The sequence below is a fragment of the Leisingera sp. S132 genome, from assembly GCF_025144465.1.
Classification (GTDB): Bacteria; Pseudomonadota; Alphaproteobacteria; order Rhodobacterales; family Rhodobacteraceae; genus Leisingera.
Genome location: NZ_CP083553.1, coordinates 3,706,977 through 3,764,647, shown reverse-complemented (window position 1 = coordinate 3,764,647; position 57,671 = coordinate 3,706,977). Strand labels below are relative to the sequence as shown.

47 protein-coding genes and 3 tRNA genes (2 of these 50 cut by a window edge) are annotated in these 57,671 nt (G+C 61.0%); 34 read left to right on the top strand and 16 right to left on the bottom strand.

Features of this window, described 5'->3' with window-relative positions; translation table 11 throughout:
* The 3 genes in view from nusA to infB are tightly spaced (at most 26 nt apart) and all read left to right on the top strand, a layout consistent with a single transcriptional unit that may run on beyond the window.
* On the top strand, nt 1-1,194 hold the 3' portion of the coding sequence (gene nusA, locus K3725_RS18525; RefSeq protein WP_260016711.1) for a transcription termination factor NusA. 423 nt of this gene lie to the left of the window's left edge; the window shows 1,194 of its 1,617 coding nt (coding positions 424-1,617); its start codon lies beyond the left edge, outside the window; it ends in the stop codon at nt 1,192-1,194.
* Between the two features lie 26 nt (nt 1,195-1,220).
* Complete coding sequence (locus tag K3725_RS18520; RefSeq protein ID WP_260016710.1) at nt 1,221-1,841, top strand: RNA-binding protein; 621 nt, start codon at nt 1,221-1,223, stop codon at nt 1,839-1,841.
* Nucleotides 1,842-1,849: 8 nt separating this feature from the next.
* Nucleotides 1,850-4,327, top strand: a complete 2,478-nt coding sequence (gene infB, locus K3725_RS18515; protein WP_260016709.1) for a translation initiation factor IF-2 — start codon at nt 1,850-1,852, stop codon at nt 4,325-4,327.
* A gap of 450 nt (nt 4,328-4,777) precedes the next feature.
* Here the strand turns inward: infB and mutT are convergent, their stop codons facing one another.
* From mutT to K3725_RS18500, 3 genes are read right to left on the bottom strand one after another with little or no spacing between them, the layout of a single operon-like run.
* Nucleotides 4,778-5,176, bottom strand: coding sequence for an 8-oxo-dGTP diphosphatase MutT (gene mutT / locus K3725_RS18510; protein WP_260016708.1), 399 nt, complete (start codon nt 5,174-5,176; stop codon nt 4,778-4,780).
* A complete protein-coding gene (gene argJ, locus K3725_RS18505; protein WP_260016707.1) occupies nt 5,173-6,399 on the bottom strand; it encodes a bifunctional glutamate N-acetyltransferase/amino-acid acetyltransferase ArgJ in 1,227 nt (408 codons plus the stop codon). The genes mutT and argJ overlap by 4 nt, the downstream gene beginning before the upstream one ends.
* 2 nt (nt 6,400-6,401) lie before the next feature.
* Nucleotides 6,402-7,253: a peptidylprolyl isomerase gene (locus K3725_RS18500; RefSeq protein ID WP_260016706.1), complete on the bottom strand. Its 852-nt coding sequence runs from the start codon at nt 7,251-7,253 to the stop codon at nt 6,402-6,404.
* 177 nt (nt 7,254-7,430) lie between these two features.
* On the opposite strand from K3725_RS18500, the gene secA reads away from it, so the two are divergent.
* The 3 genes from secA (at nt 7,431) to K3725_RS18485 (ending at nt 12,560) form a co-directional block, all read left to right on the top strand.
* Nucleotides 7,431-10,130 (top strand): preprotein translocase subunit SecA, encoded by a 2,700-nt coding sequence (gene secA / locus K3725_RS18495; protein ID WP_260016705.1) that lies wholly within the window; start codon nt 7,431-7,433, stop codon nt 10,128-10,130.
* A gap of 666 nt (nt 10,131-10,796) precedes the next feature.
* The gene (locus tag K3725_RS18490; protein WP_260016704.1) at nt 10,797-10,982 is read left to right on the top strand and encodes a hypothetical protein; all 186 of its coding nucleotides are present in this window, start codon (nt 10,797-10,799) and stop codon (nt 10,980-10,982) included.
* Nucleotides 10,983-11,006: 24 nt separating this feature from the next.
* The gene (locus tag K3725_RS18485) at nt 11,007-12,560 is read left to right on the top strand and encodes a phosphate ABC transporter substrate-binding/OmpA family protein (RefSeq protein WP_260016703.1); all 1,554 of its coding nucleotides are present in this window, start codon (nt 11,007-11,009) and stop codon (nt 12,558-12,560) included.
* 46 nt (nt 12,561-12,606) lie between these two features.
* Here the strand turns inward: K3725_RS18485 and K3725_RS18480 are convergent, their stop codons facing one another.
* Entirely contained in the window at nt 12,607-14,208 is a 1,602-nt protein-coding gene (locus tag K3725_RS18480) for a GMC family oxidoreductase (protein ID WP_260016702.1), read from the bottom strand.
* A gap of 104 nt (nt 14,209-14,312) precedes the next feature.
* Here K3725_RS18480 and K3725_RS18475 point away from each other — a divergent pair, with 104 nt between their 5' ends.
* From K3725_RS18475 to K3725_RS18460, 4 genes are all read left to right on the top strand, one after another.
* On the top strand, nt 14,313-15,545 hold the full coding sequence (locus K3725_RS18475) for a TRAP transporter substrate-binding protein (RefSeq protein ID WP_260016701.1): 1,233 nt from the start codon (nt 14,313-14,315) through the stop codon (nt 15,543-15,545).
* A gap of 104 nt (nt 15,546-15,649) precedes the next feature.
* On the top strand, nt 15,650-16,318 hold the full coding sequence (locus K3725_RS18470) for a TRAP transporter small permease (RefSeq protein ID WP_260016700.1): 669 nt from the start codon (nt 15,650-15,652) through the stop codon (nt 16,316-16,318).
* Entirely contained in the window at nt 16,318-17,676 is a 1,359-nt protein-coding gene (locus K3725_RS18465; RefSeq protein ID WP_260016699.1) for a TRAP transporter large permease, read from the top strand. The genes K3725_RS18470 and K3725_RS18465 overlap by 1 nt, the downstream gene beginning before the upstream one ends.
* Before the next feature lie 13 nt (nt 17,677-17,689).
* Nucleotides 17,690-18,463, top strand: coding sequence for an IclR family transcriptional regulator (locus tag K3725_RS18460; protein ID WP_260016698.1), 774 nt, complete (start codon nt 17,690-17,692; stop codon nt 18,461-18,463).
* A gap of 232 nt (nt 18,464-18,695) precedes the next feature.
* Here K3725_RS18460 and K3725_RS18455 read toward each other — a convergent pair whose 3' ends face one another.
* A complete protein-coding gene (locus tag K3725_RS18455; protein WP_260016697.1) occupies nt 18,696-19,196 on the bottom strand; it encodes an META domain-containing protein in 501 nt (166 codons plus the stop codon).
* Between the two features lie 201 nt (nt 19,197-19,397).
* Here K3725_RS18455 and K3725_RS18450 point away from each other — a divergent pair, with 201 nt between their 5' ends.
* The 13 genes from K3725_RS18450 (at nt 19,398) to K3725_RS18390 (ending at nt 35,021) form a co-directional block, all read left to right on the top strand.
* On the top strand, nt 19,398-24,893 hold the full coding sequence (locus K3725_RS18450) for a hypothetical protein (RefSeq protein WP_260016696.1): 5,496 nt from the start codon (nt 19,398-19,400) through the stop codon (nt 24,891-24,893).
* Between the two features lie 22 nt (nt 24,894-24,915).
* Nucleotides 24,916-25,620 (top strand): CpXC domain-containing protein, encoded by a 705-nt coding sequence (locus tag K3725_RS18445; RefSeq protein ID WP_260016695.1) that lies wholly within the window; start codon nt 24,916-24,918, stop codon nt 25,618-25,620.
* A gap of 260 nt (nt 25,621-25,880) precedes the next feature.
* Nucleotides 25,881-26,921, top strand: a complete 1,041-nt coding sequence (locus tag K3725_RS18440; protein WP_260016694.1) for an NAD-dependent epimerase/dehydratase family protein — start codon at nt 25,881-25,883, stop codon at nt 26,919-26,921.
* A gap of 243 nt (nt 26,922-27,164) precedes the next feature.
* The gene (locus tag K3725_RS18435) at nt 27,165-27,668 is read left to right on the top strand and encodes a hypothetical protein (protein WP_260016693.1); all 504 of its coding nucleotides are present in this window, start codon (nt 27,165-27,167) and stop codon (nt 27,666-27,668) included.
* A gap of 119 nt (nt 27,669-27,787) precedes the next feature.
* Nucleotides 27,788-28,519, top strand: coding sequence for a metallophosphoesterase family protein (locus K3725_RS18430; RefSeq protein ID WP_260016692.1), 732 nt, complete (start codon nt 27,788-27,790; stop codon nt 28,517-28,519).
* A gap of 160 nt (nt 28,520-28,679) precedes the next feature.
* Nucleotides 28,680-28,934, top strand: a complete 255-nt coding sequence (locus K3725_RS18425; protein ID WP_260016691.1) for a VPEID-CTERM sorting domain-containing protein — start codon at nt 28,680-28,682, stop codon at nt 28,932-28,934.
* A gap of 160 nt (nt 28,935-29,094) precedes the next feature.
* Entirely contained in the window at nt 29,095-29,781 is a 687-nt protein-coding gene (locus K3725_RS18420) for a sugar transferase (protein WP_260016690.1), read from the top strand.
* A 163-nt stretch (nt 29,782-29,944) separates the two neighbouring features.
* Nucleotides 29,945-30,643, top strand: coding sequence for a fumarylacetoacetate hydrolase family protein (locus tag K3725_RS18415; protein ID WP_260016689.1), 699 nt, complete (start codon nt 29,945-29,947; stop codon nt 30,641-30,643).
* Between the two features lie 323 nt (nt 30,644-30,966).
* A complete protein-coding gene (locus tag K3725_RS18410) occupies nt 30,967-32,010 on the top strand; it encodes a TRAP transporter substrate-binding protein (RefSeq protein ID WP_260016688.1) in 1,044 nt (347 codons plus the stop codon).
* An 81-nt stretch (nt 32,011-32,091) separates the two neighbouring features.
* The gene (locus K3725_RS18405; protein ID WP_260016687.1) at nt 32,092-32,673 is read left to right on the top strand and encodes a TRAP transporter small permease; all 582 of its coding nucleotides are present in this window, start codon (nt 32,092-32,094) and stop codon (nt 32,671-32,673) included.
* Nucleotides 32,670-34,175: a TRAP transporter large permease gene (locus K3725_RS18400; protein WP_226430435.1), complete on the top strand. Its 1,506-nt coding sequence runs from the start codon at nt 32,670-32,672 to the stop codon at nt 34,173-34,175. Before K3725_RS18405 ends, K3725_RS18400 begins: the two co-directional genes overlap by 4 nt.
* 153 nt (nt 34,176-34,328) lie before the next feature.
* A complete protein-coding gene (locus K3725_RS18395) occupies nt 34,329-34,505 on the top strand; it encodes a hypothetical protein (protein WP_260016686.1) in 177 nt (58 codons plus the stop codon).
* 87 nt (nt 34,506-34,592) lie between these two features.
* The gene (locus K3725_RS18390) at nt 34,593-35,021 is read left to right on the top strand and encodes a thioesterase family protein (RefSeq protein WP_260016685.1); all 429 of its coding nucleotides are present in this window, start codon (nt 34,593-34,595) and stop codon (nt 35,019-35,021) included.
* A gap of 6 nt (nt 35,022-35,027) precedes the next feature.
* Here K3725_RS18390 and K3725_RS18385 read toward each other — a convergent pair whose 3' ends face one another.
* Together K3725_RS18385 and K3725_RS18380 are read right to left on the bottom strand one after the other, a co-directional pair.
* Nucleotides 35,028-36,230 carry a winged helix-turn-helix domain-containing protein gene (locus K3725_RS18385; protein ID WP_260016684.1) on the bottom strand — a complete coding sequence of 401 codons (1,203 nt, stop codon included), beginning with the start codon at nt 36,228-36,230 and terminating at the stop codon, nt 35,028-35,030.
* Nucleotides 36,230-37,255 (bottom strand): LacI family DNA-binding transcriptional regulator, encoded by a 1,026-nt coding sequence (locus tag K3725_RS18380; protein ID WP_311202208.1) that lies wholly within the window; start codon nt 37,253-37,255, stop codon nt 36,230-36,232. The genes K3725_RS18385 and K3725_RS18380 overlap by 1 nt, the downstream gene beginning before the upstream one ends.
* 145 nt (nt 37,256-37,400) lie before the next feature.
* Here K3725_RS18380 and K3725_RS18375 point away from each other — a divergent pair.
* A tRNA-Arg gene (locus K3725_RS18375) sits at nt 37,401-37,477 on the top strand.
* A gap of 441 nt (nt 37,478-37,918) precedes the next feature.
* Here K3725_RS18375 and K3725_RS18370 read toward each other — a convergent pair.
* The 4 genes from K3725_RS18370 to K3725_RS18355 form a co-directional block, all read right to left on the bottom strand.
* Complete coding sequence (locus tag K3725_RS18370) at nt 37,919-38,851, bottom strand: IS5 family transposase (RefSeq protein WP_260016682.1); 933 nt, start codon at nt 38,849-38,851, stop codon at nt 37,919-37,921.
* 179 nt (nt 38,852-39,030) lie between these two features.
* A tRNA-Thr gene (locus K3725_RS18365) sits at nt 39,031-39,106 on the bottom strand.
* A gap of 443 nt (nt 39,107-39,549) precedes the next feature.
* A tRNA-Leu gene (locus tag K3725_RS18360) sits at nt 39,550-39,636 on the bottom strand.
* A 96-nt stretch (nt 39,637-39,732) separates the two neighbouring features.
* The gene (locus K3725_RS18355) at nt 39,733-40,143 is read right to left on the bottom strand and encodes a globin domain-containing protein (protein ID WP_260016681.1); all 411 of its coding nucleotides are present in this window, start codon (nt 40,141-40,143) and stop codon (nt 39,733-39,735) included.
* A gap of 248 nt (nt 40,144-40,391) precedes the next feature.
* Between K3725_RS18355 and K3725_RS18350 the strand changes: the two genes are divergently transcribed.
* Nucleotides 40,392-41,381 (top strand): complex I NDUFA9 subunit family protein, encoded by a 990-nt coding sequence (locus K3725_RS18350; protein WP_260016680.1) that lies wholly within the window; start codon nt 40,392-40,394, stop codon nt 41,379-41,381.
* 60 nt (nt 41,382-41,441) lie between these two features.
* Here K3725_RS18350 and K3725_RS18345 read toward each other — a convergent pair whose 3' ends face one another.
* The gene (locus tag K3725_RS18345; protein WP_260016679.1) at nt 41,442-42,248 is read right to left on the bottom strand and encodes an undecaprenyl-diphosphate phosphatase; all 807 of its coding nucleotides are present in this window, start codon (nt 42,246-42,248) and stop codon (nt 41,442-41,444) included.
* A gap of 242 nt (nt 42,249-42,490) precedes the next feature.
* Between K3725_RS18345 and K3725_RS18340 the strand changes: the two genes are divergently transcribed.
* The 9 genes from K3725_RS18340 to K3725_RS18300 all read left to right on the top strand — a co-directional run bounded on the left by K3725_RS18340 (nt 42,491) and on the right by K3725_RS18300 (nt 55,049).
* Complete coding sequence (locus K3725_RS18340) at nt 42,491-43,930, top strand: NAD(P)-dependent oxidoreductase (protein ID WP_260016678.1); 1,440 nt, start codon at nt 42,491-42,493, stop codon at nt 43,928-43,930.
* Between the two features lie 109 nt (nt 43,931-44,039).
* Complete coding sequence (locus K3725_RS18335) at nt 44,040-44,474, top strand: GFA family protein (protein ID WP_260016677.1); 435 nt, start codon at nt 44,040-44,042, stop codon at nt 44,472-44,474.
* 63 nt (nt 44,475-44,537) lie between these two features.
* A complete protein-coding gene (locus K3725_RS18330) occupies nt 44,538-45,314 on the top strand; it encodes a hypothetical protein (RefSeq protein ID WP_260016676.1) in 777 nt (258 codons plus the stop codon).
* A gap of 12 nt (nt 45,315-45,326) precedes the next feature.
* Nucleotides 45,327-49,859 (top strand): glutamate synthase large subunit, encoded by a 4,533-nt coding sequence (gltB, locus tag K3725_RS18325; RefSeq protein ID WP_260016675.1) that lies wholly within the window; start codon nt 45,327-45,329, stop codon nt 49,857-49,859.
* A gap of 99 nt (nt 49,860-49,958) precedes the next feature.
* Nucleotides 49,959-50,696: a monofunctional biosynthetic peptidoglycan transglycosylase gene (gene mtgA, locus K3725_RS18320; protein WP_260016674.1), complete on the top strand. Its 738-nt coding sequence runs from the start codon at nt 49,959-49,961 to the stop codon at nt 50,694-50,696.
* A 66-nt stretch (nt 50,697-50,762) separates the two neighbouring features.
* Nucleotides 50,763-51,428 (top strand): glutathione S-transferase family protein, encoded by a 666-nt coding sequence (locus K3725_RS18315; RefSeq protein WP_260016673.1) that lies wholly within the window; start codon nt 50,763-50,765, stop codon nt 51,426-51,428.
* Between the two features lie 69 nt (nt 51,429-51,497).
* Nucleotides 51,498-52,541, top strand: a complete 1,044-nt coding sequence (gene queG, locus K3725_RS18310; RefSeq protein ID WP_260016672.1) for a tRNA epoxyqueuosine(34) reductase QueG — start codon at nt 51,498-51,500, stop codon at nt 52,539-52,541.
* 72 nt (nt 52,542-52,613) lie between these two features.
* Complete coding sequence (locus K3725_RS18305) at nt 52,614-54,620, top strand: hydantoinase/oxoprolinase family protein (RefSeq protein WP_260016671.1); 2,007 nt, start codon at nt 52,614-52,616, stop codon at nt 54,618-54,620.
* Between the two features lie 258 nt (nt 54,621-54,878).
* Nucleotides 54,879-55,049 carry a DUF1508 domain-containing protein gene (locus K3725_RS18300; protein ID WP_260016670.1) on the top strand — a complete coding sequence of 57 codons (171 nt, stop codon included), beginning with the start codon at nt 54,879-54,881 and terminating at the stop codon, nt 55,047-55,049.
* Nucleotides 55,050-55,082: 33 nt separating this feature from the next.
* Here the strand turns inward: K3725_RS18300 and msrA are convergent, their stop codons facing one another.
* The 4 genes from msrA to K3725_RS18280 all read right to left on the bottom strand — a co-directional run.
* The gene (gene msrA / locus K3725_RS18295; protein WP_039184988.1) at nt 55,083-55,598 is read right to left on the bottom strand and encodes a peptide-methionine (S)-S-oxide reductase MsrA; all 516 of its coding nucleotides are present in this window, start codon (nt 55,596-55,598) and stop codon (nt 55,083-55,085) included.
* Nucleotides 55,595-56,044 (bottom strand): peptide-methionine (R)-S-oxide reductase MsrB, encoded by a 450-nt coding sequence (gene msrB, locus K3725_RS18290; RefSeq protein ID WP_260016669.1) that lies wholly within the window; start codon nt 56,042-56,044, stop codon nt 55,595-55,597. The genes msrA and msrB overlap by 4 nt, the downstream gene beginning before the upstream one ends.
* A 103-nt stretch (nt 56,045-56,147) precedes the next feature.
* Entirely contained in the window at nt 56,148-56,711 is a 564-nt protein-coding gene (locus K3725_RS18285; protein WP_260016668.1) for a DUF4202 domain-containing protein, read from the bottom strand.
* Nucleotides 56,712-56,823: 112 nt separating this feature from the next.
* Nucleotides 56,824-57,671, bottom strand: the 3' portion of a protein-coding gene (locus tag K3725_RS18280) for a DMT family transporter (protein ID WP_260016667.1). The gene runs 58 nt beyond the window's last position; the window shows 848 of its 906 coding nt (coding positions 59-906); its start codon lies off the right edge, out of view; it ends in the stop codon at nt 56,824-56,826.

The following is a 57,671-nucleotide window of genomic DNA, read 5'->3' as shown; positions in this document are numbered from 1 at the left end:
GCAGGCACCATCATCAACGGTCTGGTCAAGCGCGAGGAATACGGCAACGTTATCGTCGATGTAGGCGCCGGTGAGGCGATTCTGCGCCGCAACGAGAAGATCGGCCGCGAAAGCTACCGCCCGAACGACCGTGTGCGCTGCTACATTAAGGATGTGCGTCGTGAGCCGCGCGGCCCGCAGATTTTCCTGTCGCGCACCGCGCCGGAGTTCATGGCCGAGCTGTTCAAGATGGAAGTGCCGGAAATCTATGATGGCATTATTGAGATCAAAGCTGTTGCCCGTGACCCGGGCTCGCGCGCCAAGATCGCGGTTATCTCCTATGACGGCTCGATCGACCCGGTCGGTGCCTGTGTGGGTATGCGCGGCTCTCGCGTGCAGGCCGTGGTGAATGAGCTTCAGGGCGAGAAGATCGACATTATCCCGTGGAACGAAGATCAGCCGACCTTCCTGGTGAACGCACTGCAGCCAGCGGAAGTTTCCAAGGTCGTTCTCGACGAGGAAGCCGGCAAGATCGAAGTTGTTGTGCCGGAAGAGCAGCTGAGCCTTGCCATTGGCCGCCGCGGCCAGAACGTGCGCCTGGCGTCCCAGCTGACCAACCTCGACATCGATATCATGACCGAGGAAGAGGAATCGGCCCGCCGCCAGAAGGAATTCGAAGCGCGCACCAAGCTGTTCATGGAAACTCTGGATCTGGATGAGTTCTTTGCCCAGCTTCTGGTGTCCGAAGGCTTCACCAACCTCGAAGAGGTTGCCTATGTTGAGCTGGACGAATTGCTGGTGATTGATGGTGTCGACGAAGGCACCGCCGAGGAGCTTCAGGCCCGCGCCCGCGATTTCCTGGAAGCCCAGGCCAAGGCAGCGCTGGATGCAGCACGTGCGCTGGGTGCAGAAGACAGCCTGATCCAGTTCGAAGGTCTGACCCCCCAGATGGTCGAAGCGCTGGCGAAGGACGACGTGAAATCGCTGGAAGACTTTGCCACCTGCGCGGACTGGGAACTGGCCGGCGGCTGGACCACCGACGGCGGCGAGCGGATCAAAGATGATGGGATCCTCGAACCCTTCGGCGTGTCGCTGGAAGAAGCGCAGGATCTGGTGATGACCGCCCGCATCATGCTGGGATGGGTTGATCCGGAAGAGCTGGAAGCGGAAGCCGCTGAAGGCGAGGAAGCTGGCGAAGAGGAAAGCGAGGCCTGATTTCAGGCCTTGCATTGGAGACCCGTATGACACGCGGCGGCGCAACAAAAGACCGGACCGGTGACAGCGAACGTAAATGTATCGCGACCGGCGAAACCCAGCCTAAACAGGGCCTCATCCGTTTTGTGATGGGCCCTGACGGTCAGGTCGTGCCCGATGTAATGGGCAAACTGCCCGGCCGCGGTGTCTATGTGGCCTCCAGCCGGGAGGCACTGGCTGCGGCAGTCAAGAAGAAGCTCTTTGCCCGCGGTTTCAAGGCGCAGGTGCAGGTGCCGGAGGAACTGGTAAAGGAAGTCGAGCGTCAGGTTGTCCGCCGCCTGATAGAGCTGATCAGTCTGGCGCGCAAATCGGGCGACGCAGTGTCCGGGTTTGAGCGGGTCAAGGATTGGCTGGCCAAAGAAGAGGCTCGGGTGCTGATCCAGGCCTCTGACGGGTCGGGGCGCGGGAAGTCGAAGCTGAGCACGCCCTACAAGGGCAAATTCATCGGCTGCCTCACGGCGGACGAGCTGGGAATGGCATTTGGGCGCCAAACTGCGATCCATGCCGCCCTCGCCTCTGGCGGACTCAGCAAACGTGTTGTAGATGAGGCGCAACGACTGCAAGGTTTGCGCGAAATGGTGGGCGGCAACGGCCGCACGGAAGGATAAGTAGCTTTATGAGCGATAGTGACGGCAAAAAGACACTGGGTCTGCGTGGGGGTTCCCGTCCGGGGAACGTGAAACAGAGTTTCAGCCATGGACGGACCAAGAATGTCGTGGTGGAAACCAAGCGCAAACGCGTTGTGGTTCCCAAGCCGGGTGCGGCCAAGGGGGGCAGCGGTGCTGCGCCTTCGACATCCGGATCGCGCCGGCCTGCCGGCATCAGCGACGCGGAAATGGAGCGCCGCCTGAAGGCCCTGCAGGCCGCCAAGGCCCGTGAGGCAGAGGAAGCCGCGCAGCGTGAAGCCGAGGAAAAGGCCCGCGCCGAAGAGCGTGAGCGCCGCCGGGCGGAGCAGGAAGCCAAGGAGCGCGAGCAGCGCGAAGCGGAAGAGCGCGCACGAGCCAAGGCTGAAGAAGAGGAACGCCAGCGCATTGCAGCTGAAGAAGCGGCGAAGCGTGCTGCAGCTGCTCCGGCACCGGACGCCGCGAAAGCGGAACGATCCGCGCCGAGCAAACCTGCCCCCGCCGCTGCACCGCGCAAGGCAGAGCGCGAGCGTGAACAGCGCCCGTCCCGCGGTAAGGGCCGTGATGACAACCGTCGTTCCGGCAAGCTGACGCTTGGCCAGGCAACTGGCGGTGAAGGTAACCGCCAGCGCTCGATGGCGGCGATGAAGCGCAAGCAGGAGCGTGCGCGCCAGAAGGCCATGGGCGGCTCGGTTGAGCGCGAAAAGGTTGTGCGCGATGTGCAGCTGCCGGAAACCATTGTGGTGTCCGAGCTGGCCAACCGTATGGCGGAGCGTGTTGCTGATGTGGTGAAGTCGCTCATGCAGATGGGCATGATGGTCACCCAGAACCAATCGATCGACGCCGATACCGCGGAACTGATCATTGAGGAATTTGGTCACAAGGTGACTCGCGTTTCCGATGCTGACGTCGAGGACGTGATCAAGGAAGTCGAAGACAAAGAAGATGATCTGAAGCCGCGCCCGCCGGTGATCACCATCATGGGCCACGTTGACCACGGTAAAACCTCGATTCTGGATGCGATCCGCAATGCCCGCGTTGTGGCCGGCGAAGCCGGCGGTATCACCCAGCACATTGGTGCGTATCAGGTGAAAACCGAAAGCGGCACCACGCTGAGCTTCCTGGATACCCCTGGCCACGCAGCCTTTACCTCGATGCGCTCGCGCGGTGCTCAGGTAACCGATATCGTGGTTCTGGTTGTTGCTGCGGACGACGCCGTCATGCCGCAGACCATCGAAGCCATCAACCACGCCAAGGCGGCCGAAGTTCCGATGATCGTGGCGATCAACAAATGCGACAAGCCTGCCGCCGACCCGATGAAGGTCCGCACGGACTTGCTGCAGCACGAGGTGGTTGTCGAACAGATGTCCGGCGAAGTGCAGGACGTCGAAGTTTCGGCGCACACCGGCCAGGGTCTGGACGAACTTCTGGAAGCCATTGCGCTGCAGGCGGAAATCCTGGAACTGAAAGCCAACCCGAACCGTGCCGCCCAAGGCGCCGTGATCGAAGCCCAGCTGGATGTGGGCCGCGGCCCCGTTGCCACCGTTCTGGTTCAGAACGGCACCCTGCGCCAGGGTGACATCTTTGTTGTGGGTGAGCAGTACGGCAAAGTCCGTGCGCTGATCAACGATAAGGGTGAGCGCGTTCAGGAAGCGGGCCCCTCGGTTCCGGTTGAGGTTCTTGGCCTTAACGGCACTCCGGAAGCTGGCGACGTTCTGAATGTGACAGAAACCGAAGCGCAGGCGCGCGAAATTGCTGCCTACCGTGAGCAAGCTGCCAAGGACAAGCGCGCAGCAGCAGGTGCTGCGACCACTCTGGAACAGCTGATGGCCAAGGCCAAGGAAGACGAAAACGTTTCCGAACTGCCGATCCTGGTCAAAGCCGACGTGCAAGGTTCTGCCGAAGCCATCGTTCAGGCGATGGAAAAGATCGGCAACGAGGAAGTGCGCGTGCGCGTGCTGCATTCGGGCGTCGGTGCCATCACCGAAACCGATGTGGGCTTGGCGGAAGCCTCCGGCGCGCCGATCATGGGCTTTAACGTCCGTGCCAATGCCTCGGCCCGGAACACCGCCAACCAGAAGGGTGTGGAGATCCGTTATTACTCGGTGATCTATGATCTGGTGGATGACGTGAAGGCCGCAGCCTCCGGCCTGCTGTCGGCGGAAATCCGCGAGAATTTCATCGGCTACGCCCAGATCAAGGAAGTCTTCAAGGTTACCGGCGTCGGCAAGGTTGCCGGCTGTCTGGTCACCGAAGGCATCGCCCGCCGCTCGGCCGGCGTGCGCCTGCTGCGTGATAACGTGGTGATCCACGAAGGCACACTGAAGACCCTGAAGCGCTTCAAGGACGAAGTGTCCGAGGTCCAGTCCGGTCAGGAATGCGGTATGGCGTTCGAGAACTACGACGATATCCGCCCGAATGACGTCATCGAGATCTTCGAGCGTGAAGAAGTCACCCGTACGCTCGAATGATAACCGTTTCGAGCTGAGTTATGAAAAGCCCCGGTTTACACACTGGGGCTTTTTCACTTTGGAATACATGGTTGCCGCTTTACCGGATGGAAAAGGGCAGCTTGTGCAGCTGCCCTTTGTTGCCTGGCATGTGTGAGTGGCGCTCAGGCGGCGGGTTTGACCGGATGGCCAGTATGTACCATTCTGTCAACCCGCACCGTAGTTGTGTTTGGGAATGCCCGTATGAAGCTGCCCTGTACTCATGAAAAGCGTCCCATTTCGTTTGTTCTTATCATGGCCGTCTCCTGATCCACTGATGTGCAGGGCAGTGAGTTGGTTCGTAAGTTAAGATTTGAACAGAATGGTTAACAAAAGGTTCACGGCTTTAGCCTGGGCTAATCAAATGCCCGGCAAAATCCAATCGGCCTGTTGTATCCGGCACAGCCCAACAGAGGCCGTGACTAGAGCGCGTTACAGCCAGTCGCGTAAAATCGGGATCAATGGGATGTCTGCTGGCGGCATGGGGTAGTCACGCAGATCCTGCGGCCGCACCCATTTCAGCGTTTGTCCTTCCTTGGCCTGCGGGATGCCCTCCCACTTGCGGCAGGCAAACAGCGGCATCAGAAGATGAAAATCTTCGTAGGTGTGACTGGCAAAAGTCAAAGGAGCGAGACACGAAGCCCAAGTGCCTATTCCGATCTCCTCGTGCAATTCCCGGACCAACGCGGCCTCAGGCGTTTCGCCCGGCTCGATCTTACCGCCGGGGAACTCCCACAAACCTGCCATGGACTTGCCTTCAGGCCGCTGCGCCAGCAACACTCTGCCGTCGGCATCAATGAGGGCAACGGCAGAGACGAGAACCGTCCTCATGACCGGTAGTCCGCGTTGATCGAGATGTACTGATGCGTCAGGTCGCAGGTCCAGACAGTGGCTGCGCCGCTGCCGAGACCCAGATCCACCTTGATGGTGATTTCCTGCTTCTTCATTTCCGCCGCGCCCAGTTCTTCTTTGTAAGCCGGCGAGACCCAGCCTTTCTCCGCCACCAGTACATCGCCAAAGGAGATCGACAGCAAATCACGGTCGGCAGCTGCACCGGACTTTCCAATTGCCATGACCACGCGGCCCCAGTTTGGGTCCTCGCCCGCTAATGCGGTTTTCACCAGCGGTGAGTTGGCAATCGCCATGCCATGAACTTTGGCGTCCGCATCCGAAGCCGCGCCCGTCACCTGAATTTCCACGAATTTGGTTGCGCCTTCACCGTCGCGCACCACTTGGTGCGACAGGTCAAGCATGACCCGTTCCAGCCCGGCAGCGAATTCCGCGTTGCCGGTCGCGTCTACACCAGAGCTACCGGTGGCGCAGAGCATCAGGCTGTCGGAGGTGGAGGTGTCGCTGTCCACGGTGATGCAGTTGAAGCTGCGGTCGCAAATCTCCGACAGCTGTGCCTGCAGCGCTGCCTGCTCCACCTTGGCATCGGTGAAGATGTAGACCAGCATTGTCGCCATGTCCGGTGCAATCATGCCGGAACCCTTGGCGATGCCTGCGATCTTGACCGTCTTGCCGTCAATGCCAACCGTGGCGCTGGCGCCTTTGGCAAAGGTGTCGGTTGTCATGATGGCCTTGGCAGCATCTTCCAGCGCGTTTTCATCCAATGCGCCGTTCAGCTCTCCGATCTTGGCAATAATCCGGTCGTGCGGCAGCGGCTCGCCGATGACGCCGGTGGAAGCAGTGAAGACACGGCCCGCCGGAATTCTGGTTTCTGCGGCCACAGCCGATATAATCTCAGCCACCGATGTTTGGCCGTAGTGGCCTGTGAAAGCGTTGGAATTTCCGGAGTTCACCAGGATCGCTGCGCCGGTGTCCGCAGCGCCGCCCAGCTTGGACTGGCAATCGAGAACCGGAGCGGAACGGGTCTTGGACCGGGTGAAGACACCGGCTAGCGCGGTGCCCGGATCCATGACAGCCAGCATCACATCGGTGCGGTCTTGGTATTTGACACCGGCAGCGGCAGATGCAAATCGCACGCCCTTGATCACCGGAAGATCGGGGAAGCTGGCGGGCGCCAGCGGTGAAACGGGCATGGATTTGGACATGATCAGTTCCTTACCAGGCTGAGGTCTTTGAGTATGGCCGGATCAAGATCCTCAATCTCAGGCCGTTCGATTTCCGCTGCTGCTGTCAGCTCGTTCACCCGTTCCTCAACCGCTTTCTGGCGCAGCTCATCGGCCAGCTCGGTACGGACTTCTTCGAATTCGGGTGCTTCTGTCTTGCGGCGCTCGTTCAGCAGGATGACGTGCCAGCCAAATTGCGTTTGGACCGGATCTGAGACTTCACCTGAGCCCAGCTTCAGGACAGCCTGTTCAAATTCGGGCACCATACGGCCTGTGGTGAACCAGCCGAGATCGCCGCCGTTCGGGCCGGAGGGGCCGGTTGAGCGTTCCTTGGCCAGCGTGGCAAAGTCAGCGCCTGCATCCAGCTCGGCCTTGACGTCCAGCGCGTCCTCTTCGCTTTCGACCAGGATATGAGCTGCGTGAAATTCATCACCGCCTTCACCGGTGGAGTACTTTTCATCATATGCCGCGCGCAGTTTCTCTTCGCCGCTGGCCTTATCCATGACCGTTTCGATTACTTCCGCCGCCAGCAATGCGCGTTCCTCGTTATCGACAGAAAGCTTGACATAGTGAGGCACCTGACCCTGAAGCTGCTGTTTCAATGCAGTTTGCTGGATCAGCTGATCCAGGATTGCGTTGTAGAGGACGTCATCGGGCAGCTGCTTGTACTGCGCCGGCAGGTTTTCGCGTGCCATGACCATATGGCCGATGGTGATCTCCTCGCCATTGACCGAGGCAACCACTGTGTTTGCATGCGGGGTTGCAGCCGCGGCCAGCGGCAGCGCAGCACAGGCGGCAACCGCCAATCCGCGCAGAAATGTGAGACCTTTACGCATTGAAACCTTCCTATTCCTTGGCCGTTAAAGGCCGTGCCGTTGACACTCTATACCCTGCCGCTTACATCGCCTTGAGGCCATTGGCAGGACCGTCTTTCCACCATTGTTTATGGGTTGCGGTCACGGCGGGCAAGCCTGCCCGATGCATAGGCCGGATATAGGATCGCTGGAGAAGATATGCTGGGTTTCGGAACAATCGCCAAAAAGGTTTTCGGTACACCTAACGACCGTAAAGTCAAGGCGACGCGGCCGCTGATTGCTCAGATCAACGGGCTGGAAGATGAGTTCGCAAAGCTCAGCGATGACGGGCTTATTGCCAAGACAGCAGAGCTTCGCCAGCGGGCGCTGAATGGCGAAAAACTGGATGCTCTGCTGCCCGAAGCCTTTGCTAACGTGCGGGAGGCCGCGAAGCGGGCTTTGGGCCTGCGTGCTTTTGATACCCAGCTGATGGGTGGTGTCTTCCTGCATCAGGGTAACATCTCCGAGATGAAGACCGGTGAGGGCAAGACCCTGGTGGCCACCTTCCCTGCCTACCTGAATGCACTTACCGGCAAGGGCGTGCACGTGGTTACTGTGAACGAATACCTGGCGAAGCGCGACAGTGAATGGATGGGCAAGGTGTTTGCTCAGCTTGGCATGACCACTGGTGTAATCTGGTCGGGCCAGCCGGATGCAGAGAAGATGGCGGCCTACCAAAGCGACGTGACCTATGCCACGAACAATGAGCTGGGTTTTGATTACCTGCGCGACAACATGAAGCCGTCTTTGGACCAAGTTTTCCAGAAGCAGCACAACTTTGCCATCGTTGACGAAGTCGACTCGATCCTGATCGATGAGGCCCGTACTCCGCTGATTATCTCTGGTCCGGCGGAAGACCGCTCTGAACTCTATTCCACTATCGACAAAGTAATCCCGCTGCTGGCCGAAAACCACTACGAGATCGACGAAAAGACTCGCGGCGTGACTTTCACAGAGGACGGCAACGAGTATCTGGAGCAAACCCTGCGCGAACACGGACTGTTGGAGGCCGAGGCATCGCTCTATGATCCGGAAAGCACTACAGTTGTCCATCATGTCAACCAGGCGCTGCGTGCCCACAAGCTGTTCCAGAGGGACAAGGATTACATCGTTCGCGACGGCCAAGTGGTGCTGATCGATGAGTTCACCGGCCGGATGATGCCGGGCCGCCGCCTGTCGGAAGGGCTGCATCAGGCGATTGAAGCCAAGGAAGAGGTGCAGATCCAGCCGGAGAACACTACTCTGGCCTCCGTTACCTTCCAGAACTACTTCCGTCTCTATGACAAGCTTTCGGGTATGACCGGTACTGCCATGACGGAAGCCGAGGAATTTGCAGAAATCTATGGTCTGGGCGTCGTCGAAGTGCCGACCAACCGTCCGATTGCCCGGGTGGACGAGGACGATCAAGTCTACCGCACCGCGCGTGAAAAATACGAGGCGATGATCCAGGAAGCCAAGGTCGCGCATGAAAAGGGGCAGCCGGTCCTTTTGGGCACTACCTCCATTGAGAAGTCCGAACTCCTGAGCCAGATGCTGCAGCAGGAAGACATCCCGCACAACGTCCTGAACGCCCGCCACCATGAGCAGGAAGCACAGATCGTTGCCGATGCCGGCCGGTACGGCGCGGTGACTATTGCTACCAATATGGCCGGCCGCGGCACCGATATTCAGCTTGGCGGTAATGTAGAGATGAAGGTGCTGGAGGCGCTGGCGGCAAACCCAGAGGCGGATCCAGCAGAACTGCGTGCCGCTGAGGAAGCCAAGCACGCGGAAGAGAAGCAAAAGGTGCTGGAGGCTGGCGGTCTGTTCGTAATGGCGTCTGAGCGCCACGAAAGCCGTCGCATCGACAACCAGCTGCGCGGCCGCTCCGGCCGTCAAGGCGACCCGGGCCGCACGCGCTTCTATCTCAGCCTCGAAGACGACCTGATGCGGATCTTCGGTTCTGAACGTCTGGACAAGCTTCTGTCTTCGTTGGGCATGAAGGAAGGCGAAGCGATTATTCACCCTTGGGTTAACAAGTCGCTGGAACGGGCCCAGGCAAAAGTCGAAGGCCGCAACTTTGACATGCGCAAGAATGTGCTGAAGTTCGATGACGTGATGAATGATCAGCGCAAGGTGATCTTCAAGCAGCGCCGTGAGATCATGGCAGCTGAAGACCTGTCCGAAATCACCAATGACATGCGCCATGAAGTCATTGACGATCTTCTCGACGTCCACATGCCGCCCAAAACCTACGCTGACCAGTGGGACACTGAAGGCTTGCAGGAACAGGTCCGGGAAATGCTATCGATTGATGCGCCGGTAGCAGAGTGGGCCGCAGAGGAGGGCGTGGATGACGAACAGATCCGCGAACGCCTGGTGGAAACTTCCGACAAGCTGATGGCCGAAAAGGCTGAAGCCTTCGGACCGGAGAGCATGCGCAACATCGAAAAGCAGGTCTTGCTGCAGACCATCGACAAGAAATGGCGCGAGCATCTGCTGACGCTGGAGCATCTGCGTTCCGTGGTGGGTTTTCGCGGCTATGCGCAGCGTGATCCGCTGAACGAGTACAAGAACGAAAGCTTCCAGCTGTTTGAAAGCATGCTCGATAGCCTGCGCGAGGAAGTCTCTCAGCAGCTCAGCCGGGTGCGCCCAATGACTGAGGAAGAGCAGCAGCAGATGCTGATGGAAATGGCAGCCCGCCAAGCGGCCATGCAGCAGATGGCGGCACAAGCGGCTGGTGCGGACAGTTCGGCGGAATCAGCCGCGCCTGGATTTGTAGAGGATGACCCGTCAACCTGGGGCAATCCTTCGCGCAACGACAAGTGCCCATGCGGATCAGGCAAGAAATTCAAGCATTGCCACGGCAGTCTGGTTTGATTGATCTCTAGTTCCTGGGCTCCTGTTCTCTTGGCAGGCTGCGTCTCAGAATACTTGGCTAAGACAGTTCCTCTCGGTCGCTGTGCTATGCGCAGCGCCGGGCCTTAAGCTGTTGCGCAGTGCAGAAACCTGCAGGCGCAAGCACGGGGATTTCCCTGAATTCGTTTCCTTTAGTCGCCGCGAAGATTGAGCATTTGCTGGATTCACTGCAGTTTGCGGTCAAAAACTGCGCCACTTTGTGGACAAGGCTATCAGTAGCAGTCTGTCTCAGGAGGGCTTTAAAAGCGCATCACAGCGGGGTGAGCTTCACTGTTTCCCTAAATGGCACCGGGCGCTACGACCCTCTTGTACTGGCCTTGACACGAACGGCTGTGATTATCGCCGAAACTCCAAACGATTCCGGTGCAGTAGCGGTGGCTGAAGTCGAATGGTATCGAAGATCTTGAGCGTGTCGTTTTGCAGTGGAGCGGCAATAGCGGGCTCGAATTGCATGCCCGGGAATTTGGTGCCGCCTATTGAACTGAGGGTCACGTCTGGCACGGTGCGGTAAACCATGCTGGCATCGGCCGGATAGACCGGCTGGGAGATCAAAGCCTTCTGGCTCCGAGGGTCGCGGAGATTTCCAGTCTGCACTCCAGCCTGCCAGGGCAATCCGGGACAGTGTCCTTGACAGCAGAAGCCGAGGTGACCGGAAGGAATTGCGGCCAGGATATCATTGCGCAAGCGCTGCGATTGACTGGTGGCAGGCTCACTAGCCGCGATCTGGTGATGGTAATGCCGGATTGCGAGGCTCAGAGGAGCTTTCTGGTGTTGAATAATCTTCTCGAAGACCTGAAGATTGCCGCCAACTGATTTGCGGTAACTTCAGGTATCCACATGACCTTCTTGCGTGCGGCCGTTTGTGCCGCACTTTTTCTGACAGTCCTGGCACGCGGTCTTGCAGCTCAGGATGTCACCCTGTCTTCTCCGGATGGCGCAGTTGAGATAACCGGCACCTTGCTGGGATTTGATGGCGAATTCTACAGGGTGCAAACTCAATTCGGCGAACTCACCGTGGATGGATCGGGTGTGACTTGCGATGGGCCGGGGTGCCCCAGCCTGTCCGCCTTTGTGGCAGAGATCACGTTTGCCGGGTCTTCCGCAATGTCGGAGGTTCTGTTGCCAGCCCTGATCGAAGGCTTTGCGTTGCGCAACGGCTATCAAACGCGCCGGGAGCCGCTGCCTGATGGAAACTTCAGTCATGTCTTGCTGCGAGGGCAGAAGCCTGCTGCACGGTTTACATTTGCGATCAGTAATACAGACGCTGGGTTCGCAGCACTTGTCGCGGATGAAGCGGACGTTGCAATGGCAACGCGTGAGATCCGCGTTCTGGAAAGAAAAGCCGCACGGGCCGCAGGTTTGGGAGATTTAACCGGGACCGGGCGCAGCCGCATCCTGGCGCTGGACGCCTTTGTTCCGGTTGTAGCACCGGCTAATCCCGTGCGTGAGATTACCTTGCCGCAATTGGCAGGTATCCTGTCCGGCCGGATCAGCAACTGGCAGGAGCTTGGCGGTCCGAATGCTCCCATTTCCATACACATGCCTGTGTCCGGTTCCGGTCTCTCGCAAGCCGTCGAGGATAAACTTATGGCGCCAACCGGCGCTGTCTTTACTGCCAAGATCAACCGTCATGACCGCAGCAGCACGCTGGTCAGGCGGGTTTTGATCGATCCTTTTGCCATCGGCATTGCCAGCTACGCCGAAAAAGGCGCAGCCCGGGTTTTGACCCTTTCAGGACTGTGCGGGTTTTCGCTGCAGGCCAGCCGGCATGCGGTAAAGACCGAGGATTACCCTTTGACCGTGCCGATGTTTCTATACTTGCCAGCGCGGCGCCTCCCAAAGGTGGCACGCGATTTTCTTGCTTATGTGCGCGGACCCGCTGCGCAGGCAGTGATCCGCCGCGCCGGTTTTGTCGATCAGGCCCCGGAGTTGATTCCGGTGAGCCGCCAGGGGAACCGCCTGTCTAATGCCATTCTGGCTGCAAACCAGAAAGGAGGGCTGTCAGAATTGCAACGGCTGGTAACCGTGCTGGGAGGGATGCGGAGATTAACAACCACGTTCCGGTTCGAGCCGGGATCCTCGCGCCCAGACGCCCAGTCCCGCAGCAACATTGAGCAATTGGCCCGGGCGCTCGAGACTGGTGAGTTCGATGCTCAGGAGCTTGTGTTCGCGGGGTTTTCCGATGGGGTCGGCCCGGCGGAAGGTAACCGTCAGATCGCGATGAAGCGAGCTGACGCAGTGCGTGACGCAGTGATCAAGGCTGCGGAAACCGCAGACGTCAGCCGGGTGAAGATTTGGACTGAGGGTTTTGGAGAGGTCTTGCCGATGGCTTGCGATGACAGCGATTGGGGCCGCCAGATCAATCGGAGGGTGGAGGTCTGGGTTCGGTAAGCGCGGCTTTCTTTTCAGCAGCCTGAATTTTTGCTGTCACATTGGTTTATCCGGTTTCGGCAATCAGATCACTAGCCTTTTCCCCGATCATGATTGCAGGCGCGTTGGTGTTGCCGGAGACGATTTCCGGCATGATAGAGCAATCGGCAACCCGCAGCCCCTCGACGCCATGCACGCGCAGTTTTTCATCGACCACTGCGTTCTCCCCCGCACCCATCTTGCAGGTCCCGGTGGGGTGGTAAATTGAAACCGAGTTGCTGCGCGCCCAATCCAATGTTCCCTCATAATCTTCCATTGCCAAGTCAGCGTTGGGGCGGAATTCCTCGGCAATCTTGGACGCCAGAGGATTATGCCGGGCAATGTGCCGGGCGATGTTGATGCCGTCGACGATAGTCCGGCAGTCGGTTTCGGCGGACAGGTAGTTCGGAATGATTTTGGGGTAGGTCCTGGGGTCTGGTCCGTTCAAACGGATTTCGCCCCGGCTTTCGGGGCGCAGCTGGCAAACTGACATAGTGAAGGCGGAAAATGGATGCACGCCCTCGCCCGGGCTGTCCGCTGACCACGGCTGCACATGGAACTGAATGTCGGGTGTTGCCACATCCGGCCGGGTTTTCATGAAACCGGTCGCAAGGCTTGCCGCCATGGTCATTGGTCCGGCCCGGAACAGCGCATATTTCAAGGCGATCCGGGCCTGGTTGAACAGGCTGCGGACCTCATCGTTGAGCGTTGGTTCGTTGCATTTGTAAACAAGTCTTGCCTGCAGATGGTCCTGCAGTCCTTTGCCCACCCCTGGCAGATCGACAAGGGGTTCCACACCATTAGCCTGCAACTGGCCAGCCGGGCCGATGCCCGACAGCATCAATGTCTGCGGCGAATTGATAGCACCGCCGGACAGGATCACTTCCTTGCGGGCCGTGATGACGTGGCGCTGGCCTGCTTTGTCCAGATAGCTGACACCTGTCACCTGGCGCCCATCCAAATTTATCTTTTCGACGAGCGCATTTGTGATGATCTGCAGATTGGGCCGCTTCCGCGCAGGCCTAAGGAAGGCGACTGCCGCACTGCAGCGCCGACCGTTGCGGGTGGTGAGCTGGAAGTAGCCGACGCCTTCTTGATCCGCTCCGTTGTAATCGGGGTTAAACGGGTATCCCGCCTCTTGCGCGGCTGCCACCCAAGCGTCGCAGATCGGGCGCTGGATGCGCATGTTTGAGACCGTCAGCGGGCCGCCTGTGCCATGGAAGTCATCCGCGCCGCGTTCCTGATCTTCGGAACGCTTGAAGAGCGGCAGGACATCTTCCCAGCCCCAGCCTTCGTTGCCCATCTGGCGCCAACGGTCATAGTCCTCCTTTTGGCCGCGGACATACAGTAGTCCATTCAGCGAGGAAGACCCTCCTAGAACCTTGCCTCGCGGCCAATCAATGGATCGGCCATTAAGACCCGGATCCGGTTCAGTCCTGTAGCACCAGTCAACCGAGGGATTGTGCATGGTTTTGAAGTAGCCGACCGGAATATGAATCCAGGGGTTTGTGTCACGCCCTCCGGCTTCCAGCAAAACCACCTTGTTTTGCGGGTTTGCGCTCAGCCGGTTGGCGACAACACAGCCTGAAGACCCAGCGCCGATGACGATGAAATCCGCGTCCAAATCCATACCTCCCGAACTCTCGATGAAAAAACTTCTATACAGGATGTGGAAATTGGTCTAGCATTTTTTGATACGAAACGTCTCAATAATTGATCTTAGGGAGGAGAGTTATGGGGCTGACTAACAAACTGGGCCGCATTTCACGGCGGGATTTGTTACGGGTGGCAGGGACTTACGGGATGAGCTCGACCCTACTGGCGGCAGGCGGCTTTGGCGGCGCGATGAGCCTGGCGAACCTCGCCTCGGCTGCGGAATCAACCTATGAGAAGCGCTATACCAAGCCCGCCAAGCACACGCTGAAGTTCGGCGCCTCGGGCTTCAACGCGCGCAATCTGCTGATCGAGCGGGCAGGGGCACTGGAATTCGCCCGTGATTTGGAAGCACGTACGGATGGGGAGATCCGGATCGAGTTTATTGGCGACAATCAGATTTGCGGCCAGTTGAGCTGCGTCGAGAAAACCCAGCAGGGGATTGTCGACATCTACGCAGCCTCAACCCAGAACTCGGCTGGCGGCGCGCCCTATTTGAACGTGCTGGACTATGCCTTCATGTTCCCCGGCCGTGCGTCCCAATACCACTTCCTCTATCACCCCAAAAGCCAGGAAATCCTGCGTGATCCTCTGGAAAAGCGCCACGGGTTGAAATTCCTGTTCAGCCACTGCGAGCTGCGCGGCATACAGCTGGGCCTGAAGTACAAGGACCAGCCGACCATCACCAAACTGGAGCAGCTGTTCGGAACCAAAAACCGCGTCACCGGCACCCAGTTGGGACGGATCGCAATGAACGCGCTGAACCTGAACCCGGTGCCGGTGGCCTGGGAAGAGACCCTCGACGGGCTGAAGCAGGGCCTGATCGACGGCGCCGAAACCTGGGCCTCCGCAGTGGCCTATGCCAACATGGCGCCGGTGGTCTCGCAGTCGGTCGACCTCAAGTTCTTTTGCGGCACCGAGCACACCTCGATGTCGGCAAAGGTTTTTGACGGCCTCGAAGGCTATCTGCAGGACGCAGTTATGGAGAGCGCCTATTGGGCACAGGCCCATGTTCAGGCCGCAAACGAGGCCGCGCTGGTCAAGACCGTCGGCTTCTCCGATCCGCAGCTTCCGGGCACGGTATTTGCGGAACACGGCGTCCGTCCGGCCTTCTTGCCGGACAGCGAAATCCGCATGGCTGAGGAAATGTGCTCACCCGAGTTCCAGCCGCAGCTGTGGGAACAGTGGCGCGACCGCCTGAACAAATGGGCCGGCGGCATCGATACCTATAAGGAAATCTACACCATCGCGCGCGAAGTCGAAAAGGACATGAAGCCCGAAAACGTGGAGCCGCGCCGCTGGTGGAAAGGCTAACAGCGGGCGAAAATGCGAGCAGAGGGCCGGCGCCAGAGGCACGCGCCGGCCTTGTTGGCCCCGGCAGGCCTGTCTTGGCTGCCGGGAACTGAGGGGAGGAACAAATGCAGCTTTGGCCGGATATCGCCGCCATTTTCAGCGCGTTTGCATCAGAGGACAGCTGGGAAATACGCAATGCGCTGGAAAGCAATGCCGCCTGGGTGCTGGGCACCGCCGCCGCCGCTCTGGGCGGCCTTGTAGTGATGCTGGTTTACCGGCTGATTCCGCTCTTGGACCGGCACCTGGAGCGCACGATCATGGTGTGGAGCTACCTGGCGATTGCTTTTATCATCTTCTGGGGGGTGATTGACCGCTTCGTGTTCAAGAACCAGCAGCCCTGGTCCACCACCATTCCGCCGCTCTTGTTCATGATCATGGCTTGGTTCGGGGCGGCCTTTAACGTGCGGCTGCGGACCCATCTGAGCTTTTCCGAGTTCAGAACTGTCATGCCCCGCTGGGCGCAGATGGGATGCCTTGCCCTGGATGCGGTCCTTTGGTTCGGCTTTGCGGTGATTGTCTTTGTCACTACCACCCGGCTGACCGCGCTGTCGGCCTCCAACTTCCAGATTGTTCTGGGCACCGACAGCGTGCTGCAATGGTGGTTCCTGATCACCGCGCCGATGTCCTTTGTCCTGATGATCGCGCGGGTGTTTGAAAACTTGGCTGACGACATCCGCAACTACCGCAGCGGCGCACCGCTGATCAAACAGGCCGTGATCGGAGGAGACGTGTGATGGATACGGGAACCTGGGTCACGCTGATCTCGATTGGGGTCACCTTCCTGTTCATGCTGGGGGTGCCGGTGCTGCTGGTTATCGGCTATTGGGTGATTGGCTGCTCCTTCGTGCTGGGACTGACACTCGACAACATGGGTGCGGAGCTCTTGAACGTGTTCAACAAGGGATTTGCGCTTTTGGCGATGCCGCTTTTTATCCTGACCGGCGACCTGATCAACCAGTCCGGTATTGCCCGGCGCCTTTCGGATTTTGCTTATGCCTGCCTCGGCTGGATGCGCGGCGGACTGGCGATGGCCTCGCTCGGCGCCTGCGGGTTGTTTGCCGCCATTTCCGGCTCTAACTCGGCAACCACCGCCACCATCGGCTCAATGCTGCACCCGGAGATGGTCAAGGGCGGCTATGACGAGCGCTTCTCGGCTGCCACAGCCGCCGCGGGCGGCACCGTCGGCATCATCATTCCGCCGTCGATCATCTTTATCGTCTACGGTTTCCTGATGAACCTGCCGATCTCCGACCTGTTCGTGGCCGGCATCCTGCCCGGCGCGATGATGGTTATCGGCATGCAGCTCGCCTGCTGGATCATCTGCCGGAAGAACGGCTGGGGCTTTCTGATCCCCTTGCAGTTGAACCGGGTCCTGAAAACCGCCTTCGGCGCCTGGCTTGGCTTCTTTGCCATCGGACTGGTTCTGTGGGGCATTTACACCGGCAAGTTCTCCCCGACCGAAGCCGCAGGCGTCACCGTCGGCTTCTGCGTCATTGCTGGTGTCCTGTCCTGGGTCGTGACCAAGATCACAGGCGCCCGCAGCGATAAGACCTGGGAGGAGAAATCCTTTGCCGAGATGCTTGTGGTTGAAGGCTTCACCATTCCGCAAATCCCCGGCATCGTGGTGCGCTCAGCGCAGATCACCGGCATCCTGGCGCCGCTGATCGCAATTTCGGTGGTGATGCAGCAGATTCTCTCGCTACTCGGGGCGCAGCAGGCAATCGGCGGGTTTGTTACCTCTATGGGCGGCTACCATGCAGTGCTGTTCACCTCGATGGTCATCGTGTTCTTCTCTGGCATGGTGCTGGAAAGCCTGCCGGTGACCATCATCTTGGCGCCGATCCTGGCCCCCATCGCGGCCTCCGTCGGGGTTGATCCGATCCACTTTTCGGTGATCTTCCTGGTCGGCGCTTCTATCGGCTTCATCACTCCGCCTTATGGATTGAACCTCTACGTCGCATCCGGTGTGACCGGTGTTCCGTATTTCCGCCTGCTCCGCTATACGGTTCCTTACCTTGCAGCCCTGATCGGGGTCTGGTTACTGGTCTCGCTGGTTCCTGATTTCGCGCTGGTGCTGCTGCCCAACAAATAGCGATGAGGCGGCGATGGCAGCGGATGCGCCGGAAAAGAAAGAGGGGCAAATCCCCACCAACCTGCGCCTTCTGGTGCTGCTGGAGGAGGTTGTCCGCCGCGGCGTAGCAGTTAAACCAGCAGAGATGATTGATGCCATGGGCTTGCCTAAACCCACCGTGCACCGGCTTATGCAAACAGCTGAGGCCGAGGGCTTCCTGCAGCGAGACCTTGACGGAAGGGCTTATGGGCCCGGCCCGCGGCTGCGCAAGCTGGCGCTGAACACCATGTCGTCGGAGCACCTGCGCACCGCCCGCCTGAGCATCCTCAAGAGCGTGGCCGAGGAGCTGGGCGAGACCTGCAATCTCGCCACGCCGGATCGCGAGGGGATGATCTATTTGGACCGGGTGGAAACCAAGTGGCCGCTGCGTATTCAGCTGCCAGTTGGCACTCAGGTTCCTTTCCACTGCACCGCCAGCGGCAAGATGTACCTGTCGACACTGAAGGCAAACACGCTTGACGCGGTACTGCGGGCTCGGAAACTGGAGGCGGTTACCCCAAAAACCTGCACCGACCCTGATAAGCTCAGTGCGGAACTGGCGGCCATTTCCAGCCTCGGTTACTCCACCGATGATGAGGAATTCATTGCGGGAATGGTCGCCGTTGCGGTCCCTGTTCAAGACGTTCGCAAACGGCTGATTGCAACACTGTCAGTCCATGCTCCGGCCCAACGGCGAAGCCTGCAGGAACTTATGGAATTCCTGCCAGAATTGCAAAGAGCAGCATCGGAACTGGCTCGATTGTCCTGACTGAGCAGATCGAAGCACTGGCAGTGCCGGACGTTTTTCCGATTCAACAAGGTCAGCCCGGCTTGTGCCATTGCGGTCCCTAGTCCTTCCCCAACGGCCTCCAAGTATTTTTCTCAAAGACGGCAACGACAAGCATTCACCGGCTCCGTCCTGTACTGCGGATCAAGGACAGCTAAAAACACCGCCAGAACTGAGCAAAGGAAAGTGGAGCCGAAGCCGCCGTAGCGGCCTGTCAGCCTGCCAGCCGCTTGGCCCACAGCAGTGGCTGGTCAAAGTTATACATCACCAGTTGACCTTCATTATCAACTTCCATGCGGTTAACCAGACTGATCTGCTGCATGAAGTCGCGTTCAATGATCATGGTCTCTTCGTCGCATAGCCCGCCGCCCGTCTGGACGGGCGAAAACATCAGGTTTTTCAAGTCAGCTCCGAAAGTTGTTGTGAAACTGCGGCAGGGGCTGGAACCATATAGCGTGCCTGCGTCAAAATCGAACCGCAGATCATCGAACGGTTCCAGGTCGACGCCCTTGACCTTCAGCACAATCCAAGGGCCATTCAGATCTGTTGCGGTGGTTGCTGGCATTGGAATTCCTTCGCCATGTCCGGTTCTTCTGTCAGAGGCAAATGACAATGCAGCCAACCCGCAGCAGGCACCAGCAAAAATCCCAAGAAACGCCAGTCGGATCCGGCGCGGTTTCTTAGACTTCTGTTCCTGCAACGGCCGGAAGCTCATAGCCGTTTCACCTTGATGTTCATGCTATGGGAGTCTGCTGAGCCTGCATCACTTGACAAGAGAAAAATCTTGTCGGAATCCGGCGTCCATGCAACGCTGCAAGTAGAATGGCGATAACTTGCTATTTTTAAAAGGTTTTTCAGTTTCGGGAGCTACCCCATGCCTCTTGACGGATCCGCCGCAAAGGAAATCAAGCAACAGATGGCAATCGCCCGAAAGCGCGCGCTTTATTTCGGTTTGTGCTTCGGCAAAAAGATCGAGAATTCGGTGTTCCTCACCCACAAGACCAAGGCTGCCAAGGTGCTGGGCAAGCAGGCGAAATCCGATGGCGAAACCCCGCAGTTCACCTTCGGCACCCTGAGGCTGGACGGCAAGGAACTGTCGATGTCGGTCGAGGGCAAGATCGTTCCCGGCATGGCCCGCAAAGCCAAGAAGATGTTCATGGTGGTCGGGCTCAAATACAAGATCCTCATTCTCGACCCGTCTGGCAATGTCGTCGAGTCGGAGGCCGATGATGAGGATGAAACGGCAGAGGACGTCCCCCAGGCCGCCCCGGCTGCCAGCGGCGACACCGCCACCGAAGCGCCGGCTGAGGCACCGGCCGCCCCTTCCGCCGAACCGGATCCGGCGGGGGCCAAGTGGAAATCCACCGCCGCCAAGGTCGAGGCCAGCATGGCCAAGCTCCGGGATATTGCCGGTATCGACCTCTCCAAGGCAGAGGCGCTGTGGAAGGCGATCCAGGCCAGGGCTGAAGGCAGCGGTTTTTCTGCCGCTCTGGAGCATGTTGGCAAACTCTCCGCAGAGATGAAAACCGCCGCCCAGGACGCTGCCATCCGCGCCAAGCGGCAAAGTTTGCTGGAGGGCAAGTGGCAGCAGGCAGAGGCCAAGCTGGAGCCGCTGATCGACGAGGTGCTGGCACTGAAGACTGCGCAGTCGCAGAAGATCGAAATCGTCTGGACCCAAATCAAGGCCCGCGTGGCCGCCAACCCGCCGGATTATGAGGGCGCGCTCAAGGCAGTCGGCCCGCTGGCGCAGGCGATTTCCAAGGCCCGCCAGGCCGCCGCCGAGGCAGTCGGTGGGGAGACGCCTCCTGCGAGCACCGAAGCAGCAGCAGGCGGTGATACCGCGACCGCAGCCAAACCCGAAGCCCCGGCCAAAGCGCCGGAACAGGCCGCACCGCCCTCCGGCGACACTGGCAGTGAGACCGGGGACGCCACCGTCGACGAACAGATCGCCCGGATTGAGGCCGCGCTCAAGGCACTGAAAGACGGGCCGGTCAAGACCTACAACACCATGATGCCGGAAGCCGTCAGTCAGACTCCGGACAAGTGGAAAGCCGCGCTAGACAAGGTGGCGGCACTTGCCGCCCAGGCTAAAGCCAAGCCGGAAGATGCCAGCGGCGCCAAGCTGGACGCCGGTGAAAAGACACTGGACGCGCTGGAAAAGGCTGTTGCCGCCGACACTCAGGCCAAGACCGCGTTCCAGAAGGCTCTGGAAATCTTCGATCTGCGCATGGTGCCTCTGACCAGCCACCCAAAGGCCGCGGCGCCTGAAATCGCACCTGAAATCACCCGCATTACCGGACTGCGCACCGCCGCGGCGGACAAGGCCAAAGCGCATGATCTGAAAACGGCCACCGCCGACTTGACCGCGGCCGAAGCGGAGATTGCCAAGGCCGAAACCCTGGCCGATGAGTTCGCCCATTTCATGGCGATCGACCCCGACCGCAAGGCGCTGGCCGACTCGGCCCGCGGCGTAACAGTCGGCGATCCGGCAGTGGATGACGCAGCACGCGAAATGGAGCGGTTGTATGATGCGGCGCAGCAGGACAAAGCCGCCAAGAAGTTCAAGGATGGCATCCAGAAGCTGGACGAGATCGCCAAGGTTCATGAAAGAACCGCCAAAGTGCGCAAGCAGCGCAAGCTTTTTGAAGACTGGCGGCCCAAGGCCAAGACCTGGGTTGACAGCTGGGCAGGCCTTGGCGCGCCGGTAAAGGCACTGCTGCAGGATAAGCTGGACGAGGCTAACGGCTATTACACCGGTTCAGACGTTGCCACGAGCAAGGATTACACAGAGTCGATTAAGCTTTTGGGCAAGTTCTGGGAAATCCGCCCCTTCATCGAAAAGGAAATCCCGGTTGTTCAGCAGTACGGCCCCAAGCTCACTGCATTCGAGGCCAAGCTGAAGGAGTTCAAGGACCACGACGGCGCCTCGGGCATCCAAGTGATCATCCTCAAGATGGAGGCCGACCTGGCATCCGCTAAGGCCGAGGCGGTACTGCACAAATACTCCACCGCCCTGACCCTGCTGGACGGCACCCAGGGCGATTGGCCCGCCGCAGCCGCCCAGGCGGATGCCTGCAAGGCCTACAAGGAAAAACGCGTCGCGGTTCAGGGCAAGATCGACCCCCTGAAGAACGTGCCGCAGGCCGCAGCCATGCTGGAAGACGCCAAGGCCCTGATGGCAGAGGCCGCGGCAGCAGCTCTGAAACTGGACTTCACTACCGCCAATGCTTGCGTGGCGGACGGCGAAAAGCGGGCGGACAGCGCCAAGGCCGCGGCAGAAGCTGCGGTGGAGCTGGACGGATTGACCGATACCGCCGCACTCGACGATCTGAAGAAGAAGTGGGATCCGGCCTTCAAGGTCTTCACCGATATCCGCGACAAAGTGGTCGCGGCGGACACTGGCAATGATTTCACCGCGCTGATCGCCAAGGCACAGCTGCCCGCGGCGGAGGCCGAAAAGGCCAAGACCGCCAAGAAATACGACGATGCCCGCGCATATCTGGACAGCGCCATCTCGAACTTGAAGATGGCGATGGTGCTGGTCCACCAGCACCGTGCCTTTGGCGAACTGAAGACCTCGCTGGACGCACAGGCGGCTGCATTGGCTCCGCTGAACGATGTCAATTGCCTGCAGCCGCATCTGGATGACATCACCCGGCTGACTGGCGAGGCGGGTAACCTGATCAAGCCTGAAGCCTATGACTACAAGGGGGCGGAGGCCAAGCTTGCTGCCGCGCGCAAGATCGCGGATCAGGCCCGGGCCGACGGGGAGATTTTCAAAGCAATCAAGGCGGACCGCACCAAGGCCACGGCGATCATCGCCAAGATCACTACCGAGGGCGGCGATGTTGAAACCCAGCTGACCCACCGCAAGACCGAGGTGCAGGACCTTCTGGACGAATGCACCGCCAAACAGACATCCCGCGATTTCAAGGGCGCAGCAGAGAAAGCCAAGGCCGCCGCAGGCTGGGAGAAGGCGACGGATGAGGATCTGAAGACCCTGAAAACCGTGCTGGGCTGGGAAACCCCCTTCTTCAAAACACCACGCGCCACGCTGATCGGCCCGGGCAAGGAGGCCGGGGTGCATCAGATTGCCCGTGCCGATGCTGATTTTGCCAAATACGAGGCGATGAAGGCCGCCCATACTTATTCGGCCGCGCTCAGGATGTTCGAAAAGGCGTATCAAAAGATTGAGGCCTGCAAGCTCCTGCTGGCCGCAGCCGCTCCCTACAACCAAACAGTAACAGACACTCAAGCAGCGGTGGATGCGCTGGCGCCGGAAAGCAATGATGCCACCAAGGACCGGATCAAGACGCTGACCGACCGGCTGACGGCCGCCAAGCTTGACACCGCGCGGACTGATTTGACCGACAACGATTATACCCAGGCGATCAAGCTGTTGAAGCAGATCGCTGAGGACGCCAAGGCGCTGCTGAAGTCGGTCAAGGGCTCGTCTGATTACGAATCCGCCCGTGCCGCCGCCGAGGGTAAGTTGGCCGAGGCCAAGGGCCACAAACACGCAGACGCGATCCAGGCCCAGCTGACCCGGTTGACCGCAAAATACGACAATCTAACCAAGCTGGCACCCAGCGACTACGCCACCGCCAAGACCATGGCTGAGGAGGTGAACAAATCTGCTGAGGAGGCGATCAGTTCCGCCAATACCCATGGCATTCTTGAGGCGGTGAACTCCGCCATCGGCGGCGACGAGGATAGCGCCCCCTGGTGGCCGCAGGTGCAAGCGGCGAAACTGTCGATCAAGGCAGTGGGCAGCCGCGAGAACGCCGACGTCGCCAAGACCCATCTGGACACCGCCAATACCGAGATTGAGAACTGCCAGAAGGACGGGCTGGACGCCAAGACCGCCAAGGGCCATCTCAAGGCAGCGCTGGAGGCCTGCAACACTGCCAATGAGGTGATCTCGCAATATGCCTTCATCGCGCAGGAAATCACCCGCGCCCGTTCCGCGCTGCCGCCTCTTACAAGCCACGCGGAAGCTGCCTATGTGAAGGACGAGACAGATGCGATCGAAAAGCTTCTGGATGGCGCCGGAACCGCTGCCAAGGGCGGCCAGAACTACGGCAAGGTCAGCGCCGATATCGAGGCCGCCATTTCCCGGACTAAAGCGGCGCTGGAAATGGCGGAGCAGCACCAGAAATATAAGGAACTGCGCGCCAAGCCAGAGGTTGAGCCGCGCCTGAGCGTGCTGGAGAAGCACGAGCACCGCTATGCCATCAAGCCCAGCATCGACGCAATGCGCAAGAAGCTGGGCGATGCGGCGGCGGCCGTGGCCGGCAAGAAACCTGGCGACGGTGTCAATCTGCTGGAAGAGGCTCGTGCTATCGGCACCAGTGCCTTTGTGATGGCAGAAATGCGTGCCAACACGCCGCCCAAGGAAGACGATATCAAGGAAATCCTGTCGCGGCCCAACGGCACCGCGGAACTGGATGCGATGATCGATAACCTGGAGCCGGAGGCGCAGCGCGCCGTGGTCAAGGTCGCTTTCAAGGCGCGGTTCGGGTGCGATATCAAGAACTTCAGCAACGAGAATCTGGCTCCGGCTTCAGAGATTGCTGACAATAACCTGAAGGGGCCGAATATCGTCGCTTTCTACAAGGCGATGCAGGACCTGCCGCTGGATCACACGCTGAACAATGACTCGCTGCAAAATTTCGCCGTGAACGAGGCGGCCAAAGGCGGGTCAATGTACCAGGGAGACAAGAAGCGGATTGTGATGCATGAGGGAGACGCCGGAGCGTCGCCCAACTATGCCTTCGGCAGTGACGACGCGGTGGGCAGCCTGGATGATGCCGCCACCCCGGAAGAGCGTGCGGAACTGGAGAAATGCAAGCCCGCCAATGAGGAGCCGGTCACCTTCTTTAACTGGAACACCCTGCATGAGGTTGGCCATGCGGTGGACGACAAGCATGGTTTCATGAACAGCAATGGCAAGAAGAAGGAATACGGAGGCTGGACCGAGCACGGTATGGATATCTCCGGTATCGCGGACAAGATTGCCAAGAAATTCAGCTATGACACCGCTTATGTCACCGAATACATGGCGCATAACAAAAGTGCCCATGTGCCTTCCAAACCGGAGGACGAAACCTGCTCGGATGAGGATTGGGAAAGCCGCCGTATCCAGATGCAGGCCTTTGTCGACATGGCGTCGGAACCGGCGCAGCCCTGGTCCAGCATGGCCACCGCCAAGAAGCTGGCGATCGGCGGCGTGGTCTACCAGGAAAGCTACCCCAACGCCTGGAACTCCTACCTTCTGAGCGAGCGCGCCAAGGGGATCACCGGCTACCAGTTCCGGGCACCGGGTGAATGGTTCTCAGAGCTTTATGCGGCCTATCATTCCGGAAAGCTGAAGCCGAACCACCCCGCGGTTGGCTGGCTGTCGAAACTCTGACCCGTTGAAAGGCTGCTGACCAATGTCCCTATTTCACCCTGTCAATCTGGTCTGTCCGCACTGCGAGGCGCCGGTGACCATGATGGCCGTGGGCAGCGTGAACGCTGACCGCCGCCCCGACCTGCGCGAAGACATTCTGGAGGACCGTTTCCAGGACGCCGAATGCGGCACCTGCGGCGAAGGTTTCCGGCTGCAGCCGCAGTTCAACTACCTGGATGCGGGCCGCGGACAATGGATCGTCGCAATGCCCGCCAGCCGCCTGCGCGACCACCTGGGGCTGGAGGACGACGCCAAGGCCCTGTTCGATACCAGCTACGGGGCGAAGGCCCCGGCAGCGGCCCGAGACGTCGGCAGCGGCCTAGCGGTGCGGCTGACCTTCGGCTGGCCCGCGGTGCGGGAGAAACTCCTGGTCAGGCAGCTGGGCCTTGATGATGCTATCGTGGAGATGATGAAGCTGCATATCCTGCGCAGCGTCGAGTCGGTTCCGATGGCCGAAGGGATAGAACTGCGCCTGGTTGAGGCGGACGAGGAGACTGACGGCTATGTCTTCGCCTGGCTGGAGACAGGATCAGAGCAGTTTCTCGAATATATGACAATCCCGGCGGAGCTTTACAGGGCCATCCAGGGCAACCCTGAAGGCTGGGCTGCGATCCGGCAACGTCTGGAGAACGGATGCTTCGTGGATATGCAAAAGCTGTACATGGGGGACGGCCGGCAACCCGGCTGATGTTTGTCCGCTGCTGTCTGAAAGAACGGGCACAAAGCCGCAGCCAGGCCTGTTTCCGTGCGGGCTTCGTATTTGGGGTGAGTAGTACGGGCTGGGTTGTTTAACCTTTTCTTTGGCTTACGTATTGTGCATGACCACCGGGCATGGCCCGGCCCAACCTGGCTTGCGATAAACTACAGCGGATGCCGGAGCACCTGCAAAACAGCACCATTGCGCCGCGATTCAACCTTCGCGGCTCAGACAGATCTAGGAGCAGACAGATGACCCAGCAAACCGTCCTTGTCACCGGGTCATCCGGATTTATTGGCTACCACTTGTGTCAGTTGCTGCTGGAGGCCGGTTTTCGCGTTTTGGGTATCGATAACCTCTCTGACTACTACAGTGTCCAGCTCAAAAAAGACCGTCAGGCGAAGCTGGTTCAGCACCCGGATTTCACAGTGGTCAACCGCAGCATCGAAGAGCCGGGTCTCATGCTGGATCTGTTTGCAGGGCACAGGCCGGACTACGTTGTGCATCTCGCAGCCCAAGCCGGGGTGCGTTATTCCATCGAAAATCCGCGGTCCTATCTGGAAAGCAATATAACCGGCACTTTCGAAATCCTGGAGGCTGCCCGCGCTTATCCGCCACACCACATGCTGCTGGCCTCCACGTCGTCGGCTTTTGGCGCCAATACCGGAATGCCCTACAAGGAAACCCAGAAGGCCGATCACCAGATGTCCTTCTATGCCGCCACCAAGAAGGCGACTGAAAACATGGCGCATTCCTATGCTCATTTGTTTGGCTTGCCAGTAACCATGTTCCGCTTCTTCACCGTCTATGGCCCATGGGGGCGGCCTGATATGGCCTTGTTCAAGTTCACCAAGGCGATCCTCGAAGGTACGCCGATAGACGTTTACAATTTCGGCGACATGAAACGTGACTTTACCTATGTAACTGATTTGGTTGAAGCAATCCGCCTGTTGCTGGATGCGATGCCGGTCCGCCCGGCAGACGGTGTTGTGCCGGAGGGGGACAGTCTTTCGCCGGTTGCGCCGCACAGGGTCGTCAATATCGGCAATTCCGAGTCCGTCCGGCTGACCACATTTATTGAAGCCATCGAAGCGGCCACTGGCTGCAAGGCTCAGCAGAACCTGATGCCAATGCAGGCCGGTGATGTGCCTGCCACCTGGGCAGATGCGTCGCTGCTGCAAAGCCTCACGGGCTATAAGCCGCAGACTGCAGTGCAAGAGGGTGTTTGCCGTTTCGTGGAGTGGTATCAGGAGTACTACCGCCCAGCAGTCTTGCCGCACGCGGCTGGCTGAGCAACTTGCTTGCCTGCAGCGAGATGTGTTGCGGCGGCGGCGGTTGCTTCCGGGGATTTCGGGCTGATCTGAGCGGGTTCGGCTTGGGTTTGGCGGGGCTGCGTTAAGATCCCTTAAAATTTGCCTAACATGCGGGCTAAAGTGTTGATAATGTACTAACTTTTGCCACATCCGCACCCCGGCCCGCCCGCAGGGGGTGTCTATCCAGTCTCCAACGCCCGTGTTTGCCTTGGAGATCTGACCATGCCGGCCCTTGCCCCCCTGTCCCGCGCCCGTTCCGCCCTTCGCCTGGCCGCCTGTCGCCTGGCCGCTAGGGCGGCCGCCGCCTGCGGCCTGGCGCTGATGCTGCAGCCGTCTGCGGCGGCGGCCCAGCAGACCTATGTGGTGGGCAGCGACCGCGGCGGCTACCTGCATGACCGGCTGATCGAGCTCAGCAACCTGCAGAAGCACGGGGTGCGGGTCGAGATCCGCGGCAAGGTCTGCTATTCCACCTGCACCATGTTCCTGGGCCTGCCGGGGGCCTGTGTCGATCCGGCCACCACTTTCGGCTTCCACGGCCCCTCGCGCGGGGGGCGGCGCCTGACCCAGGAGAAGTTCGACTATTTCAGCCGGGTGATGGCGCAGTATTACCCGGCGCCGCTGCAGTCCTGGTTCATGGCGGAGGGGCGCAACCGGATTTCCGGGGTGCACAAGATCAAGGGCAGCGAGATCATCCGCATGGGGGTGCCCGCCTGCAGCCGCGCCTGAGCGGGCCGCCTTGCCCCGCAGCGGGCGGGGGGGTATCACCCTGAGACAGTCCTTGCCCCGGCGCGCGGCCCTGCGCCGGGATTTTGCTGCATCCGGGGCCGCCGGGAGGCCTGGCATCCGTGCTGTCATCCTTGTTCAACAGTCTCTGGCCGGCGGCCCGGTTTGACGACCCGGCGCCGGGGGCGCCGCTGTGCGTGATCGGCGATGTGCATGGCTGCCTGGAGCTGCTGGAGGCGATGCTGGCCAAGGTGCCGCCGGGCCACCGGACGGTGCTGGCGGGCGACTATATCGACCGGGGCGAGCAGAGCGCGGGGGTGCTGCGCTATCTGAGCGGCCGGGCGGATCTGACCTGCCTGATGGGCAACCACGAGGCGATGCTGCTGGCGTTCCTGGAGGATCCGGCCCGCGCGGGCGGGCGCTGGATCCGCAATGGCGGGCTGCAGACGCTGGCGTCCTTCGGGGTCCGCGGGGTGCGGCCGCAGATGACGGCGGAGGAGCTGCGCGGCTGCCGCGATGACCTGCGCGACCGGATGGGGGCGGCGCTGATTGCCTGGCTGGCCGGGCTTCCGGCCTCGCTGCGGACGGGCACAGTGCTGGTGGTGCATGCCGGCGCGGATCCGGGCGCGGCCCCGGAGGCGCAGCCGCAGGACGTGCTGCTGTGGGGACATCCGGCGTTTTTGCGGCGGCCGCGCCGGGACGGGATCTGGGTGGTGCACGGGCACACCATCGTTGCGGCGCCCGCGGCGGCGCAGGGCCGGATTGCCATCGATACCGGCGCCTATGCCGGCGGGGCGCTGTCCGCGGTCTGCCTGGACGGCAGCGCGCCGCGGTTCCTGCAGGTGCGCAGTTAGGGTCTGATTCCAGGGGGCGGCCGGCGGGCGGCGGCGGTGCAGCCCGGACACAGATGGCCGCCAAGGCCGGGGTTGCCCGGTGGCGGAAATTGCGCAATTTTCGGAAAAGTGTTAGCGGTCTTCGAATTGAAACCTATCCTTTTCTAGTGAGGCCGGAGCAATGAAAACCTTTCTGACTGCTGCAGGTGCCGTCTGTGCGGTGCACTGCATGACCCTGACAGCTGCGTTTGCCAACGGAAATGGCAGCACCAATGGCGGCGGCTGGGGCAACGGCAATGGCGGCGGCTTCAACAACGGCGTCGGCAATCCGCATGGGGTGCCGGAGATTGATGCGGGCGCCGGCCTGCTGGCGCTGGCGGCGGTGGGCGCGGCGCTGGTGCTGGCCTGGGAAGCGGACCGCCGGAGCCGGGCTTGACCGCTGCCGCGATCCGGCTGCGGCGGCACACCGCCGCCGGATTTCAAAACTATAGAAATTGCCACTTAAATTTGTTGCAATTTGGATGTATTGAGAACCTGCCCGTACCGTTTTGCGTGTGGGTTTTGGTTGAATCAATTTACATTCAGGGTGTTTGACGATGCAGGATTTTGCACTGGCTGCGTATTCCGCAGAAGGCTCTGCTGATCACCATCTGCCCGTGCAGGTCCCGGCCGGTCTTTACGCCAAGGCGGGAAAGCGGCTCTTCGATATCGGTTTTGCGCTGCTGCTGCTGCCGGTTCTGGTGCCTGTGATCCTGTTGCTGTGGGGGCTGGTGCGCCGCGATGGCGGCCCCGGCTTTTTCGGCCACACCCGGGTCGGGCGGGACGGCAAGCCGTTCAAGTGCTGGAAGGTGCGCAGCATGGTGGCGGATGCCGAAGCCCGGCTGCAGGCGCATCTGGACGCCGATCCCGCAGCCGCAGCCGAATGGGAGCGCGATCACAAGCTGGCCAAGGATCCGCGCATCAGCCGCCTGGGCCATGTCCTGCGCAAGACCAGCCTGGATGAGCTGCCGCAGATCTGGAATGTGCTGAAGGGCGAGATGAGTTTTGTCGGCCCGCGCCCCATCGTCACCAAGGAACTGGCCAAATACGGCAGCAGCGCCAGCGCCTATCTGGCCCAGAAGCCCGGCATCACCGGATTGTGGCAGGTCTCGGGGCGCAACGATGTCAGCTATCAGGAACGGGTGGCGCTGGACGTCGCCTATCTCCGCCGCCGCAGCTTCCCGGCCGATCTCAAAATCATCGCCAGAACCGGCCTCGCCGTGCTGGGCGCAACAGGCCGCTGAACCGCGGCGCACCGTTGTTTGCTTCCAAGGGCGAGAATCGTTCCGGCAGTTGCATTTCCGGACCGGTGCGCGCTGCTGCCTTAAACGGGGGTTTACAGCCGCGGTACTTATAGGTCTGACTTTGGGTGAAACCTGAAGGCAGGGACATATAAGGACAACACCGATGGGTGAGCTTCTGTTCGAACTTCCCGAAACACTGGTTGTTCCGGTGAGCGGGAAAGATACTGGCTACCCGGTAGGGCGGATTTTCTGTGTCGGGCGCAACTATGCCGCGCATGCCGCCGAGATGGGAAACGAGGTGGACCGCGAAGCTCCGTTTTATTTCACCAAAGCGGCTGCAAATGCGGTTCTGACAGATGCGGTCGTGCCCTACCCCCCAGGTACTGAAAACTTCCACTACGAGATGGAACTGGCCGTGGCGCTGGACGGGCATGTATTCCGGGCGACACCGGAATCTGCGCGTGCCTCTATATATGGATATTGTTGTGCCTTGGATATGACCCGGCGCGATCTGCAGATTCGCGAGCGGCAGAAACAGCGGCCCTGGGACCTGGGCAAGGATCTGGAAAACGGAACCGTGCTGGCGCCGCTGATCCCGGCGCCAGATTGGGGAGGCCCATCAGATCAGCGCATCTGGCTGGAGGTGAATGGGGAGATCCGGCAGCAAGCAACGCTTTCAGAAATGATCTGGTCTGTTACTGACATAATCTGCCACCTGTCCGGATTTTATCACCTGCGGCCAGGCGACCTGATTTTGACCGGGACACCTGCCGGAGTTGGGGCTGTTAAAAAAGGTGACAGAATACGCGGCGGGATCGATGGTCTGCCCGCTGTCGCTTTGGAGTTGGCTGCTGCGGAATGACGCACGGTTGTCTCTGGTTCGAAAGTTGTTGCCAGACGGCTGATTCAATATGTATCAAATTGAATGAGATGCCTGTGGATTTCGTAACATTTAAGCGGCCGTTTCGCCGTGGAGAACTAAATCTAACAGATTTCATGAGTAGAAAATGCATAATCTGCTGTTGATGGTTACAAATGCACCTAATAGCAGGGAGGCAACCGGTTCGTTAAACGAACCCATATGGGGGATTTGGCGGCAGAAATGAAAAGAAGTTTGCCGAGCGGCGCATCAAAATTGCGAAAGCGCCGATTCTGGCAAGTGACTTGGTCAAAGGGAGGACACAAATGACCACTCGCAGAAAGCTTTTGGGGGCAGCGGGCGCAGCGGCCCTGGCAATGTTCGGCGCTATGCCGGCTTTTGCTCAGGAGGTGACCCTGAAACTGCACCAATTCCTGCCAGCGCAGGCAAACGTTCCAAAACTGATCCTGGACGTCTGGGCAGACAATGTCGAAGAATCGTCCGGCGGACGGATCAAGATCGACCGTTTCCCCTCGATGCAGCTGGGCGGCAAGCCGCCAGAGCTGATGGACCAGGCCATCGACGGTGTGGCTGACATCGTTTGGACCGTGGTGGGCTACACCCCGGGCCGCTATCCTTCGACCGAGGTGTTTGAACTGCCGTTCATGATGACCAATGCGCGCGCCGTTTCGCACGCCTATTGGGAGATGTTCGACAAGCATATGAAAGACACCGAGTTCAAGGATGTGCACATCCTGGGAACCTGGGTGCACGGCCCTGGCATGATCCACACGTCTGATCCGGTGGAAACGCCCGAAGACCTGGAAGGCATGAAGATCCGTGGCGGCGGCCGTTCGGTCAATGCGCTGCTGACAGAACTGGGCGCAACCCCGGTAGGGATGCCGGTTCCGGCGATCCCGGAAGGCCTGTCCAAGGGCGTGATCGACGGCACCACCATTCCGTGGGAAGTGACCGCGGCGCTGAAAGTTCCGGAACTGGTGGAGAACCACACCGAGTTCACCGGCAAGGCGCTTTATACGCTCACTTTCGTTCTGGCGATGAACAAAGAGAAATATGAGAGCCTGCCAGATGACCTGAAAAAGGCGATCGACGACAACTCCGGCCTGGAGTTCTCGGTCTTCGCGGGTGGCACCCAGGCGGATTCGGATGGCCCGTCGCGCGAAATGGCGCTGGACCTGGGCAACAACGTGATCACCCTGGATGAAGACCAGACCGCTATCTGGCGCGAGCGTTCGCAGCCGATTTATGATCAGTGGATTGCTGACATGAAGGAAAAGGGCATCGATGGCGCAGCGCTGATCGAAGAGGCCAGCGGGCTGATCGAGAAATACACGCCGCAGTACCAGTAAGGCGTTTGGATTGACAAAGGTAAAGGGCCGCACGGCATTGGCACTGCGGCCCTTTGCACACCGGAACAAGGCAACAGAACCATGCACAAGCTCATGATGCGGCTGGCCAAATCAATGGCCTACCTGGGCGGTGCGGTCCTCACTCTTCTGATCATTCTGACATGTGTTTCAATCGCTGGGCGCTTGCTCAACGGTTTCTTCCATGGCGATTTGATGGAGCGGATTGCGCCCGGGTTTTCAAAATGGATGACGGGCTGGGTCGGACCAGTGAATGGCGACTTTGAATTGGTCGAGGCCGGGGTGGCATTCGCGATCTTTGCCTTTCTGCCACTGTGCCAGATCACAGCGGGGCATGCCTCGGTCGATGTGGTGGCCAATGCGTTTCCGCGCGGAGTGAAACGATTCCTCCGGATGGTGACTGAAATTGTCTTTGCTGCGGTTCTGGTGCTGATTGCCTGGCGGCTGGCGGACGGTCTGGCAGGCAAATTTTCCAACGGCGAAACCTCCTTCCTGCTCGAGTTCCCGATCTGGTGGGCCTACGCCATCAGCCTGCTGGCGGCGGTCGTTGCTGCCATCGTGGGTATCTACATGGGCGCCGTGCGCACCATCGAATTCTTTACCGGCCGCATCCTGATCTGGGACGGCGTGGAGGGTGAACAGTGACAGCTCTTGAAATTGGCATCGCCTCCTTCCCGGTTCTGATGCTGCTGATCTTTTTGCGGGTGCCAATCGGTCTTTCGATGTTTCTTGTCGGCCTTGGCGGGCTGATCTGGGTGACCGACGGAACACAGGTTGCGTTTGGCCGCTTGAAAAGCGAGACCTATACGACCTTTTCCTCCTACTCGCTGACCATCGTGCCGATGTTCCTGCTGATGGGGCATTTCGCGACGCTGGGCGGCATGTCCACCGCGCTGTTCAAGGCGGCTGAAGGGTTCCTAGGCCACCGCAAGGGCGGTGTCGCAATGGCGGCTATTGGGGCCTGCGCCGGATTCGGCGCAATTTGCGGTTCCTCACTGGCGACTGCTGCAACCATGGGCCGGGTCGCACTGCCGGAACTGAAGCAATACGGTTATGCCGGCGGCTTTTCGACCGCGACACTGGCTGCGGGTGGGACGCTGGGCATCCTGATCCCGCCCTCGGTGGTGCTGGTGATCTATGCAATTCTGACCGAGCAGAACATCGCCAAACTTTTCCTGTCGGCCTTCATCCCCGGCCTGCTGGCAGCGCTTGGTTATGTGATTGCGATTTCCATCTATGTCCGCCTTTTCCCGGAGAGCGCTGGCACCCGCCCGCCGGTCCCGTGGGGTGAGCGCTTTGCCGCGCTGTTTCATGTCTGGCCGGTGCTTCTGGTGTTTGGCCTTGTGGTTGGCGGTATCTACCTGGGCTGGTTCACCCCGACGGAAGGTGCGGCAGTAGGTGCGTTCGGCACAGGCTTGATCGCCTGGCTCAATGGCGGGCTGAACCGTGAAACCCTGGCGGATAGTTTTCTGGTGACCGCACGCTCCACTGCGATGATCTTCTTTATCGTGCTGGGTGCAGGTTTCTACAACGGTTTCCTGGCTCTGACCAAGGTGCCGCAGGAACTGGCCGACTTCGTGGTGAGTCAGGGGCTCAGCCCCTGGATGGTGCTGGCGCTGATCCTGGCGTTCTATCTGGTGTTCGGCTGTCTGATGGACTCGCTGTCGATGATCCTTCTGACAATCCCGATCTTCTTCCCGGTGATCTCAGCCATGGACTTCGGGCTGCTATCGCTGCCTGCAATGCAGGCGGATGCGGCAATGGAGGTTTTGAAGGCCGGCGTGCCTGAAGGTATGGGGGCGGAAATGCTGGCCTCGATACAGGATGCCATCGCGACCGGGGCCGAACTCACCCGCGAGCAGATGAAGGAACTGGGTATTCGCGTAACCGAAGGCCGGGTGAACCGGATCGAAGCGGAATATGTCGCCATCTGGTTCGGGGTGCTGGTGCTGATCGTGGTGGAGGTCGGCCTGATCACCCCGCCGGTGGGCATGAACCTGTTCATCATCAATGCGATGGACCGCAAGACCCGTATGATCGACACCTACAAGGCGGTCATGTTCTTTGTCGCTTCTGACATTATCCGGGTGATCATCCTTGTGGCCTTCCCGATCATCACACTGCTGCCGCTGATGCTTATGCAGTGACGCACTGCACTCTCCCGCTGTGCGCGGGAGGGTGCCTTTCGCCTGCTCGTGCAGGATATGGAAATATTTTGTGACACCGGTCCGGATTGACCTGAACCACCTTCAGGGGGTCCGCTGGTTCTGTCCGACACCGCGTACAAGGGGAGACCCGCCATGCAAATCAGCCGAAGCAAAGCAGCAACATCCAAGGTCAGGGCATTGGCCACCGAGGTTTCCGGGCTGCAAGGGCCCTGTGTGGGCTGCAGCAACTGCGTTGGACTGTGCGAGGCGCTGATTGATGCGCTGGTGCTGCCAGACATTGTTCTGTCCCGAAAACGCGGCAGTTCGTGACGCAGTGGTCCCTTCTGCCTTTGCAGTTTGATACCTCAGACTCGCAGCGCTACGATGCACGGGCAAGCAGAGGCAGGGCGCTGAAAAATGGCGGAGCAGAACACATTCATTCATGAAATTCGTGTGGGCTGGGGCGATTGCGATCCGGCGCGGATCGCCTATACCGGGCGGCTGCCGGCCTTTGCGCTGGAGGCAATCGACGCCTGGTGGGAGCGTCAACTGGGCGGCGATGGATGGTATCAGATGGAGCTGGACCGCGGCACCGGCACTCCCTTTGTGCACATGAGTATTGACTTCCGCTCGCCGGTCACGCCGCGGCACCGGTTGCTGTGCGAGGTTTGGCCCGCGGCGCTGGGTAGCAAGTCGGTCACCTTCAGGGTGAAAGCGCGCCAGGACGGCAAGCTGTGTTTCGAAGGGAAGTTCGTCTGTGTTTTCATTGCACCCGAAAGCTTCACTGCAAGGCCTGCGCCACAGGATTATCGTCAGGTGATCGAAGCGCAGCTGCGGCCGGAGTGAATCCAATCAGCGCAGCCAGCCGTCTGTAAAACGCACCAGGCCAACGCCCGCAAAACGGGCGACCCGGTCCAGTTCGGCCTCCAGCCGTTTGGTGCGGGCCGCTGACCATTTGATATCCCGTTCCGGCCAGACTGCAGTGACGCACAGGAGGTCCGCGTCGCGGTCCGCCTTCATGTCAATTCGGCCCGCCAGGCGCGCGCCTTCCATAAGCGGAAAGACGTAGTATCCGTACCGCCGCTTGGCGGCGGGAGTGAAGACTTCGATCCGGTAGTGGAAGCCAAACAGCCGTTCAGCCCGCTTGCGGTCGCGCAGGGCAGGATCAAAGGGGCTGAGCACCCGCATCCGGCCCGGAGCCGGGCCAAGTTCCGCGGCGGACTCCACCGCACCCGGCCGGGCGAATACCTTCCGCAGCTGGCCGTCCGCTAGCTCAACTTCAATCTCTTCCAGCTCTCCCTGGCGCAATTGCCCGGCGCACCAGGCCTTGGTTTCCGCCGGAGAGGCCGTGTCCCAGAAAGCGGCGAGTTCGCCCGATGTGGCGAAACCCAGCCGGTCCAATGCGGCGGAACAAAGCCAGTTGATAGTCCCGGTCTCGTCGCAGGAGGTGCCGGGGCGCAGGTGTTCTTCGATGATGCGCTCAGTCAGGTCATAGCGCTTTTGAAAACCGTCGCGCCCGACCACAGTCAGAGCGCCGGACCGCCAAAGGTATTCCAGCGCGGTCTTGGACGGATGCCAATCCCACCAGCCGCCTGATCCTTTCTTCTCGTTCTTGCCAACATCAGAGGAGCTGACAGGCCCATGGTCCCGGATATGGTTCAGCACGGTTTCAAACTGTGCCTCAAACCCGTCCCGGCGCCAGTTGCGCCATCGCTTGCGCAGCAGTTCGGTGTCGCGCTGAAACCTGAGGTGCCAGTGGCGGTAAAAGGCCATCGGGATCACGGCAGCGTCATGGGTCCAGTGCTCAAACAGCTCCCGGTCGTGCTCGTAAAGCCGTTTGAGGTTCTTTGCCCGGTAGCCTGGCCGGCGTGAGAAAAGGATCATGTCATGGGCGCGTGCCACGGTGTTTATACTATCAAGCTGCACAAAGCCAAGCCGCTGGATCAGCGCCAGCAGACCAGCGCCCTTGGCCGTGCCAGTGGGCTGTTCCAGCAGCGCGTGGCGGTCAAGAAACAGCCGCCTTGCTGCTTGATTTCCAAGCCGTTGAAGCGCCATCAGCGCCGTTTCAGCGTGTCGCCATAGGAAATGGTCGGAGTCAGAGTGACATTTTTCTCAATGTCCGCGTCAGGATCTTCCAGCCGCGCTGCAATGATTTCCGCCGCCTTGCGCCCAATTTCCAGCCGGCACGCATCCATGGTGGCGAGCTGCCTGGGCAACCCCTGCAAAAGTTCCACGCCGTTAAAACCAGCAAGGCCGATCTGGCCGGGGATACTGACGCCTTGCTCCTGCAGGTACAGCAAGCCGCCGGCGCCTATCATGTCGTTGGAGTAATAAAGAAAATCCAGTTCCGGAGAACGTTCCAGCATCGCTTGGGTCATCTCCCGCCCCTTGGCAAGCGCTGAACCGCCGGAATAGAATTCCCGGTCTTCGATCTCCACGCCTTCCTTGGCCAGCACCTCGGTAAACCCTTCGAACCGTTTGCGCGCCCGGTGGTCCAGCGGCATCTTGGTGCCCATGAATCCGATATGGCGGTAGCCTGCCTTGAGAATCGCCTTGGCCATCTCGCGGCCTGCGCGCCGGTGCGAAATGCCGACCATCGCGTCCACCGGCTTGCCGTCGGTATCCATGATCTCCACCACCGGGATGCCGGCGTTGCTCAGCATGGCGCGGGCGGCATCCGTGTGTTCCAGGCCCGCGATGATCACACCAGAGGGCCGCCACGAGAGCATCTCGTATAGGACCTTCTCTTCTTTTTCAGGCTGGTAGTCTGTTACGCCGACAACTGGCTGAAGCTCAGTATTCTCCAGCACCTTGTTGATACCCGTCAGAACCTCAGGAAATACCATGTTTGAGAGTGACGGGATGATCACAGCGACCAGGTTCACCCGGTTTGACGCAAGCGCACCGGCAATTTTGTTCGGCACATAGCCCAGTTCCTTGGCGGCACTCAGCACTTTGGAACGGGTTTTTTCCGAGACATCGCCCCGGTTGCGCAGAACCCGGCTTACAGTCATTTCAGAAACACCGGTTGCTTCTGATACATCGCGAAGGGTAAGCGGGCGCTTGCTGTCCGTGGTCACGTTCCTGGGCCTCTTGTTATGTCTGTCTGCAACGTTAGCGCAGACATCACTTGCTGCACAATGGAAACTGCGCGCGGCAAAACGGCTTTCGCTGAGGCTCATCCCATTGTGATTGCTGGACGGATTTGGTATCGCAAGAGCCTACGGCCCCGTGGCTCAACTGGATAGAGCAGCCCCCTCCTAAGGGGCAGGTTGCAGGTTCGAATCCTGCCGGGGTCGCCATCACCAAGTTTTCCACTTAAATAATTGATAAATCAGTTTTTTCTATGGTGAAATTCACCCACTGAAAATTTTCTCTACACTTAATTGATGGGATCCTGCTTATTGCCCATCAGGGGATGTCCGCTGCCGGGCTGCCGCGAACGTCTGCCGGTTCCCGCACTTGCTGGAAGCCTCATTTTCTGGCGGGGAGGCATAGTGTTTCCCTGCCTTGGCAAGCCGCCGAAGTGTGCCGGGGTGGCTCTTCGGCTGCAGTCCCGGACCCAACCCGGCGTCTCTCTGACGCCACTACCGTTGCAGCTGGCGCGGCCGGTTTCGCTTGGGCAACTGCGCCTTGGGCGGCTTTCTTTCGACCCTGTTGATTCCAAAACAAAATTTTCAGGATTGCTGGACTCTGTTGCGCAAATCGGTTGAGGGCCAAGGTTCCCCTTTCCCCAGACGGACTTATCCCACTGCCTCTGTGACGGGTATGCCAAGCGCGGTGAATCCGTTCATGACCGCAACACGGAGCTGAAGCTCGGCAACCTGACGTCCAGGATCCCGTGCCATCAGTCTTTGTCCCAGCAGTTTCATGCAGTGCATCTTGGTTTCGGCACGACTTCGGCGGTGGTATCCACTCCATTTCCGCCAAAGCGCTCGGCCAAGGTATTTCGACGCCCGCAGCGCTTCGTTGCGCGCAATCGCGCCTGCGGTGTCGGGTTTCCAGGGCTTGGCGTTCTTGCGGGGCGGGGCGACGGCATTGGCACCTCGGTTGGCGATGGCATCGTGGCACTTGCGCGTATCGTAGGCGCCATCTGCCGTGACACTGCCGATCTCCTGCTCGGGCGGGATCTGATTAAGCAGTTCCGGCAGCATGGGCGCATCACCAATGTTGCTACTGGTGAACTCGACTGCCCGGATTTCCAGTGTCTTTTCGTCGATACCGAGGTGAACCTTGCGCCACACGCGGCGTTTCGAGCCACCGTGCTTGCGCGCATTCCACTCGCCTTCGCCCTCTACCTTTATCCCAGTGCTGTCGATCAGCAGGTGTAGCGGCCCCTCAGAACCACGATACGGGATGTTCACGGCGAGAGACTTCTGGCGGCGTGAAAGCGTGCTAAAATCCGGTACCGACCAGTCCAATCCACTCAATCGCAGGAGACTTTCCACGAAGCCGGTCGTCTGCCTGAGCGCCATACGGAACAGCACCTTCATCGTCAGGCAGGTCTTGATCGCGGCGTCGCTATAGATGGGCTGTCGGCCTCTCTTGCCGGTCGGCCGGGCCTCCCACGTCATCTCGGGATCGAACCAGATCGTCAGAGAGCCACGACGCTTCAGCGCTTCGTTATAGGCCCGCCAGTTCTTGATCTTGTAGGTCGGGGGTGTTGGTCTGCTCATGCCCTCCAGCTATCACGCTGGATTCATGAGATGAATCCCTCACCCGATTTGCGCAACAGAGCCCCAATCCTGAGCGCAGCCTAGCCCGGATATCTGAAAATCGAAAGCGTAAACGTCACCTTGCGGGCTTCCGGAAGGCATTGATCCAGTGCTAAAATCGAGGTGGCGTCTGAGAAGGGTGGTGCCGCTGATAGGACTCGAACCTACGACCCCATCATTACGAATGACGTGCTCTACCAGCTGAGCTACAGCGGCATCCTTCTCTTTCCGCGGCCCTACTATGGCCCTACTAGTTACTGCGCGCCTTCTCTAACTGACTGGTCTTGAACGTCAATCGCGGATGGACCCGCTACTTACGAATGACGTGCTCTACCAGCTGAGCTACACCGGCACACTTCTTTTCCGCGGCCTTGCGTGGACCCTGCCAGAAACTGTGCCCCAAAACCAGCCTATTGGCACCAAACGCCGATTTCGGTCGGAACCGAAGCTTGCGCAAAGGTGATCAATCAATCGGGTTTCGGCGTCACCTGTACCGGCCCATGGCGGCAAGTAAGTGCCGTCCCTTTAAACGCAGAGCAGCATCTGCGCAAGTGGGCATCATGCGGAATTACCTGCACGGTCTGAAATGCAGTTGACAAAAAGAACCGTCAGATCACGGGACTTTGCCTTTGTTTCTTATAGATATTGCTCAGGAGAAATGGTGCCCAGGAGAGGACTCGAACCTCCACGTCCATACGGACACTAGCACCTGAAGCTAGCGCGTCTACCAATTCCGCCACCTGGGCAGGTGTCGTGGGACCGGCGTATAAGCGGAGTCGCAGGCAGCGTCAAACGGAAATCCGGCTCGGCGGCAGCACAGGCTGAAATGGAGCCGCTCCGTCCTAAAACCGAGTCATAAAGTTCATCTTTGCGGCCACTTCGGTCAGAAAACCCGCCCACGCCTTTTGTGTCCTTGGGTTCCAGTCCGGCCCAAGCGTTTCCGACAGGGCGCCGGTGAAGCTGTCGATAAAGCCGTGGAAATGGTCATCTGACACTTCCAGTTTGCGATGCTTTTCGCCCTGCTGCTTCAGGATTGCATTCAGCCGTTCGGAATTTTCCAGTGCTTCTGCAATATGGGTCAGGGATGCCAGAAGCTTTTCTTCCTGCAGGGCCAGATCCTCTGGAAAAAGATCCCGCAGGTCCGGGCAAGCAGCAAAGAACTTGGCGTAGAAAGCCGGAACAAATGCATCGAGATCCATCTTCTCGTTTTCGATGCTTTTGCGGATCAGGTCCTTGTCGTCTTCGTCCGTCATGCTGATAGGCCTCCTGCAAAACTGCCGGCACCGGTAACGACTGCAGAAACATGCGATTCTACTGCATATTTTCTTTCTTATCGGGCGAGGCTGAACGTCACGTTAAGCTAATCGCCAAAATTGCCGGAAATGGCTGCCTACGCTTGTGAATTCGGCGGCCACAGTGGCTGCTTTCCGGCGATTTGCGCCTTGTTTGGCGTCTCCTGCGGCGCTACAGCATAGGAGCAGCTAAGTTCAGGAGCCAAATGATGTCCAAACTGGTCACGATCTATGGCGGATCCGGTTTCGTGGGCCGCTACATCGCGCGGCGCATGGCCAAGGAAGGCTGGCGGGTGCGGGTCGCCGTGCGCCGTCCCAATGAAGCCATGCATGTGAAGCCCTATGGAGTGCCGGGCCAGGTGGAGCCGGTGTTCTGCAACGTCCGCGACGACATGTCGGTTGCTGCTGTCATGCAGGGGGCGGATGCAGTTGTGAACTGTGTCGGCGTTCTGAACGAGTTGGGCAAGAACACATTTGGCGCAATCCATGCCGACGGCGCAGGCCGAATTGCCCGCATTGCCGCACAGCAGGGCGTTGCCAATCTGGTGCATATCTCTGCGATTGGCGCCGATGCGGATGCTGCCAGCGCGTATTCCCGGACCAAGGCCGCTGGCGAGGCCGCTGTTCTTCAGCATTTCCCGAGTGCGGTGATCCTGCGCCCCTCTGTGATTTTCGGGGCCGAGGACGGCTTCTTCAACCGCTTTGCCGGCATGACCCGCCTGTCGCCCTTCCTGCCGATTGCGGCTGGCGGCACCAGGTTCCAGCCGGTGTTCGTGGACGATGTGGCCAAGGCTGCGGTCAAGGGCGCGCTGGGCGAGGCCGGAGGCGGTGTCTATGAGCTGGGCGGCCCAGAGGTCAAAACCTTCCGCGCGCTGATGGAGCAGATGCTGGAGGTGATACACCGCCGCCGTGTCATCATCTCGCTGCCTGGCTTTGCGGCCAAGCTGGTGGCGTTTGGCTTTGACGTGCTGCAGTTCGTCAGCATCCAGCTGATCGAGAACAAGATGCTGACCCGCGACCAGCTGAAAAGCCTGAAGTCGGATAATGTTGTCTCTGACGGCGCCAAGGGGTTTGCGGATCTGGGTATTGAACCTGTGTCCGCCGGGTCGGTGCTGCCGGACTACCTGTGGAAATTCCGCCCCTCCGGCCAGTATGACGAGATGACAGGCTCTGCCCGCAACCTGCGCAACGGCGCCTGATCTGCAGGGAATTCCAAGGTTTGAGAGCGCGGGATTTGTCCCGCGCTTTTTCTTTGTGTCTTAGCTGCTGTAGGCGATGATCAGAAGTACAACACCCAGGATCACCCGGTAGATGACATAAGGCGTAAAGCTGACGGAGCGCAGCAGCCGCATCATCAGGCTGAGCGCGGCCAGCGCGGCCAGCATTGCCAGCAGGGCAGCAATGCCCGCATCGCGCAGCAGTGCGGTATTGGCCTCAAGCGCCACCTCGGTTCCCAGCAAAACGCCCGAGGCGATGATGGTCGGGATCGACATCAGCATGGCAATGCGGGCACCGTCCTCCCTAGTATATCCCAGCTGCCGCGCACCGGTGATGGTGATGCCGGAGCGAGAAGTTCCGGGGATCAGCGCCAGCATCTGCCAAAGTCCCATGATCAGAGCGTCCCGCAGCCCCCAATCGCCGGCTTGTTTGACAGAAGGGCCTTTCTGATCGGCCCAGTACAGCACAAGCCCGAAGCCAAGCATTGTCCAGCCGATCACTGTGATGGACCGCAGCGCATCGCTGAGGCCGGTGAAATGCAGCAGGGCGCCGAACAGGACGGTGGGGATGGTGGCTACGATCAGCCCCATGGCCAACCGTGCGCCTGGCGTGTCTGTTCGGCCTGTCAAAGCACGGGGCAGTCCGGCCAGCCCCGTTCGCACATCGCTCCAGAAATAGATCATCACCGCCGCCAGGGTGCCAACGTGCACGGCGACGTCGATCACCTGGCCCTGATCATCCAGACCCGTGAGACCCGGCAGCAGAATCAGGTGGCCGGACGAGGAAACGGGCAGGAATTCGGTGATGCCTTGGATCAGTGCAACCAGGATCAGCTGAAAAAGCGGCATGCTGAAATTGTCCTTCGCTGGCCGCAGACGGGCCGTAAACTGTCGCGACCCTGTATAAATCCCGGCTCTGGATTGGAAAGTCATTATTAAGGTCCGAAATGGACCTAAAATATCTGTACATTTCCACCAAACACGATATCAGAAGGAAAGCGCTGGCAAAATAGGTCAGCAAAGTTGACATAATAGCGTAACCGTACCTCCAAGGGTGCCAGCGCAGCCAGACAAACGATGGAGTCCAGCCCGTGGCCAAGCAACCGATGCTGAAATTTGTGCAGATCGAACGCGACATGCCTCAAAAGCGTGACGCAAGTGTACGCAAGGAAGACTTCAATGAGATTTACGCGGAGTACGCTGCTGCCAAGGCCGAAGAACAGGCCAGCCGCTGCAGCCAGTGCGGTGTGCCCTATTGCCAGAGCCACTGCCCGCTGCACAACAACATTCCCGACTGGCTGCGCCTGACCGCAACCGGCCGCCTGGAAGAGGCCTATGCCACCAGCCAGGCCACCAATACCTTCCCGGAGATCTGCGGCCGCATCTGCCCGCAGGACCGCCTGTGTGAAGGCAATTGCGTGATCGAACAGTCCGGCCATGGCACCGTGACCATCGGCTCGGTTGAGAAATACATCACCGACACCGCCTGGGAAAACGGCTGGGTCAAGCCCGCGGCGCCGCTGGCCGAGCGCAGCGAGAGCGTCGGCATCATCGGCGCAGGCCCTGGCGGTCTGGCGGCGGCGGACATGCTGCGCCAGGCAGGTGTTCAGGTCACCGTCTATGACCGCTATGACCGCGCCGGCGGGCTGCTGATGTACGGCATTCCCAGCTTCAAGCTGGAAAAGGACGTGGTCGAGCGCCGCAACAAGCTGCTGGCTGACGGCGGCGTGACCTTTGTGCTGAACTGCAACGTGGGCGAGGACATCTCCTTTGAAGAGATCCGCGGCAAGCACGACGCGGTGATCATTGCCACCGGCGTTTATAAATCGCGCGATCTGGCAATGCCGGGCAGCGGTGCTGAAGGCATCGTCAAGGCAATCGACTTCCTGTGTGCCTCCAACAAGAAGAGCTTTGGCGACGAAGTTGCTGAGTTCGACAACGGCAGCCTGAATGCCGAAGGCAAGAAGGTTGTGGTGATCGGCGGCGGTGATACTGCGATGGACTGCGTGCGCACTTCGATCCGTCAGGGCGCAACATCCGTCAAATGCCTCTACCGCCGTGACCGGGCCAATATGCCGGGCTCCCAGCGCGAGACCCAGAACGCCGAGGAAGAAGGCGTGATCTTCGAATGGCTGTCGGCGCCCAAGGGCTTCACGGACGAGGGCGGCAAGGTCTCCGGCGTGATGGTGCAGAAAATGCGCCTGGGCCAGCCGGATGCCTCGGGCCGTCAGGCGCCGGAAGTGATCGAAGGCGCGGACTACGTCGAGGAGGCCGATCTGGTCATCAAAGCCCTGGGCTTTGAGCCGGAAGAGCTGCCCACCCTGTGGAACCAGCCGGAGCTGCCGGTGACCCGCTGGGGCACCGTCAAGGCGGCGTTCAAGACCGGTGCCACCGAACTGGACGGGGTCTATGCGGTGGGCGACATCGTGCGCGGTGCCTCGCTGGTGGTTTGGGCGATCAAAGATGGCCGCGATTGCGCCGAAGCCATCCTCGAGAACTTCAACAGCAAGGCCGTGGTGGCGGCGGAATAAGCCGGCACCCCCCGTACACCGTCTGTGCACCCCCTGTGCACCGGCGGAGCAGCGAGCGAACCGCAGCAAGGTCAGTATTGCTGACCCAGCCAGCAGAAGGACAATGGATATGAGCGAATTGCAGGGACAGTGCATGTGCGGCGCGGTCAGCGTCACCGCAACGCCGGTTCAGGCGTCCCTGACAGCTTGCCATTGCGACATGTGCCAGCGCTGGGCCAGCGGCCCGTTCATGAGCTTTCAGGCAGACACCGGGTATGCGGCGCTGGGTCCGGTGCGGACCTATCAGTCCTCGCAATGGGCAGAGCGCGCCTTCTGCGGCGAATGCGGTTCGGTGCTGTGGTACCGGATGACAGCGCCGGGCAAGATGCATGGCCATACACAGATTTCGGCGGGCCTGTTTGAAAATGCCGGCGGCGCAGCGCTGAAGCTGGAATTCTTCGCCGACGAAAAGCCCGCGGGTTATGGGTTTGCAGGCAGCCACCGGCGGATGACCGGTGAAGAGTGCCGCGCCATGTTTGCTGAAACCGCTGAAGGAGAGGCCTGAGGCCCACCCGGCCCGCTGCTGACTGCCATGCCGCTGAAGATCCGCAAATCCCTCCGTCAGGCAATGTTCCGCCTGAGATCCCGCCGCCTCCACGCGGATGCGGCGCTGGAGATCCGTGCGCTGGAAGGGCGCGGGGACGGCGGCATGATCGTGTTCACAAGCTATCATGCCAATGCGGCCAAGCGCGGCCTGCTGGAGTTTGCGGCCAGCGCCTCGGACAGCGGCGCGCGTCACTGCATCTTTGTCACCGACCGCCGCCAGGGATGGTTCCAGGGCGTGGGGGTCACGGCTGCAATCCTGCGGGCCGTCTCCGGCTATGTCCAGCAGCACGGCCTGCGCCGGCTGATGACGGTCGGGGTGTCGATGGGCGGCTATGGTGCGCTGTCTTATGCCGCGGAACTGGGCGCGGGCCGCGCGCTGGCGCTGGCACCGCAATACTGTCCGCGCCCGGAGACCTTTCCGGCGGACCGCCGCTGGATCGGGGCGCGCAGCCGGATCGCGGACTTCAGCCGTCCGGCGCTGGATCAGGTGATGGGCGGGGAGGTGCAGTACACCCTGCTGCATGGCCGCAACAACGCCGAGGATTCGCTGCACTGGCAGGCCTTCCCGCAGGGACCGGGCATCCATCATTACCTGGCTGACCGCGGCAGTCACGATGTCATCGACCCGCTGCGCGATGCGGGCATCCTTTACCCGGTGATCGGCGCCGTCTGGCAGGACGATCAGGACCACGTGAAAACCCTTATGCAACGGATCCGCGCGGTGCCCCGCGCCTGGGGCGAACGCGCCCTGGATCTGCACACACAACCGGCCGCAGCGGCAAGCTGCGCCATCAGTTAATCGGAGAACGTCATGACCAAATTTGATGCTGCATGGGTCAAGGCTGAGGAAGCCAAGCGCAAGTGGATGGCCGAAAACGGTCTCTATTCCGAAGAGGAAGAGCATTCCTCCTGCGGCGTGGGCCTAGTGGTCTCGGTTGACGGCAAGAAAAGCCGCAAGGTGGTTGAGGCCGGCATCGACGCGCTGAAGGCGATCTGGCACCGCGGAGCGGTGGATGCCGACGGCAAGACCGGCGACGGTGCGGGCATCCATGTGCAGATCCCGGTTCCGTTCTTCTATGACCAGATCCGCCGCACCGGCCACGAGCCGCGCCAGGATGAGCTGATGGCGGTGGGCCAGGTGTTCCTGCCGCGCACCGATTTCGGCGCCCAGGAACGCTGCCGGACCATCGTCGAGACCGAAGTTCTGCGCATGGGCTATTCGATCTATGGCTGGCGACATGTGCCGGTTGATGTCACCTGCCTGGGCGAGAAGGCCAACGCAACCCGCCCCGAGATTGAGCAGATCCTGATCTCCAACGCCAAGGGCGTGGATGAGGAAACCTTTGAACGCGAACTGTATGTGATCCGCCGCCGGATCGAGAAAGCGGCCAATGCGGCTGCGATCTCGGGCCTCTATATAGCGTCGCTGTCCTGCCGTTCGATCATCTACAAGGGGATGATGCTGGCAGAGCAGGTGGCGGTGTTCTACCCGGACCTGATGGATGAGCGGTTCGAGAGCGCCTTTGCGATCTATCACCAGCGTTATTCCACCAACACCTTCCCGCAGTGGTGGCTGGCGCAGCCGTTCCGCATGCTGGCGCACAACGGCGAGATCAACACGCTGAAGGGCAACCTGAACTGGATGAAGAGCCATGAGATCCGCATGGCGTCGGCGACCTTTGGCGACTATGCCGAGGACATCAAGCCGATCGTGCCTGGCGGTGCGTCGGATTCCGCGGCGCTGGACGGGGTGTTCGAGGTTCTGGTGCGCGCGGGCCGTTCGGCGCCGATGGCAAAGACCATGCTGGTGCCGGAAAGCTGGTCCAAGCAGGCAGTGGAGCTGCCGCAGGCCTGGCGTGACATGTACTCCTACTGCAACTCTGTGATGGAGCCCTGGGACGGCCCCGCCGCGCTGGCGATGACCGACGGCCGCTGGGTCTGCGCGGGCCTGGACCGCAACGGGTTGCGCCCGATGCGCTATGTGGTGACCGGCGACGGGCTGGTGATTGCAGGCTCCGAAGCGGGCATGGTGCCGATTGACGAGGCGTCGGTGGTTGAGAAGGGCGCCCTGGGCCCGGGCCAGATGCTGGCCGTGGATATGGAAAAGGGCAAGCTGTTCCGCGACACCGAGATCAAGGACAAGCTGTCGCGTGCGCTGCCATTCGGCGATTGGGTCAAGAAGATCACCGATCTGGACGCGACCCTGGCCAAGGTGACGGAGCAGCCGCTGTGCAGCGGCGAAGAGCTGCGCCGCCGTCAGGTGGCGGCCGGCTATACGATTGAGGAACTGGAGCAGATCCTGGCGCCGATGGCCGAGGACGGCAAGGAATCGCTGGCCTCGATGGGGGATGACACCCCGTCTGCGGTGCTGTCCAAGATGTACCGGCCGCTGAGCCACTTCTTCCGCCAGAACTTCAGCCAGGTCACCAATCCGCCGATCGACAGCTTGCGCGAATTCCGGGTGATGTCTCTGAAGACCCGCTTCGGCAACCTGAAGAACGTGCTGGACGAGGATAGCAGCCAGACCGAGATCATCGTGCTGGAGAGCCCGTTTGTGGGCAACGCCCAATGGGACAAGCTGGTGGAGCAGTTCAACGCGCCGCTGGCGGAAATCGACTGCACCTTCGCGCCGGGCCGCGGCTCGCTGAATGCGGCGTTGGCGCGGATCCGGGCCGAGGCCGAGGAGGCGGTGCGTTCAGGTGCCGGCCATATCGTGCTGACCGACCAGCATTCCGGTGCGGACAAGGTGGCGATGCCGATGATCCTGGCGACCTCTGCCGTGCATTCGCATCTGACCCGCAAGGGGCTGCGCACCTTCTGCTCGCTGAACGTGCGGTCTGCTGAATGCATCGACCCGCATTACTTTGCGGTGCTGATCGGCTGCGGCGCAACCGTGGTGAACGCCTATCTGGCCGAGGATTCGCTGGCCGACCGGATTGAGCGCGGGCTGCTGGATGGCTCGCTGACCGAGAACGTCGCGCGCTACCGCGAAGCCATCGACCAGGGTCTGTTGAAGATCATGGCCAAGATGGGGATTTCGGTTGTGTCGTCCTACCGTGGCGGGTTGAATTTCGAGGCGGTGGGCCTGTCCCGCGCCATGTGTGCGGAATACTTCCCGGGCATGACCTCGCGCATTTCCGGCATCGGTGTGACCGGCATCCAGACCAAGGCGGAGGAAATCCACGCCAAGGCCTGGAAGGCGTCCGAAGGCATCCTGCCGATCGGCGGTTTCTACAAGGCGCGCAAGTCGGGTGAGACCCACGCCTGGGAAGCCACCAGCATGCATATGATGCAAATGGCCTGTAACAGAGCCTCATATGAGCTGTGGAAGCAGTATTCGGCGAAGATGCAGAGCAATCCGCCGATCCATCTGCGCGACCTCTTGCAGATCAAGCCGCTGGGCAAGGCGGTTCCGATTGAGGAAGTGGAATCGATCACCTCGATCCGCAAACGCTTCGTGACCCCGGGCATGTCCCTGGGCGCGCTGAGCCCCGAGGCGCATAAGACGCTGAACGTGGCGATGAACCGGATCGGCGCCAAGTCCGACTCCGGCGAGGGCGGCGAAGACCCGGCACATTTTGTGCCGGAGCCGAACGGCGACAACCCGTCTGCGAAGATCAAGCAGGTGGCGTCGGGCCGCTTTGGCGTGACCGCCGAATACCTGAACCAGTGCGAGGAACTGGAGATCAAGGTGGCCCAGGGCGCCAAGCCCGGCGAGGGCGGCCAGCTGCCGGGGATGAAGGTCACGGACCTGATTGCCCGTCTGCGCCATTCGACGAAGGGCGTCACGCTGATCTCGCCGCCGCCGCACCACGATATTTACTCAATCGAGGATCTGGCGCAGCTGATCTATGACCTCAAGCAGATCAACCCGCGCTGCAAGGTGACGGTGAAGCTGGTGGCGTCCTCGGGCGTTGGCACCATCGCGGCCGGCGTGGCCAAGGCGAAGGCCGACATCATCCTGATCTCCGGCCACAACGGCGGCACCGGGGCGTCGCCTGCGACCTCGATCAAATATGCGGGCCTGCCGTGGGAGATGGGCCTGACCGAGGCGCATCAGGTGCTGGCGATGAACAACCTGCGCGAGCGGGTAACGCTGCGTACCGACGGGGGCCTGCGCACCGGGCGCGACATCGTGATGGCCGCCATGCTGGGGGCCGAGGAATACGGCATCGGCACCGCGGCGCTGATCGCAATGGGCTGCATCATGGTGCGCCAGTGCCAGTCCAACACCTGCCCGGTCGGCGTCTGTACTCAGGATGAGAGCCTGCGTGCCAAGTTCACCGGCAACGCCGACAAGGTGGTGAACCTGATCACCTTTTACGCCCAAGAAGTGCGGGAAATCCTCGCCTCCATCGGCGCGCGTTCGCTGGATGAGGTGATTGGACGCGCCGATCTGCTGGCGCAGGTGTCGCGCGGTTCTGCGCATCTGGACGACTTGGACCTGAACCCGCTGCTGATCACCGTCGATGGCTCTGCCAATATTACCTACAACCGCGACAAGGAACGCAACGCGGTGCCGGACACGCTGGATGCGGAGATCGTGCGCGATGCCGCCCGCTTCCTGCAGGACGGCGAGAAGATGCAGCTGTCTTATGCGATCCAGAACACCCACCGCACCGTGGGCACCCGGACCTCCAGCCATATCGTGCGCAATTTCGGCATGCGGAATTCGTTCCAGCCGGATCACCTGACGGTGAAGCTGCAGGGTTCTGCCGGCCAGGCGCTGGGCGCCTTTGCCGCGCCGGGGCTGAAACTGGAAGTGTCCGGCGATGCCAACGACTATGTCGGCAAGGGCCTGTCGGGCGGCATCATCGTGGTGCGCCCGCCGCAGGTAAGCCCGCTGGTGGCGAGCGAGAACACCATCATCGGCAACACCGTGCTGTACGGCGCCACAGATGGCTACCTGTTTGCGGCGGGCCGCGCGGGCGAGCGTTTCGCTGTCCGCAACTCCGGCGCCAAGGTGGTGATCGAGGGCTGCGGCTCCAACGGCTGTGAATACATGACCGGTGGTGTTGCGGTGATCCTCGGCTCGATCGGCGCCAACTTTGGTGCTGGCATGACTGGCGGCATGGCGTATCTGTATGACCCTGAAGGCAAGGCCTCGGACCTGATGAACATGGAATCTCTGGTCACCTGCCCGGTTACTGTGGCGCATTGGGAGGCGGAGCTGAAAGGTCTGATTGCCCGCCATCTGGATGAAACCGGCAGCCGCAAGGCCGCGGAGATCCTGCAGCATTGGGACATCGAGAAGTCGAACTTCCTGCAGGTGTGCCCCAAGGAGATGCTCGACAAGCTGCCGCATCCGGTGATGCAGGAGCAGGCGGCTGTTCCGGCGGAATAAGCCCTGTTAGAGACGGAAACCGGAACCCCGCAGGCAAATGCTTGCGGGGTTTTCTTTTTGGCGGTTGGTTACCGGGGGCATGCTGGCCTATAGAGGGGCATGGCGAAGGCAGTTGCAAAAAAGAAGAAATCCAAGAGCAGCAAGAAGACGGCGCCGCTGAAGATCCAGCCGCTGCGCTGGCTGCGGCGCTGGGTTTTGCGCGGGGCGCTGGCGGTGGCCGCGGTATTCCTTGCCCTCATCTTGCTGTATTCGGTGGTGAACCCGCCGATCACCCATACCATCTGGGCCGAGCAGCGCCGCTTGGGCGACGTGGACCGGATGTGGGTGCCGCTGGAGGAAATGGCACCGGTGCTGGCACGTTCTGTGGTGGCGGCCGAGGATGCGCAGTTCTGCCGCCATTGGGGATTTGATGCCCGGGCCATTCAGGCAGCAATCGAAGCGGGCGGCAGCCGCGGCGGCTCGACCATTTCACAACAGGTGGTGAAGAACGTGTTCCTGTGGCAGGGCCGAAGCTGGCCGCGTAAGGTGCTGGAAACGCTGCTGACCCCAGCGGTAGAAATCGTCTGGAGCAAGCGGCGCATTCTGGAGGTTTATCTGAACGTGGCCGAAATGGATGAGGGCGTGTTTGGCGCCGAAGCAGCAGCCCGCAAGTATTTCGGGGTTGGCCCGGATCAGCTGAGCGCCCGTCAGGCGGCGCTGATTGCCGCGGTGCTGCCCAACCCCAAGGAGCGGTCGGCCCGCAAACCGTCCAGCTTTGTGCAGCGCCGGGCGCGGCAGATCCAGGACGGAGCGGCCACCATTCGCGCAGACGGGCGGGCGGATTGTTTCGAGGATTGAATCTTTGCCCCGCCCAAGGCATTGCTGAACCAACCGTTGCAAGTTTTCTGGAGATCCCCTGTAGCCATGGCGCGCCTGTACCACGTTCCCCTGTCCCCCTATTGCCGCAAGGTGCGGCTGTCGCTGGCAGAGAAGAAGATCGAGGTTGAACTGGTCGAGGAGCGCTATTGGGAGCAGGATCCGGATTTTCTGCGCCGCAACCCCGCCGCCAAGGTGCCGGTGATCCGGCTGGACGGGCAGATGATGGCCGAGAGCGCCGCAATCTGCGAATACCTTGAAGAAACCCGCCCAGAGCCGCCGCTGATGCCCAAGGATGCCGCGGGCCGTTATGAAGTGCGCCGCCTGGTGAGCTGGTTTGACGACAAGTTCCATCACGAGGTGACGTCAAAGCTGCTTTATGAGCGGGTCAACAAGAAGATCACCGGCGAGGGCTATCCGGACAGCCGCAACGTCAAGGCCGGCGCCAAGGCGATCAAATACCACCTGGATTACATGGCCTGGCTGCTGGACCACCGGCGCTGGCTGGCCGGGGACATGATGACGCTGGCGGATTTCGCCGCGGCGGCGCATCTGTCGTCGCTGGACTATATCTCGGATGTGGACTGGAACCGTTCGGCGGTGGTCAAGGACTGGTACGCCAAGATCAAGTCGCGGCCTGCGTTCCGGTCGATCCTGGCCGATCAGGTGCCGGGGTTCCGGCCGCCGCCGCATTACACTGATCTGGATTTCTGATATCAACGGGGTATTGGGGCGCTGCCCCCGCGGCCCGATGGGCCGCTCCCCCGGAGTATTTGGGCAAAGATGAAAGACGGGTCCGGCATCAAGGAGAAACTGGTCGCGCAGGCGCTGGCGGAAGGATTCGTCTCCTGCCGGATCTGCCGCCCGTGGGATGTGCCACAGGTGCCTGCGCGGCTGCAGGCGTTCCTGGACGCCGGCTATCACGGGCAGATGGGCTGGATGGCGGAGCGCAGCCATTGGCGCGGCGACCCGGCGCAACTGTGGCCAGAGGCGCGGTCGGTGATCATGCTGGCGGAAAGCTACACGCCGGATGAAGACCCGATGGCGGTGGTGGGGCAGGCGGACCGCGGTGCGGTGTCTGTCTATGCCCGGAACAAGGACTACCACGACCTGGTCAAGAAGCGGCTGAAGCGGCTGGCGCGCTGGCTGATCGCTGAGGCCGGTGAGGATTGCCAGGTGAAGGTGTTTGTCGATACCGCGCCGGTGCCGGAGAAGGCGCTGGGCATGGCGGCAGGATTGGGCTGGCAGGGCAAGCACAGCAACCTGGTAAGCCGGGATTGGGGTAATTGGGCCTTTTTAGGCTCTGTTTTTACGACTTTGGAGCTGCCGGCGGACAGGGCAGAGCCGGACCGTTGCGGGTCCTGCCGGGCCTGTCTGGACAGCTGCCCGACCGATGCCTTTCCGGCACCTTACCAGGTCGATGCGCGGCGCTGTATCTCCTATCTGACCATTGAGCACAAAGGCCCAGTGGACGAGGATCTGCGCGGCAAGCTGGGCAACCGGATCTATGGCTGCGACGATTGCCTGGCGGCCTGTCCCTGGAACAAATTTGCGGTGGCGGCCAGCGACATGCGCTATGCCGCGCGCGAGGAGCTGAAGGCGCCGAGGCTGGCGGAGCTTGCGGTGCTGGATGACGCTGCGTTCCGGGAAAAGTTCTCCGGCTCGCCGATCAAGCGCATCGGGCGCGACCGTTTTGTGCGCAATGTGCTCTATGCGATTGGCAATTCCGGCCTGGCGGAGCTGCGGGAGCTGGCGCAGGGGCTGGCGGAGGATCCGGATCCGGCGGTGGCGGATGCGGCGCGGTGGGCGGTTCAACGGCTTTCGTGACGCAAACAGGATGGACGGGCCGCAATTAGGCGTTACACCCGGTCCGGCGAACAGAGTGTGAAGGGGCTGGGCATGGCGTTGCTGCTGGGTGTGGACACGGGCGGAACCTATACGGATGCGGTGCTGATCCGCGACGAGAAGGAGGTGATCGCCTCTGCCAAGTCGCTGACGACGCGCCAGGATTTGGCAATCGGTGTCGGCGGCGCAATCCGGGCGGTGCTGGAGCAATCCGGGGTACAGCCGCAGGAGGTGTCGCTGGCGGCGCTGTCCACTACGCTGGCGACCAATGCGCTGGTCGAGGGTCAGGGCGGCCGGGTGGCGCTGATCTATATCGGCTTCAACGAGGCCGATCTGGACCGGCACGGTCTGCGCGACGCGCTGAAGGGTGATCCGGCGCTGGTCATCGGCGGCGGTCATACCCACGCCGGCAGCGAGGCAGCACCCCTGGACACAGAGGCGCTGGAGCTGTTCCTGCGCACTGAGGGCCAAGGGGTGACCGGCTTTGCCGTGGCCGGGGTCTTTGCCACCCGCAACCCAGCACATGAGGTCGAGGTGGCGCGGATCATTCACGAGATGACCGGCGCTCCAGCCACCTGCTCACACCAGCTGTCGGCCAAACTGAATGGGCCCAAGCGGGCGGTGACGGCGGTGCTGAACGCCCGCCTCATCGGGATGATTGACCGGCTGATCGGGCGGGCGCAGGACACGCTGCGCGATCTGGAGATCGAGGCGCCGATGATGGTGGTGCGCGGAGACGGAGCGCTGATGAGCGGCGAGCAGGCGCGGGAGCGGCCGATCGAGACAATCCTGTCCGGCCCAGCGGCGTCAATCGTCGGCGCGCGCTGGATGACCGGGGCGAATCATGCGCTGGTCAGCGACATCGGCGGCACCACGACGGATGTGGCGCTGATCAAAGACGGCAAGCCTGCGATTGATCCGGCGGGCGCCCGGGTCGGGGCGTTCCGCACCATGGTGGAGGCAGTGGCGATGCGGACCACCGGCCTGGGCGGTGACAGCCAGGTGCATCTGAACACCAGCGGGCTGTCCGGCGGGCTGACCCTGGGGCCGCGCCGGGTGGTGCCGGTTTCGCTGATTGCGACCGATGCGCCCGAAGTGGTGCATGCGGCGCTTGACGAACAGCTGCGCAACTCCGCCGTGGGCGAGTTTGACGGGCGTTTCGTGCGGGCGGTCCCTGGGGTGCCGGTGGCGGGGCTCAGCGAGCGGGAGGCCGGTCTGCTGGCGCGGATCGGGATGCAGGTGCATCCGCTGGGCCAGATTCTGCGCACCCGGATGGAGCATGGCTCATTGGGCCGGCTGGTGGACCGCGGGCTGGTGCAGGTTTCCGGCGTGACGCCCTCGGACGCCAGCCATGTGCTGGGCCGGGTTGAGGCCTGGGACCGCGAGGCGGCAGAGAAGGCGCTGACACTGTTTGCCCGCCGCAGGGTTGGCAGCGGCGACATGGTGGCGAAAGACGCTGGAACGCTGGCGCAGATGATCATTGATCAGTTGACTGAACAGACGGCTTTGACCTTGTTAGAATCTGCTTTTGCCGAGGAGGCGGAAAGTTTTGGCCTGCCAGAGGATCAGCTGGCGCGGCATGTGCTGATGCACCGCGGGCTGGCAAAGCACCGCGGGCTGCTGGCGCTGGATGCCGCGCTGAATGTGGACGTGGTGGGGTTGGGCGCCTCTGCCCCCAGCTATTACCCCGCGGTGGGAGAGCGGCTGCACTGCAACATGATCCTGCCGGAGCACGTCGGTGTGGCCAATGCCATCGGCGCTGTAGTGGGGCGCGTCACCATGCGGCGCAGCGGCACCGTGACCTCGCCTTCCGAGGGCAAGTACCGGGTGCATTTGGAGAGCGGCCCGGTGGACTACCAGGCCTCGGACGAGGCGCTGGCAGCACTGGAGGCGGCGCTGGCGGGTGAGGCTCGCGGTGCAGCAGAGGAAGCGGGCGCCGAGGATATCCATGTGCATGTGGAGCGGGATATCCGCACCGCGCAGGTGGAGTCGCGGGAGGTTTTCGTCGAAGGCACGCTGACGGTGGAAGCCAGCGGGCGGCCGCGGGTGGCCGCGGAATGAAATCCATATATCGTCTGTCTCTTGTTCGCTTTCCACAACTTGCTGTGGGTTGCCACAAGTAAAAGACTCGACTCCTGTGGGGCTGTGGATAAAATGAAAGGCGCCAAGGGGATTCCCCAAGGCGCCGAGCCGCTGCATTGCAAACGGCCGTGTCGCGAAACACGTCTTAGAATCGCATGCGATTAACGTGACGGTCAAGTGCAGAGCAGCATTTTCTGGAGACGCGGCGTTAGTCCGCGAACAAGAGGAGTTTGAAGAATGTACTTCAAACTATATCGAGATGCTGCGAACCAATGGCGTTGGTCATTGCGAGCTGCAAACCACCACACTGTAGCAGATTCCTCGGAAGGCTATTGGAACAAAGCTGATGCCATCCACGGGATTAATCTGGTGAAAGGCGCAACCTCTGCGCCGATCTACGATGAGTGAATGAACTGGTGGCACAATTGTGCCACCAGTTACTTATTCAGCGGCTTCGTTTCGCTTCGGCAGCACCCAATCGGGCCGCGCGAAATGGCAGGTGTAGCCGGTTGGCAGCCGCTGCAGGTAGTCCTGATGCTCAGGCTCGGCTTCCCAGAAGTCGCCCACGGGTTCAACCTCTGTCACCACCTTGCCGGGCCAGAGGCCGGAGGCGTTGACGTCGGCGATGGTGTCCTCGGCCACGGCCTTTTGGGTTTCGTCCGCGTAGTAGATCGCCGAGCGGTAGCTCATCCCCAGGTCATTGCCCTGGCGGTTGACCGTGGTCGGGTCGTGGATCTGGAAGAAGAACTCCAGCATCTCCCGGAAGGAGGTGACGGCGGGGTCGAAGATGATCTCGATCCCTTCGGCATGGGTGCCGTGGTTCCTGTAGGTGGCATTGGGCACGTCGCCGCCGGTGTAGCCGACGCGGGTGCTGATGACGCCGGGGCGTTTGCGGATCAGTTCCTGCATGCCCCAGAAACAGCCGCCTGCCAGAACGGCGCGTTCGGTGGTGCTCATTTCACGACCTCCACTTGGTTGATGTAGGCGCCATATCCCTCCGCCTCCATGTCGTCCAGATGCACGAACCGCAGGGAGGCGGAATTGATGCAGTAGCGCAGGCCGCCGCGGTCCATCGGCCCATCGGGGAACACATGGCCCAGGTGGCTGTCGCCATGGGTGGAGCGGACCTCTGTGCGGATCATGCCGAGGCTGCGGTCCTCCAACTCCTGGATATGCGCGGATTCGATCGGCTTGGTGAAACTGGGCCAGCCGCAGCCGGACTCGTATTTGTCGGAGGAGGCAAACAGCGGCTCTCCAGAGACGATGTCGACGTAGATGCCCGGCTCCTTGTTGTTCAGCAGCTTGCCGGTGCCCGGCCGTTCGGTGCCCGCGTTCTGGGTCACATAGAACTCTTCCTCGGAGAGGGTGGCGATAACGTCCGGGTTCTTGAAATATTTGGTCATGGTGTCCTCCCGCCTGTTCGCGTTTGGTGCAGAACATGGGGTCTGGATGCGGAAATGCAAATCCTGTTACAGGCGGCTCGCAAAGCCGTGTAGCGGGTGCCGGTCAGGCGGCGAAGGCGCCGGCCAGCTCTGCGGGCAGGGTGAATTCGCCCAGCACCCGGGCGCGGGCCTCAGCCGACATCTTGCGGGCGGTCTTTTCGACGATGCGCTGCACCTTGTCTGCGGGATGCTTGGCGGCGAAGGGTTCAAAGTACCATTTCAGGAAGACAAAGCAGATGATGTCCTCCAGAGCTTGCACCTGATCATCGCGCTTGATGCCTTCCTTGCGCAGCATCCGTGCTGCGGCGCTGACGTCTTCTGCGCCATATCCCGCGTCCTGCATCAGGGCGGTGACCACTTCGGCGTGGTGTTCTGCCTCGGCCTTGCGCCAGGCCAGATAGCCGGAGCGGCCTTCGGGGAAGGCGCTGCGTTCCAGCTTCCAGCGCTCCACATGCTGGCCGCGGGCGGCGATCTGCAATGGCTCGGCTGCGTCCGGGAACAGACGCGCCTGTTCCGCGCTCATCCGCTGGCCATAGAGCAGCGCGGCGGGCTGGCCGTCTTCCAGGTTGGGATCCTTGGCATTGGCGGCGTCGATGGCGTCCAGCACCTGGGATAGTTGCGCGCTCATGCCGCGTCCTCCTGCTTATGTCCTTGCGGATCAGGTTACGGCGGAAGTGCAAGCACTTGCAACGGGTCCGCGCCGCGGCAGCGGCGCCGGGCCCAAGGGGCAGGGACGGGCGTCAGCCCGGCTTTGCCGCGCGGGAGGGCCCGGTTTGCGGATGTGCAGGCTGGCGGGAGAGCTGCACCGCCAGAATGCCGCCGGTGACGATGGCAACGCCAAGCACATCGAGCGGCCCGAGTTTCTCGCCCAGCAGCACGCTGGCGACGGCGACGCCGAACACCGGGTTCAGAAAGTGGAAGGTGGCGGCGCGCACCGCGCCGATGCGGTTCAGGAGCAGCACCCAGATGAAGGTCGCCATCAGCCCCGGCACGATGGTGGTGTAGGTGAAAGCCGCCGCCAGCCGCCAGGTTGGATTGACGAAAATCTCTTCGCTCAGCGGTGCGGCGAAAAACAGGATGGCGGAGCCGATCAGCATCTGCAGCCCCACGACCATCATGAAGTTGCCGCCGGAGGTGGCGCCGCGCAGGGCAAGGGTGGCGGCAGTGAGGGCCAGCACGCCGATCACGCAGAGGAACACTCCCATCAGATCCACCCCGGCGCTGAGTCGGGTGCCCATGATCAGGGCGACGCCCAGGATGCCCGCGAGCAGTCCGGCATAGCCGAGGGGCCGCAGCCGCTCGCCGAACAGCATCCATCCGGCCAGCGCCACCAGCAGTGGCATGGTGGAGGCGATGATGGCAGCCAGGGAGGCCTCGATCCATTGCATGGCGACAAAGTTGAGGCCGAGGTAGAGCGCGTTCTGGCAGATGCCGAAAATAAACGTGGCGCGCCACTGGCCCGGCGTCAGCCGCCAAGTCTGGCCCAGGGCGCGGGCGATGGCGACGCCGATCAGGCCGGAGATCAGGAAACGCACAGCAAGCGAGAACAGCGGCGATGCGTCCTGCACGATGATCCGGGCCGAGGTGA

Coding starts and splice junctions, on each gene's coding strand:
- secA (WP_260016705.1), top strand. CDS start 7,431: ATGCTGGGTTTCGGAACAATCGCCAAAAAGGTTTTCGGTACACCTAAC.
- mtgA (WP_260016674.1), top strand. CDS start 49,959: ATGGCGAAGGCAGTTGCAAAAAAGAAGAAATCCAAGAGCAGCAAGAAG.
- K3725_RS18395 (WP_260016686.1), top strand. CDS start 34,329: ATGCAAATCAGCCGAAGCAAAGCAGCAACATCCAAGGTCAGGGCATTG.
- msrB (WP_260016669.1), bottom strand. CDS start 56,044: ATGACCAAATATTTCAAGAACCCGGACGTTATCGCCACCCTCTCCGAG.
- K3725_RS18470 (WP_260016700.1), top strand. CDS start 15,650: ATGCAGCTTTGGCCGGATATCGCCGCCATTTTCAGCGCGTTTGCATCA.
- K3725_RS18300 (WP_260016670.1), top strand. CDS start 54,879: ATGTACTTCAAACTATATCGAGATGCTGCGAACCAATGGCGTTGGTCA.
- K3725_RS18415 (WP_260016689.1), top strand. CDS start 29,945: ATGGGTGAGCTTCTGTTCGAACTTCCCGAAACACTGGTTGTTCCGGTG.
- K3725_RS18335 (WP_260016677.1), top strand. CDS start 44,040: ATGAGCGAATTGCAGGGACAGTGCATGTGCGGCGCGGTCAGCGTCACC.
- K3725_RS18425 (WP_260016691.1), top strand. CDS start 28,680: ATGAAAACCTTTCTGACTGCTGCAGGTGCCGTCTGTGCGGTGCACTGC.
- K3725_RS18420 (WP_260016690.1), top strand. CDS start 29,095: ATGCAGGATTTTGCACTGGCTGCGTATTCCGCAGAAGGCTCTGCTGAT.
- K3725_RS18455 (WP_260016697.1), bottom strand. CDS start 19,196: ATGAGCTTCCGGCCGTTGCAGGAACAGAAGTCTAAGAAACCGCGCCGG.
- K3725_RS18345 (WP_260016679.1), bottom strand. CDS start 42,248: ATGCCGCTTTTTCAGCTGATCCTGGTTGCACTGATCCAAGGCATCACC.
- K3725_RS18480 (WP_260016702.1), bottom strand. CDS start 14,208: ATGGATTTGGACGCGGATTTCATCGTCATCGGCGCTGGGTCTTCAGGC.
- mutT (WP_260016708.1), bottom strand. CDS start 5,176: ATGAGGACGGTTCTCGTCTCTGCCGTTGCCCTCATTGATGCCGACGGC.
- K3725_RS18350 (WP_260016680.1), top strand. CDS start 40,392: ATGTCCAAACTGGTCACGATCTATGGCGGATCCGGTTTCGTGGGCCGC.
- K3725_RS18465 (WP_260016699.1), top strand. CDS start 16,318: ATGGATACGGGAACCTGGGTCACGCTGATCTCGATTGGGGTCACCTTC.
- K3725_RS18520 (WP_260016710.1), top strand. CDS start 1,221: ATGACACGCGGCGGCGCAACAAAAGACCGGACCGGTGACAGCGAACGT.
- infB (WP_260016709.1), top strand. CDS start 1,850: ATGAGCGATAGTGACGGCAAAAAGACACTGGGTCTGCGTGGGGGTTCC.
- gltB (WP_260016675.1), top strand. CDS start 45,327: ATGACCAAATTTGATGCTGCATGGGTCAAGGCTGAGGAAGCCAAGCGC.
- K3725_RS18305 (WP_260016671.1), top strand. CDS start 52,614: ATGGCGTTGCTGCTGGGTGTGGACACGGGCGGAACCTATACGGATGCG.
- K3725_RS18405 (WP_260016687.1), top strand. CDS start 32,092: ATGCACAAGCTCATGATGCGGCTGGCCAAATCAATGGCCTACCTGGGC.
- K3725_RS18435 (WP_260016693.1), top strand. CDS start 27,165: ATGCCGGCCCTTGCCCCCCTGTCCCGCGCCCGTTCCGCCCTTCGCCTG.
- queG (WP_260016672.1), top strand. CDS start 51,498: ATGAAAGACGGGTCCGGCATCAAGGAGAAACTGGTCGCGCAGGCGCTG.
- K3725_RS18500 (WP_260016706.1), bottom strand. CDS start 7,253: ATGCGTAAAGGTCTCACATTTCTGCGCGGATTGGCGGTTGCCGCCTGT.
- msrA (WP_039184988.1), bottom strand. CDS start 55,598: ATGAGCACCACCGAACGCGCCGTTCTGGCAGGCGGCTGTTTCTGGGGC.
- K3725_RS18485 (WP_260016703.1), top strand. CDS start 11,007: ATGACCTTCTTGCGTGCGGCCGTTTGTGCCGCACTTTTTCTGACAGTC.
- K3725_RS18370 (WP_260016682.1), bottom strand. CDS start 38,851: ATGAGCAGACCAACACCCCCGACCTACAAGATCAAGAACTGGCGGGCC.
- K3725_RS18440 (WP_260016694.1), top strand. CDS start 25,881: ATGACCCAGCAAACCGTCCTTGTCACCGGGTCATCCGGATTTATTGGC.
- K3725_RS18355 (WP_260016681.1), bottom strand. CDS start 40,143: ATGACGGACGAAGACGACAAGGACCTGATCCGCAAAAGCATCGAAAAC.
- K3725_RS18460 (WP_260016698.1), top strand. CDS start 17,690: ATGGCAGCGGATGCGCCGGAAAAGAAAGAGGGGCAAATCCCCACCAAC.
- K3725_RS18410 (WP_260016688.1), top strand. CDS start 30,967: ATGACCACTCGCAGAAAGCTTTTGGGGGCAGCGGGCGCAGCGGCCCTG.
- K3725_RS18330 (WP_260016676.1), top strand. CDS start 44,538: ATGTTCCGCCTGAGATCCCGCCGCCTCCACGCGGATGCGGCGCTGGAG.
- K3725_RS18450 (WP_260016696.1), top strand. CDS start 19,398: ATGGCAATCGCCCGAAAGCGCGCGCTTTATTTCGGTTTGTGCTTCGGC.
- K3725_RS18475 (WP_260016701.1), top strand. CDS start 14,313: ATGGGGCTGACTAACAAACTGGGCCGCATTTCACGGCGGGATTTGTTA.
- K3725_RS18385 (WP_260016684.1), bottom strand. CDS start 36,230: ATGGCGCTTCAACGGCTTGGAAATCAAGCAGCAAGGCGGCTGTTTCTT.
- K3725_RS18285 (WP_260016668.1), bottom strand. CDS start 56,711: ATGAGCGCGCAACTATCCCAGGTGCTGGACGCCATCGACGCCGCCAAT.
- K3725_RS18315 (WP_260016673.1), top strand. CDS start 50,763: ATGGCGCGCCTGTACCACGTTCCCCTGTCCCCCTATTGCCGCAAGGTG.
- K3725_RS18445 (WP_260016695.1), top strand. CDS start 24,916: ATGTCCCTATTTCACCCTGTCAATCTGGTCTGTCCGCACTGCGAGGCG.
- argJ (WP_260016707.1), bottom strand. CDS start 6,399: ATGTCCAAATCCATGCCCGTTTCACCGCTGGCGCCCGCCAGCTTCCCC.
- K3725_RS18390 (WP_260016685.1), top strand. CDS start 34,593: ATGGCGGAGCAGAACACATTCATTCATGAAATTCGTGTGGGCTGGGGC.